Below are 56,480 nucleotides of genomic sequence, written 5' to 3' on the forward strand. Positions count from 1 at the left end.
ACGCGGTGCGTCGATCGTAGCAGCATGGCGCGCGCCGTGCACCGGAAACGAAACGGAATTTGCGTGCGATTCGGTCTACGAACCGACGAGTGAGACGGGAGCGAACCTGTGGCCTTCGACCTGACCTTTTCGATCAAGGTGTTCGCGGCGCTGTTCGCGATCATGAACCCGATCGCGAACATCCCGGTGTTCCTGTCGCTGACGGAAGGCGCGGCGGACGGCGTGCGCCGCAAGGTCGCGCTGACGGCCGCGATCGGCGTAACGGTCGGCTGCATCGTGTCGGCCGTCGCGGGCGGCGCGATCCTGCACGTATTCGGCCTGACGATCGACGATTTCCGTCTCGCGGGCGGGCTGCTGGTGCTGCTGATCGCGCTGTCGATGCTGCACGGCGCGCCGAGCCGCCAGCATTCGCCGGGCGAGGACGAAGGCGCCGACCCGGCGGCGGCCGAGAGCGTCGCGATCTATCCGCTGACGATCCCGCTGCTCGTCGGCCCCGGCACGATCGCGACGATGATCGTGCTCGGGCACAGCGCGTTCTCGACCGGACAGGAACTCGCGTTCGCGCTCGGGCTCGCCGCGTTTCTCGTGCTGCTGGCCGTTTCGTTGCTGTCCGCGCCGCTGATCGGGCATTACCTGTCGCCGCGCGTGACGGCGGTGACCCAGCGCCTGATGGGGATGATCCTCGCGGCGATCGCGATGCAGATGATCGTCGCGAGCCTGAAGGCCGCGTTCGGGTTGCCGCATTGAATGCAATGCCGCGCCACGGCGAGCCGTGCGGCAGTTCGAGCACGGGCGTTACGACGGACGCCGAATCCCGCGTGCGACACGCTGCAGCAGTGCGTCGAGCACGTTGATCTCGACGGGTTTCACGAGGTGCGCGTCGAAGCCCGCGCGTTCGGTGCGTGCGAGGTCGGACGCACGCGCGTGGCCGGACAGCGCGACGCAGGTCGTGTCGCGCAGCGCGTCGATTGCGCGCAGTTCGTGCAGCAGCGTGAAGCCGTCGACGTCGGGCATCGTCAGGTCGAGGATCATCAGTTGCGGTGCGTAGTCGCGGGCGAGCGCCAGCGCATCACCTGCGTTGTACGCGACGCGCGGCGCATGCCCCTTCACCTTGAGCAGCACGGCGAGCGTGTCGGCCGAGTCGCGGTTGTCGTCGACGATCACGATGCGCAGCGGCGTGGTGTCCGATGGCACGTGCGCCGCCGGCTCGCGCGCGCCGGCCTGCTCCGCACGTCCCGTCCGTGCGATCGGCAGCCGCACCGTGAACGTCGCGCCGTGCCCGGGCCCGCCGCTTTCCGCGGAAATCCGCCCGCCGTGCAGTTCGACGAACGTCCGGCAGATCGCGAGCCCGAGCCCGAAGCCGCCGGTCGGCGGGCCGCCTGACGCGCCTCGCTGCTCGAACAGGTCGAAGATCGTTTCGAGCGCGCCGTGCGCGATGCCGACGCCGTGATCGGTGACGCGGATGGCGACCACCGGCCCTTCCACCCGTGCGCCCACGTCGATCCGCCCGCCGTGCGGCGAGAACTTCGACGCGTTGTCGAGCAGGTTGTGCAGCACCTGGACGAGCCGTGCATCGTCGCCGTGCAGCAGCACGGGATCGGCCGGCAGGTCGACGTGGAGGTGCTGCCCGCGCGCGGCCAGCTTCGGCTGGATGCTTTCGACGCCGCGGCACACGATGTCGCGCACGGCGACGGGGCGATCGTTCAACTCGACCTTGCCGGCCGTGATGCGGCCGACGTCGAGCAGATCGTCGACGAGCCGTGTCAGTTGCCCGACCTGGCGATGCACGGCGTCGCGGCATTGCGCGAGCACGGGTGCCGGATCGGGCAGGCTCTGCAGCACGCCGACCGAATGGCGCAGCGGCGAGAGATGGTTGCGCAGCTCGTGCGCGAGCATCGCGATGAACACGCTGAGCCGGTGCGTGGACGCTTCGAGTTCCTCGAGCCGCTTGCGCTCGGTCATGTCCCGCGTGATCTTGATGAAGCCGCACAGCTGGTTCACGTTATCGTGCACGGGGGCGATCGTCACGCTCGCCCAGAACTGCGAGCCGTCCTTGCGCACGCGCCAGCCTTCATCCACGAAGTGGCCCCGCGCGGCCGCCTCGTCGAGCCCGTGCGACGGCCGGCCGGCCGCGATCGCATCGGGCGGATAGAAGCACGAGAAGTGATGGCCGACGATCTCGGCCGCGCGATAGCCCTTGATGCGCTCGGCACCCGCGTTCCACGTCGCGACATTGCCGTGCGGATCGAGCATGAACACCGCGTAGTCGGTAATCGAGCCGACGACCGTCTGAAAACGGAACTCGGCGAAGCGATGCACCAGGTCGCGCGCATCGGGTAAACCGGGCGGCGGATGGGAGCGAGGGGAGTCGTCGTCTTTCTTCATCGTGTGGCAGGTCGAAGACGGGCAGGCAAACGCTGCCCGGCCGCCGCCGGGCGCGCCGGCGGTGGCCACATCAAACGGATTGGCACCCCGGAAAGCATAAGGGAACTCAATTCGGCTGATCAATGGGCGCGCATCGCCCGTGCCGTCCGCGATCCCCGGCGAGCGCATCCGTTCTAGGTGCGCGATGCGGCATGCCGATTGCACGCGCCTCCCGTCCGCGTGCCGTGCCGCGGCCGCCCGGCCACACGTAGCGGCAAGCAGCGGCACGCCAGCAAGGAGGTCGACATGAACAGCACGCTGAACCCCGACAACGAACCGGCCGGCCCGGACGACGACAACGCCCGTCGCGGCCGCGACGGCCGCGCGCTGGGGCCGAGCGACTCGTCCGACAGCGGCAGCGACACGGCCGGCGCGCGGCGCTATCCGTTCGACATCGATTCGCCGCTCGACGCGCATGCGCTCGAACGCGGCGATGCCTCGCTCGACAGCGATACGGACCGCGCGGGTACCGGCGAGCGCGCGTCGGCGGATGGCGATTCGACGCTCGAAGAAGGTGCCGATATCGAGCCGGATCGCACCGAGCGGCTGAGCGGGCCGGATCGCGAAGACGCATCCGGGGACCCGGACGACCCGGACGATCCGGACGCCGGCGGCGGGCCATGACGCCCGGCACGCAAAAACTGCAATCGCATTGCAGATTGGCGCGCCCGGCAGCGGATCGACGGCGCGATGCGCATCCGTCGTGCGCCGGCAACGATATCGGCACGCGGCTTGCGTTCGAGCCGGCCGGCATGCGCCGAGTCGCGACCCGGCATGGGGCCATGCGCGGCGCAGGCGCGAACAAGGAGAGACACGATGCAACGACGATATCCCGGACGGCACGGCGAGCGCGGCATCCCGGACGACCCGGCACGATGGCCGGACGAAGACCATGAAGCGGCGCGCCGTCGCTCGGTGAGCGAGAGCGTCGGCGCGGAAGACTGGGGTAGCGAATGGACCGAGCGCGCCGCGCGGCCGGCGGACCAGCGGCGCGGCATGTCCGACCCGGACCGGCAGGGCGGTGAGCGCCCGCCCGCATGGGAAGCCGAACGCGGCTACCGCGAACCGGGCCGCCGTGCGGAGGGCAGTGAAGGCCCGTACGGCGGCGACCGTCCGGAATTCCGCGGTCATTTCCGGATGGGCCGGTACGGCGGCGAGCACGACCGTGGCGACCCGCGAGACGCCTCGCGCTACGGCAGCGACGCCGACCGCGACGCGCTGCGCCATCGTCGCGGGCCGAAAGGCTATACGCGTTCGGACGAGCGCATCCGCGAGGACGTGTGCGAGCGGCTCGCGCATGCGCTCGACATCGACGTGAGCGACGTCACCGTGCAGGTGCAGGACGGCTGCGTCGTGCTGGACGGCACGGTGCCGTCACGCTGGATGAAGCACGACATCGAGGATCTGGCCGACGGCTGCATGGGCGTGCGCGACGTCGAGAATCGCGTGCGCGTGCACCGCGACGGCGAACACGATACGGGCATGGTGCTGCATCCCGACCAGCGGACCGTCACGCCGACGCTGCCGGCCGCGCGCGATCCCGAACCCGGCACCGTCGAACGCGACCGCGAGCGCAAGCCGCATCATTGACCGGCCGTGCACGAAACGGCGCGGCCGCGGGCGGCCTGTGCATGACGACAGCCCGCGCGGCCCGACGCGGGTGCGCGCTCCGGTATCGATCGGTTCACGCGCGGCCGGGTCGCGCACCGTGCGACGGCGTGGCAGCGCGACGGGCCGCGTTTACGGGGGCGTCGCGTTCGACGGGCTGGTCGTATCGCTCGTGCCGGTTGCGCCGGATGCATTCGCGGACCCGGCGGCGTTCGTCGCGGCGCCGCCGTTCGCCGCATTGCGTTCATGCTCGGGCAGCAGCGCGAGACGGTTGTACAGCGTCTTCAGGCTGATGCCGAGCGCTTTCGCGGTGCGCGGCTTGTCGCCGTTGAAATGCCGCAGCGACGCGACGATGAAACGCTGCTGCGTATGCGCGAGGGTCGTGCCGAAATGCAGCGTCATCGCGTTGTGGCGCACGTCGTCGCGCGGCAGCAGCCGGCGCGGCAACTGCAGGTCGATCTGCTCGTCGGCGAGGATGAAGGCGCGCTCGAGCGCATTGCGCAACTCGCGCACGTTGCCGGGCCACGAATACGCGCGCAGCGCCTTCATCGCCTGCATCGACAGCCGCTTGCGCGTGCGGTGCCGCGCATTCAGCCGCTCGACGATCTGCAGCGCGATGTCGTCGACGTCGTCCTCGCGCTGCCTGAGCGCGGGCACGTGCAGCGCGACCGGCGCGATCCGGTAGAACAGGTCCTCGCGCAGCCGGCCGCTGCGCACGGCCTCGACGGGATCGTGATGGGTGGCCGCGACGATACGCACGTCGAGCGGAATCGGCTCGTGACCGCCGACGCGGACGATCGTGTTCGATTCGAGCGTGCGCAGCAGCTTGACCTGCAGTTCGGCTGGCATCTCGGCGATTTCGTCGAGAAATAGCGTGCCGCCGCGAGCGGCTTCGAACATGCCGACATGCTGGGCGATCGCACCGGTGAAGCTGCCTTTCTCGTGCCCGAACAACTGCGACTCCGCGATATCGGGCGGGATCGCGCCGCAGTTCACGGGGACGAATGGCCCGCGCCGGCGCGGGCTCAAGTCGTGCAACAGCCGCGCGACGATGTCCTTGCCCGCGCCGCTTTCTCCGACGATCAATACGCTGATGCGCGTCGCGGCCACGCGCGACACCTTCATCAACAGGGTCTGGATCGAACGCGAGCGTCCGGACAGACGCTTGCCGTCATCGACGGATTTCGACATGACGTGATATCGAATGGGGAAGATTTGACCGACTATGACCCAGGCACATGAAAAAACGACACGTTATGCGCCGTTATTCATGCGCAAAGCATACGTGTTATGTCGCCGCGGCCGCATTGAATCTCGCAATGCATGCCGCGCGGGCGGATAGATTTATTCGATGAAGGGCCGATGCGCGACGTCGCTCTTCTATACTGCTAAGCGATTCCTTCGTCATGGCAGCATGGCCTGCCAGTTCATTCGCTGCAGCGTGGAATGCATTGCCTCGTGCCTGGCGGCGTGCGATGCGCTGCACATCTGTCGCGATGTCCGGTCGACACTTGCACCGGCTCGCATCACGAGGAGCTTCGATGCCCTACGTCCTGATCGTCGAAGACGATGCCGATACGCGCACGATGCTGGCGACGCTCGCGCGCACGCAGCAACTCGCCTGCGATACCGCCGCGACGCTGGAGGAAGCACGCGCGCTCGTGTCGACGCATACCCCCGATCTCGTGCTGTGCGATCTCGTGCTGCCCGACGGCAACGGGATGGACCTGTTCGACGCATTGCCCAAGCGCGCGCATTGCGAGATGGTGCTGACCACCGGCCATGCGAGCCTCGAAACCGCGATCGACGCATTGCGGCGCGGTGCGACCGACTATCTGGTGAAGCCGCTGAACATGCAGCGGCTCAACAGCATCTTCGCGCGCGTGCCGCGCACGACCGCGCTGCACGAGGAAATCGCGGAGCTGCGCTCGGAACTGCAGCGCCTCGGCCGTTTCGGCCGCATGCTCGGCAGCTCGCCCGCGATGCAGGCCGTCTACGATGCGATCGGGCGCGTCGCGCGCACCGAAGCGTCGGTGTTGCTCACCGGCGAATCGGGCACCGGCAAGGAGCTCGCCGCGCAGACCGTGCACGACCTGAGCCTGCGCCGCCGCGGCCCGTTCCTCGCGGTGAACTGCGGTGCGATTGCCGCGAACCTCGTCGAGAGCGAGATGTTCGGCCACGACCGCGGCAGCTTTACCGGCGCGGAGCGCCAGCACAAGGGCTTCTTCGAACGCGCGGACGGCGGCACGCTGTTTCTCGACGAGATCACCGAGATGCCGCTCGAATCGCAGGTGAAGCTGCTGCGCGTGCTCGAGACGGGGCGCCTCACGCGGCTCGGCTCGACGCGCGAGATCGACGTCGACGTGCGCATCGTCGCCGCGACGAACCGCGATCCGGAGGCCGCGATGGCCGACGGCAAGCTGCGGCCCGACCTGTTTCACCGGATCAACGTGTTTCCGATTCCGCTGCCGTCGCTGCGCGAGCGCGGCGACGACATCCCGATGCTCGCCGATGCGTTCCTGCAGCACTACAACGAGGAAAGCGGCCGCAACCTGCGCTTTGCGCCGGCGGCGCGCGAGGCGCTGAAGACCTACGAATGGCCCGGCAATGTACGCGAACTGCGCAACTTCGTGCAGCGCGCGAGCATCTTTACCGACGCCGACGTGATCGACACGCTGCCGCCGCCGATCATGGAGGAACTGTCCAGCATGGTCGATTCGCACGAGGATCGCGTGACGGTGCCGTTCGGCACGCCGCTCGAGGAAGTCGACCGCAAGCTGATCCTCGGCACGATCGCGCAGTGCGGCGGCGTGAAGGCGCAGGCGGCCGAAGTGCTCGACGTCAGCCTGAAAACGATCTACAACCGGCTCGCGCAACTGGAAGACGAAACGGAGAAGCCGGACTCCTGATGCCGTCGCGATCACACTCGTGCTCCCGTTTCCGCATCACGCGTGCGCAACCGGCGACGGCATCGCCGGGATGCGGCGAGACGAGCCCGCGCGCCGGCTTGGCCGTCGCGTGAATCATCCCGTGGCGGGCGGCTGCGCGGCCGGTTCCGGCCGGCCGTCGCGCGTCGTGCCGGTCGGCGGTGTCCGGGGTCGCGGCCGTCGGCCGGCCCCGCAGGAGCGTGTCCGATGATCGATCTTCCCCGGCGGCAGGCCGGAAACTACGCGACGGCCGCGATGCTGGTCGCGATCGCGACCGTGCTGCAGGTGCTCGCGATCCGCTTCGGCGGCGTGAACCTGCCGTTCGTGATGTACTACCCGCTGCTCGCAGGCGCCGCGTGGGCGACGTCGTTCCTGTTCGGGATCGTGTCGACCGTCGTCAGCGGGCTGCTCGTGTGGACCCTGTTCCTGTCCGATCCGGCTGCCTATCCGGCGCCGCTGCCCGAGCGGCTCGTGCAGCTCGGCACCTTCATCCTGATCGGTGCGCTCGTTTGCGCGATCGCGTCGATGTTGCGACAGACACGGATCACGAACGATCGCGCGCGCCGACACGAGGCGGCTTTACGCCGGCAGCTCGAAGCCGTGCTGAGCGCGCTGCCGCACGGCGTGATCGCGGTCGACACGAAAGGGCGGCTGACCTATATCAACGCGGCGGCGGCCGAACTCGCCGGCTGCCGGCCTGGCGACGCGGCGGGGCGGCCGGTGCGCGACGTGCTGCGGATCGTCGATCGTGACGGCCGCCGCGTGCAGACGACGCCGCTCGATCGCGCGCTCGATGGCGCGGACGCGGTGTCCGACCGGCACTGGCTGCAGCGTGACGGCACCGGCGATCCGGTGCCGATCGTCGAGGTTGCCGCGCCGCTCGGCGATCCGGACGGCAACCTCGACGGCGCGGTGCTGCTGCTGCGCGATGCCGGCGCGGATCGCGCACGCGTCGACGCGTCGCGCTTGCAACGCGCGGTGGTCGACGCTTTGCCCGACGCAATCGTCGGCATCGACGCGAACGGCCGCATTGCCAGCTGGAATCCGGCCGCGCAGCGAATCTTCGGTTACGACGAGGCCGACGCGCGCGGCCGCATGTTCGACTCGCTGATCGCCATGCGCTGGTTGCGGCGCAATCCGCTGGCCGAATCCTTCGAAGCGATGCGCGACCCGGTCGGGCCGCTCGAACTGCTGTGCGTGCGGCGCGACGGCCGGCGTTTTCGCGCGACCGTGTCGGCGTGCCCGGTACGCGGCGAGGCACGCGAATGCGTCGCGCTGTCGCTGACGCTGCGCGAAACCGGTGCGCAGCGCCGGCGCGACCTCCGCGCGCAGCGCTCGCTGCGGGGGGCGCGCGACGCACGCGACCAGGCCGATACGTCGAACCGGCTGAAGGACGAGCTGCTGGCGACGGTATCGCACGAGTTGCGCACGCCGCTGAACGTGATCTATGGCTGGGTCGAGGTGCTGCGCAATTCCGGCGACCAGGCGCTGCAGAACCAGGCGATCGATGCCATCGACCGCAGCGCGCGTTCGCTCACGCGGATGGTCGGCGACATTCTCGATGCGTCGTCGCTCGCGACCGGCAAGCTGCGCCTCGACGCGACGCCGGTCGACATCGTGCGGCTGTTCTCCGATTCGGTCGGCGCGTTCCAGACGGCCGCGTCATTGGCCGGCATCGAGCTCGAATTCGATTGCGAGACCTCGTCGTGCATCGTGTCGGGTGACGCCGAGCGATTGCGGCAGATGTTGTCGAACCTCATCTCGAACGCGCTGAAGTTCACGCCGGACGGCGGCAACGTGACGGTCGGGCTCGCGCGCGACAACGCGCGGGTGATCCTGACCGTGACCGATACGGGGCAGGGTGTCGCGCAGGAGTTCCTGCCGTACGTCTTCGACATGTTTCGCCGCGCGGACGATTCGCCTGCGTCGTCGCGACGCGGCCTCGGTCTCGGCCTGTCGATCGTGCGGCATATTGCCGAGCTGCATGGCGGCCGCGTGACCGTCGTGAGTGCGGGCCGCAATCGCGGCACGACCTTCACGGTGACGCTGCCGGCCGGCTGGCAGCCGGTCGGCGCGATGGCGTGGGGGCTCGCGCAGGCGGGCGGGCAGCGCGAGCCGCTCGTGCTCGATGCGCAGCGGATCCTGATCGTCGACGACGATGCGACGACGCGGGCGAGCCTCACGGCCGCGCTGACCACGTTCGGCGCGTCGGTCGCGATCGCGTCGTCGGGCCGCGAGGCGCTCGCGGTCGCCGCCGACTTGCGGCCGACCGTCGTGCTGTCCGATCTCGCGATGCCGGACGGCGACGGCTTCTGGCTGCTCGATGCGTTGCGGCACGGGGCGATGAACGGCGACAGTGGGCCGCCCGACGTTTGCGTGCTCGCGGTCACCGCGCATGCCGGCCTCGCCGACCAGCGCCGTGCGCTGGAGGCCGGATTCGACGGCTATTTGTGCAAGCCGGTCGACGTGCGCGAACTGGTGCACAAGATCGCGCACGCGACGAAGCGAGACGACTGACGCGCGGGCCGCGGTTGCTTGACGTCGAGGGCGCCGGTAGTCACGACCCTCTCGCACGGATGTGAAACGGGAAAGATGTCGCTGCCGTCGACGAACCCGCGTTTTATCTCGCAGTCCTCCATTGAGTATTTACGTCGCGTCGCGCGAGTAGGCCACGGCATCGTGGTCGATCTCGCGCTTCGCAGATTGCTTCGCGACGTCCGCAACTTGAATCCTCCGCCCGCCCGCGTCCACACCGCCGGCTCCCCGCAACCGCGATACGTGTTCACTGATCGACGCGCTTCCTCGCCGGGCGATGCCCCCGAGGTCCGGCCCGCGCAAACGGGCCGCCGTGACTGCCTGTCGGCAAGCGGCATACCCGCACCGCTGCCGGGGGGGAACCGCCGGCCGTCATGCCGAAAAAATTACAACGCATTGGATGAAAGCGCGTCCGGCCGGCGATTGCCGCCAGCACCGGGCGGCGCGGCCGCGGCACGCGGTTTGCGCCCGTGATGTCCGCCCGCCGGCCGTGCCGGCTCGACGAAAGGAGGTCACGATGAAGGTATTCCAGCTGCAAGCCCGCTCCCTGCACATCCGCCGCCATCGCGCGAAGCGTGTCGGCATGGCGATCGCGATCGTCGCGGCGACCGCCTGCGTCACGGCCGTGCCGAACGTGTTCGCCGCCGGCGACGACAGCGCCGCGTCGTCGTCCACATCGTCGACGTCATCCACGTCGTCGCATTCGACGGCCGGCAGGAAGATCCGCGACGCGACGATCACGACCAAGGTGAAGGCCGAGCTCGTCGGCACGAGCGGCCTGTCGTCCGGCGACATCCACGTGAAGACGCGGCACGGCATCGTGATGCTCACCGGCAGCGTGCCCGACGAACAGCAGCGCACGCAGGCCGTCGGCGTCGTGAAGCAGGTGGACGGCGTGCAGGACGTGCGCGACCAGCTGACCATCCGGGCCAAGTAACGTTGCCGCAACAGGAGTTCCGTCATGAACTGCATGCTCAAACCGGTCGGCGAGCAGACGATCGTGATCACCGGCGCGACGAGCGGCATCGGCCTCGTCACCGCGCGCAAGGCCGCACGGCGCGGCGCGAAGCTCGTGCTGTTCGCGCGCAACGAGGGCGCGCTGAATACGTTGTGCGAGGAAATCAGGCAGCACGGCGGCCTCGCGGTGCCGGTCGCCGGCGACGTCGCGAACCTCGAGGACCTGCAGCGTGCGGCCGCGAAGGCGGCGGACACCTACGGCGGCTTCGACACCTGGGTCAACAACGCGGGCGTGTCGATCTTCGGCACGGCGGCCGCGGTGCCGCTCGAGGACCAGCGTCGCCTGTTCGAGACCAACTACTGGGGCGTCGTGCACGGCTCGCTCGTCGCGGCGGACCACTTCCGCCGCAAGCGCGATTTCCACGGTGGCGCGATCGTCAACATGGGCAGCGAGGCATCCGATGCGCCGGTGCCGCTGCAAAGCGCGTACGTCGCGTCGAAGCACGCGGTGAAGGGTTTCACCGATTCGCTGCGGCTCGAGATGGAATCGGACCACCTGCCGGTGTCGGTCACGCTGATCAAGCCGGCCGCGATCGACACGATGTTCGTGATGCACGCGAAGAACTACATGAACGTCGAGCCGAGGCTGCCGCCGCCGATCTACGACCCCGACCTCGTGGCCGACGCGATCCTGTTCGCGGCCGCCCATCCGCGCCGCACGCTGTTCGTCGGCGGTGCCGCGAAATTCACGTCGGCGAGCGCGTACCACGCGCCGCGCCTGTTCGATCGCGTCGCGGCCACGTTGTTCTCGCGCGGCCAGCGCACGGTGCGGCCCGCGCGCCCGCGCGACGACAACGCGCTGTACGACTCGCGTCATGCGCTGCACGAGCGCGAAGGGATGGACGGCCCCGTGCTGCGCAGCTGCGCATACAACACGGTGGTGCAGCGGCCGAAGATGGCCGGCGCGGTCGCGCTCGGCGCGGCGGCGCTCGTGTTCGCCGCGCTCGCGCGTGCGCGCCGCGGGTCCGCGTGATGCCGTTTCCGTTCACTCGATCAAGGAGGTTTCGATGACATCCCGACAACACACGGGCCACGAACTCAGCCGTGCCCGCGCGCACGAAGGCGAGCGCGCGCAGCAGGACCACGACAAGGGCGGGCACCAGACCGGCCACGGCAAGCCGCCGGGCCCGGTCGACGTGCAGAAGGCGCTGAAGGGGATGGACTACCCGGCGAGCAAGGCGACCATCGTCGAATGCGCGCAACGCTCGCATGCGGCCCACGACGTGCTCGACATGCTCACGCGCATTCCCGATCGCGAATACGACACGCCGGCATCGGTGTCGAAGGAGCTCGGGCGGCTGATGTGAGCCGTGCCGCCATCGTGCCGTGCGCGCTCGCGCGCGGCGTACCGCGACAAGGAGCACGAGCATGGCGATGATCGTCGCAGGCCGCTTCACGACGTTCGATGAAGCCGAGAGCGGGGCGCGCAGCCTTTACGAGCGCGCGTTTGGCACGGACGACGTGTCGATTTTCTTCCTGAACCCGGGCGGCCAGCACGCGCGCTTTCCGATCGGCGGCGACGTCTACGCCGACACGGCGGCGAAACCGGGCGGGCGCGGCGCGATGGTCGGCGCGATGCGCGGGTTGCTGATCGGCGCCGTCGTCGGGGTGGCCGTCTATGCGGTGGGCGTGCGCTACTGGTTCGTGCCGGCGGCGGGCGCACTGGCCGGCGCGTACCTCGGCGCGCTGGGCGGTGCGCTCGGCCGGATGCGCGGCGAGCAGGACGAAGGCAAGGGCACGCTTGCACGAAGCGAGACGGGCGTGATCCTCGCCGCGCATGTGACGCCTGAGACGGCCAACACGGCGGAAGACGTGCTGCGCGCGACGGGCGCGAAGTCGATCGAGCGCGTCGACGGCGACTGGCAGGACGGCAAGTGGCGCGATTTCGATCCGGTGCGCCGGCCGGACGAAGCCGCACGACGACGCGGCCGGTGACATGGGCAGCGGCAGGCTCGCCGGCGAGGCCGCGCCCGTGGCGGACGGCGCGAGCGACATGACGGGGCAGACGCTGCACCCGAACGGCGGCTCGATCGTCGGCGGCTGAAGGCGATCGGTGGCCGTCGGTGGGCATCGGCGGCCGCTTCCACGCAAGTGCAAGGAGAAGGCAGATGAAACATCCGAACTGGACGATCGCGGCGCTCGCCGCAGGCGTGCTCGCCGTATCGGGGCTCGCCGGCGCGCAGGCGCCGAGCGGGCCGCCCGCATCGAATTCGCATGTGCCGGGCGGCGTGATCGATCCGTCGTCGGGCGCGGGCGACGCGCGGATCGCGAAGGCGCCGCAAGGCGGCGACGCGGAATTCATCGACAAGGCCGCGATCGCCGGCAAGGCCGAGGTGCAGGCCAGCCAGCTCGCGCTGAAGCAGGCACAGTCGCCCGACGTGCGCGGCTTCGCGAAGCAGATGGTGAACGACCACGGCAAGGCGAACGCGCGGCTCACCGAGCTCGCCGCGCGCAAGGGCATGAAGCCGCAGGTCGAACGGATTTCGGACCCCGACGTCGAGGCGCTGCGCGGCAAGAACGGCCGCGACTTCGACGTCGCGTATGTCGCGGCGGTCGGCCCCGACGCGCATCGCAAGGCCGTCGCGCTGTTCGAAGGCGAGGCGCGCGACGGCAGGGACCCGCAGCTGCGCGAATTCGCGAGCGCCACGCTGCCGACGCTCAGGCATCACCTGAGCATGGCGCAGGCGCTCGAACGCAAGGTGGGCGCGCGGTGACGCGTGCCCGTTCAACCCCGGGCCGCGTGCGGCCCGTTTTTTTCGGAGAGGCAGTCATGGCCCATCGGCAACCGAAACACGAAGGCATCCGCGAATTGCTCTGTCAGGCATACGAAACCGAGCTTGGCGGCGCGAAGCTCTACGAGGCCGCGCTGCAGTGCGCGACCGACGGCGATCTGCACAAGGAATGGGAGAAGTACCACCGCGAGACACAGCATCACCAGGAAGTGCTGCGCAAGGTGTTCGAGACGTTAGGCATGGACCCCGATGCGCAGTCGCCCGGACGCAGCGCGGTCGCGGCCACCGGCAAGGCGCTGGTCCACGTGATCGAGCAGGCGCGGAAGCAGGCCGATCCGGCCGTCGCGCAGGTCGTCGCGGCGGAATGCGTGGTGCTCGCCGAGACCAAGGACCACCTGAACTGGGAGCTGATCGGCTACGCGGCCGACCAGTTGTCGGGCGACGCGGCGAAGACATTGAAGGACGCGCACGACGAGGTCGAGGCCGACGAGGATCACCACCTGTATCACACGCGCGGCTGGGCGCGCGAGATGTGGATCGAGTCGATGGGCTTCAAGGCCGTGCTGCCGCCGCCGGAGGAAGTGAAGAAGGTCGAATCGGCGGCGGAGGCGGCGCGTGCCGAGCGCTCGCGCGGCAAGATGATGTGACGGCAACGGGGCGGCAGCCGGGGCGTTGCCGCTCCCGGTTGCGGCGCACGATGATGGCCACCGCGAGCTGCACGGCGATCGGTTCCGGCGACAGGAGAAAGGAGCGGCGCGATGCAACCCGACCCCGGCGCCGATCCGGCCGCCGCCCGGCATCGCGCGTGTTCTCCCTCGCGATCGGCGCGGTGCCGTAGCGCACATCACGCACACAACGCACCTCACCTTCCGCCGTCCCGGCATGCAAAAAAGACGCCCCGCGCGAGCGGGGCGTGTAGAAAGGAAAGCGGATGGCGTCGGCGAACCGGCGCCCCATCGTCGCGCGATCAGTGACGGTCGCGCGCGCGCGGATCGTTCAGTTCCTCGGTCGGGTCGGTCAGCCCGAGTTCGTCGCCGCCGCTCCAGTACGGCGCGCTGCCGTAGAACTCGTGCAGCGGCTCGGCCCATTGCGGATCGGCCATCGCCGGCCAGTGGTCCTTGTCGAACCCCGGCGCGTTGCGGATGCGCTCGGACGACACCGACAGCAGGAAGCATTTGCGTTCGGTGTCGAGCGTGAGCGCGCTCCACGGAATGGCGTGCAGCTTGTCGCCGATGCCGAGGATGCCGCCGCTCGACAGCACCGCGTAGGCGACGCGGCCTGAGCGCACGTCGAGCATGATGTCCTTGATCTTGCCGACGTCGTCGCCGTCGGTCGTATAGACCTTGTCGCCTTCCAGCGTATCGGCCGCCATCACGTCGGGGCCGGGGCCGGCCGCCGTTGCGGCGCCCTTGCCGATGATGCGGGTCTGACCTTGATCGGAAGTGTGCATGGTTTCCTCCAGGCTGCGTGGGGCGCGACGGTGCCCGGGGCGGGCCCTGCGGGTCGCGCGGGTATCGTGCGGCGCAAGGATCGCGCCGTCACGTCTGCTTCGGTTGCGACACGCCTTCAAGCGTGTTCGCGACGTCGTCGCGCGCCGGGCCGGCCGAGCGCGTCGCGATGTCCGCGAGCGACAGCATGCCGACCAGCCGTTTGTCGTGATCGACGACGGGCAGGCGGCGCAACTGCGCGTCCGCCATGTAGTGCTGGATCTCGTCGAGCGAATCGTCGTCGAAGCACCATTCGATCGGGCCCGATGCGACTTCGTGGACCCGCGTTTCCGGCGGCTTGCCGGCCGAGATCGCGCGCACCGCGAGATCGCGGTCCGTCACCATCCCGATCAGCCGGTTGTTGTCGCATACGGGCAGCGCGCCGATGTCGTAGCGCTCCATCAGTTGCGCGGCATGACGGATCGAGTCGGTCGGCGCGATGCGCACGACGTCCTGCGACATGATTTCGTTGACGCGATGCATGACTTCCTCCTTGCAGGTGGGGATGGCGAATTCGTCGGCGGGTTCCGCAAGCCGCGTGCCTTTCGGCACGCGCGGGTCGCTCGGGTACGTCACGCGCCGTCGTCGCGTTCGCGCGGGCTCCGCCACGGCCCTTCGTCGTGCGTGCCGGGCGGCGTGTCCGGCTCGATCCGCGTGACGCCGCCGGTCGCCGGCGGGTCGCTTGCCGGAAACGTGTCCTCGAGCTGCTTGTCGATATGGCGTTCCGAATGGCGCGTGCGCGTGCGGTCCTGGTGCTTCAGCGGCGGCGTCGGGTCGGGATGCCGCTCGTGGGCCGGCGCGTCGTGGCCGGGCCGGGTCGAATCCTTCATCGCGAGGCTCCGTATCGGTGACGAGGAGCCGGGATTGCCGCAACGGCCGTGCCCGGCTCGCGGACGCGGCACACGACTTGCCGTATCGACTGCGATGACGACGCGCGGCCCGACCGGTGCCTGCCGTGCGCATTTCGAGCGGAGGCACGATGACGATTCCGAAACGACGACCAGGCGTGCGTTATGAGATCAACGTATGCGGCGGCGGATTCGATTCGGTGAAGAGCCATTTCAACGAATGGAAACACGAACCGCTGATCTACCGGCCCGAGCGCCGGATGTTCGAGGGCAAGGCCGACGTGCGGCCGTTGGGCGACGAGACGTTCGGTTCGACCGAACCGGCGCGTTTCGCGCTGCAGCGCGCGTGCGAGCCGTCCGATTCGTATGCGCTCGCGGCGTGCGTGAAGGACAACGGCCACGAGCTGTGGCTCGTGATGGCCGCGTACGACGCATAACGACGTGCTTGAAAGATTTGCAGCGAACGGTGTAGCGAAGGCACGACGCGTCGCATGGGGCCGCGCGTGTTCGCGCCGGCGCCCGCATGCGGGCGTCGCGACCGGACGGCATGCGCATTGCGGGACTTCCGTATCCAGTCACGACCGCCGCACACGATGCCGATCCGAACCCGCCCCGATGGAATGCCGATGAAACACGATCCCGCCCAATGGCTGCAGCGGCCCATCCCGCCGTTCCCCGACCTCGAGCCGGATCCCGACGACCCCGATCCCGACGACTTGCCGCCCGACGTGCCCGAACCGCACCGGCAACCGGCGGGCGACCCGCCCGGGACCGCGCCGCCCGAGCGCGAACCGCCGTCGCGGCAGCCGCCCGTGCATGCGCCGCCGGTCGGCGGGACAGGGCGACTGCATGCGCAGGCGCGGCGATGAGCGTCCGCGTGAAACCCGGCGTGCTGCGCGAGATCGCCGAGACGCTCGGCCGCCATTTCGAAGCGCGCGCGATGCCGTTCCACATCGAGGAGCGGCCGGCCGGTGCATTGCATATCGGCTTTCGCGTCGACGGCCATCCGGCGTCGCTGTCGGTGTCCTTCGACGCCGACGCATTCGCCGCGCTCGAGCGCGCCGGCATCGATCGGCAGCGCGGCACGCTCGCGCGTGTCGCGGCCGAATTCGACACGATGATGGCGCGCCGCACGCCGACCGCCTATGCCGGCGATTTCCATTTCAACCGGCTCTGAGCCATCGATTCGACGGAGGTATTCGATGAACACGATCCAGACGATACGCGCGGGCGCCCTAGTGTTCGCCGCCGCGTGCGCGCTGGCCGCCTGCACGCAACCGACGAACGGCCCCTACGGTGCGCACGGGGCGCCGCCCGCACCGCCGGATGGCCGCGGCGCGCAGTCGACCACGACGATGCCGGACGCGAATACGCGCTACGACACGCGTCCGTCGCCGGGCAACATGATGCCGCAGGGCGCGGCCGGCGGCGAACCGGCCGACGTCCCGCCGCCGGGGCCGAACGGTGCGCAGGGCGACCGGCCGTTGCCGGGCACGCCGCCGCCGATGCAGTACTGATCGAGCGTTTTCCACGCATCACGTACGGCAGGTGGCGGCGTTCGGGGGGCACATCCGGATGCCCTTCCGGACGAGCGAATGGCGTGCCCCAAAACTTGCCGCGGGCTTGTAAAAAAGCGGCCCCGGCCAGCGTCGAAGCGGGGTGCGAACCCGCGAGAACTGCGAGGCGACGCGCTTCGCCGAATTGGCACGAAAGCTGCGTAAGTCGTGCAGACGACCTAACGCGAACCGAATAATCAGGAGGCTTTCGATGCCCGTCTCGCTTGCGTTGCAGATGCGACAGCATCTGGCACTTACGCCGAGGCTTCAGCAGTCGCTGCGGCTGCTGCAGTTGTCCTCGCTCGAATTTCAACAGGAATTGCGGCAGGCGCTCGACATGAACCCGTTTCTCGAAGACGGCCCGGGTGACGAGGAAGCCGCCGACGGCGCGCCGGAGCAGCCGGCGGAAGCGGCCGCGCCCGAAGCGGCGCCCGAGCCCGAGGATGTCCGGCCGCCCGACGGTGAGGTGCCGCTGACGGCGGCGCCCGCGCCGCGCGGCACGAACCGCCAGGGCGACGATGCAGACGGCCTGTCGCCGGGCGAATGGATCGCCGCCGAACCGTCGCTGCATCAGCAGCTGCACGATGCGCTCAGGCTGTATCCGTTGAACAGGCACGATCGCGAAGCCGCGCGCATCGTGATCGACGCGCTCGACGACGACGGCTACCTGCGCCAGGAGCTGGCCGAGCTGCGGGCCGCGGCCGATCCGGCGCTGCTGCTGTCGGAGCAGGATCTCGCGATCGCGCTGCGCCTCGTGCAGATGCTCGACCGCCCGGGGATCGCGGCGCGTTCGCTGTCCGAATGTCTCGTGCTGCAGCTCGACGCGATTCCGGCCGGCACGCCGGCGCTCGCGGAAGCGAAGGCGCTCGCGCGCGAGCATCTCGAACGGCTCGCCCGCCGCGAGACGGCGGAGATCCAGCGGCGTCTCGGCTGCAACCCGCAGACGATGCACGCCGCCTGCGCGCTGGTGCGCGGGCTCGACCCGCGCCCCGGCAGTCATTACGGCAGCACGCGCGGCGACTACGTGGTGCCCGACGTGATCGTGCGCCAGGTCCGCGACGAATGGATCGTGACGATCAACCCGGCCGTGCTGCCGCGCGCGCGCCTGCACGAGCGCTACGCGACGCTGTTCGCGCAGTCGAGCGGCGAGCGCGATTCGCCGCTCGGCCAGCAGCTTCAGGAAGCGCGCTGGCTGATCCGCAACGTGCAGAAGCGCTTCGACACCATCCAGCGCGTGGGCGAATGCATCGTCGCGCGGCAACGCGATTTCTTTCGTTACGGCGAGATCGCGATGAAGCCGCTCGTGCTGCGCGACATCGCCGAAGAGCTCGACCTGCACGAATCGACCGTGTCGCGCGCGACGGGCAACAAGTACATGGCCACGCCGCACGGCACGTTCGAGTTCAAGCATTTCTTCCCGCGCAAGCTCGAGGCGGCCGGAAAGGGCGTGTGCTCGGCGTCGGCGGCGAAGGTGCTGATCCGCGACATGATCGCGGCCGAGCGGCATACCGATCCGCTGTCCGACGTCGCGCTCACGGAGAACCTCGCGGGCCGCGGCATTCTTCTTGCGCGTCGTACGGTGACGAAGTATCGGCAGGCGATGAAGATTCCGGCGGCCGACCTGCGGCGTCGCGATGCCGCGTGACGTGACGGCTTGCCCGCCGAACCGATCTTCGACCGCGCGCGGCGCCGCCCGTCGTGTCGGCCCGCGCATCCATCCACGACAGGAGTGCAACCATGCCAGCAAAATCCCAGGCGCAGCAGCGTGCCGCAGGCGCGGCGCTGTCGGCGAAGCGCGGTGAAACGAAGATGAAGGACCTCAAACCGCCGGCGAAGTCGATGGCCGAGTCGATGAGCGAGAAAGAGCTCGAGAAAATGGCTTCCACGCCCGTACGCGGCAAACCGAAACACAAGCACGATGCGTGACCGACGACGACGTTTGGTGACGACCGCTGTCATCCAGGAGGGTTCCATGCTTCGATACGCCATCATCTTCTTCATCATCGCGATCGTCGCCGCCGTGTTCGGCTTCGGCGGGATTGCGGCCGGCGCGGCCGAGATCGCGAAGATCCTGTTCTACATCTTCGTCGTGATCTTCCTGGTCACGCTGCTGCTGGGCGTCGTGCGACGATGAGTGCCGCGCCCGACCGGTCGCAGCGCGTGGCCGAACTCGAACATGCGCTCGCGATCGGCTTTCCGTCGCAGTCGACCATCGTCGTGCACGCGGACGACGCATCCGGCGGCCTGACGATCCAGGTGTCGTGGGTGCGCGTGCCGTCCGACGAGGACGCGCGCGAATGGCGTTGCGCGGTCGACCTGCGGTTCGATCCCGACGTCGTCGATCGCTACGTTTTGCTCGACGCGGCCGACCGGCTGCGCGTGCGCACGCAGTTGTGCGACCGCGCGCGGCGCGCGGTGGACGAGCGCAAGCCGCGCGTCGAGGATGCCGCGATCGAATGCAGCGTGACGCTCGACGTGACGCGCGCCGAATTCGACGCGGCGCTGGCCGCGCCCTGATTTCACGGCCGGCATCGCGGGCGCGATCGCGGCCCGTCGTACCGGTTTTCGCTGCCGTCCGCATGCCCGCGCCGCGGCGCGGCGGTTTGCGTGGCGGCTGCCCGTCCGGCTGCTCATCCGAATGCCACGAGGATCTGTCGATGACCCGTTCCCCATCCGCCGGCAACACCGCATCCGCGCAGTCGACCGACCACGCGAAGTCGCACCAGCTCGGCGAACACCGCTCGCGGCCCGACCACGAAGCGCCGTGTACCCGCCCGGTCACGCGGATCGCAACGCCCGGCGCGCGCCCGGCGCCCGTCGAACAGATGCGCGACGCGCTTCACGCCGCCGCGCTGCCGGCCTAGCGCCGCGCGATCATGGACATCGTCGTCGCGCTGTTCGGACAGGGCCGGATGCTCGGCCCCGGGCAGATGGCGCTGCGTGCGATCGTCGTATCCCTGGTCGCGCTCGTGCTGATCCGCGTCGCCGGGCGGCGCGCGTTCGGCCAGCGTTCGCCGTTCGACTACGTGGTCGGGATCCTGCTCGGCGCGATCCTGAGCCGCTCGGTGGTCGGTGCGTCGCCGTTCGTGGCGACCGTCGCGGCGTCGTTCGCGATCGCGCTGCTGCATCGCGCGATCGGCTGGGCCTGCGTGCGCTCGCGCCGGCTCGAGCGGCTGCCGGTGGGCGTCGAGCGCGAGGTGTATCGCAACGGCCGCTTCGACGACGCGCAGATGCGTGCCGCGCTGCTCACGCCGACCGACATCCGCGAAAGCGTGCGGCAGGCGCTCGGCGCGACCGACCTGTCCGACGTCGATGCGGCGATCCTGGAGCGCAACGGCCACGTCAGCATCGTGCGGCGCAGCCGCTGCCGCAGGCCGTGACTTTCGCCGGACCACACACGCCGCAAGGAGGGCATCGATGGCACGGATGATCTGGAAAGGCGCGATCAGCTTCGGGCTCGTTCACGTGCCCGTGCAGCTGTTCCCGGCCACGCGTACGGTGAAGCCGTCGTTCCGCCTGCTCGACAGGCGCTCGATGGACCCGGTCGGCTATCGGCAGATCAACAAGCGCACCGGCCGGGAAGTCACGCGCGAGGACATCGTGCGCGGCTACGAGTACGAGAAGGAGCGCTATGTCGTGCTGACCGACGACGAGATCCGCGCGGCGAACCCCGAATCGACGCAGACGGTCGATATCGTCACGTTCGTCGACGAAGGCGCCGTGTCGTTCCTGTATCTCGACACGCCGTACTACCTCGTGCCGGACCGCAAGGGCGAAAAGGTCTACGCGCTGCTGCGCGATGCGCTGAAGGACAGCGGCAAGATCGGCATCGCGCACGTCGTGATGCGCGACCGTCAGCATCTCGGCGCGCTGATTCCGGTCGGGCCGCTGCTCGCGCTCGATACGCTGCGCTGGCAGGAAGAACTGCGCCCGCTCGACGAACTGTCGGTGCCGGCCGGCGATGCGAAGCGCGCGGGCGTCAGTGCGCGCGAACTCGCGATGGCGAAGAAGCTGATCGACGACATGTCGGGTTCGTGGACACCCGACGAGTATCACGACACGTTTCGCGACGACATCCTCGACCTGGTCGAACGCAAGGTGCGCGCGGGCCGGATCGAGGAGATCGAGGACAGGCCCGCGCAGACGGGGCGCGCGGCGTCCAACGTGGTCGACCTGACCGAGTTGCTGAAGCACAGCCTGAAGGGCGGCGGTGCGCGGGCAGCCGAAGCGGACGACGAGGCGGATGCCGGGGCGCCGGCATCGTCGCGTGCCGCCGGTGCGCGGCGCAAACCGGCTGCGAAAGCACCGGCGAAAGCACCGACGAAAGGGGCCGCGAAGGGTGCCGAAAAGGGCACCGCCAAGGCGCCCGCAAAACGCGCGGCCGCGAAGCACGGCACGGCCGTGGCGCATCCGGCGAAGAAGATCGCCGCGCGCCGCAAGCACGCCGCGTGACCGCGCGCGACGGAGAACGACGCGATGGCCGCGAAACTCGACCCCTATCGCCGCAAACGCCGCTTCGATGCGACGCCGGAACCCGAGGGCGCGCACGGACGGCATCGCGCGCCCGCCGACGCTGACGCGCGGCAGTCGCGGAAGGCGGCAACGTCCGCGCGCACGGCCCGGCCGTTGCGCTTCGTGATCCAGGAGCACCACGCGAGGCGGCTGCACTACGACTTCCGTCTCGAACTCGACGGCACGCTGAAATCGTGGGCCGTGCCGAAAGGGCCGAGCGTCGATCCGGCGGTGAAACGGCTGGCCGTGCACGTCGAGGACCATCCGCTCGAATACGCGTCGTTCGAAGGCGAGATTCCGGCCGGACATTACGGTGCGGGCTCGGTCGTCGTGTGGGACGAAGGAACGTGGACGCCCGACGGCGGCGTCGCGCAGGCACGTGCGGGCTATCGTGCCGGCAAGCTGACGTTCCGGCTCGACGGCGCGAAGCTGCACGGCGGCTGGGCGCTGGTGCGCAGCGGGCGGCAGCAGGGGCGCCAGGAGCAATGGCTCCTGATCAAGGAACGCGACGACGACGCGCGCGATGCGGCGGCGTTCGATGTCGTCGCGCAGCGGCCGGGCAGCGTGCATGACGGGCACACGCAGGCCGCGCGCACGAAGGGGAACGGCGACAAGCCGCCCCCTGCGCGTGCCGCGCGGCGCGGCCACGGCAATGCGCCAGACATGAGTGATGCTCCGCACGACGACGCGAGCAGGCCGTCGGCCGACCTGTCGCACGTGGACGGCGCCGTGCGCGCGGCGTTGCCCGAGCGCATCGCGCCGCAACTCGCGACGCTGGTCGATGCGCCGCCCGCGCACGGCGACTGGCGCTACGAAGTGAAGTTCGACGGTTACCGGATCCTCGCGCGGATCGCCGGTCGCGGCGCGCGGCGGCACGTCACGCTGATGACGCGCGAAGGCCGCGACTGGACCGCGAAGCTGCGTGCGCAGCGCGATGCGCTCGCCGCGCTCGAGGTCGACAACGCATGGCTCGACGGCGAAGCCGTCGTGCTCGGCGAGAACGGCCTGCCCGATTTCCAGGCGCTGCAGAACGCGCTCGGCGCGGGCCGCTCGGACGCGGTGACGCTGTTCGTGTTCGACCTGCCGTTTCTCGACGGATACGACCTGCGCGACGTGCCGCTCGCCGCGCGTCGCGCGCTGCTCGAGCCGCTGCTCGCCGGCAGCGACCCGGCCCGGCTGCGTTTTTCACCCGACCTCGGCGACGACGTCGTGCCGCTGATCGCGCACGCGTGCGACACGGGGCTCGAAGGGTTGATCGGCAAGCGCGCGGAGTCGCGTTATCGCGGCGGCCGCTCGCCCGCCTGGATCAAGCTGAAATGCCGGCGGCGGCAGGAGTTCGTGATCGGCGGCTACACCGAGCCGGCGGGCAGCCGGCACGGGTTCGGCGCGCTGCTGCTCGGCGTCCATGCGTCGGACGCGGGCGGCAAGCGGTCACGCGGCACGCCGCCGTTGCGCTATGTCGGTCGCGTCGGCACCGGGTTCGACACGCGCCTGCTCGACCGGCTCGCGGCAATGCTGCGCAAGCACGAGCGCGACACGACGCCGTTCGACCCGCCGCCGCGCGAACGGTCGCGCACGCGCGTGCACTGGGTCGAGCCGACGCTCGTCGCCGAATGCGAATTCGCGGAATGGACGGGCGACGGGATCGTGCGGCAGGCGTCGTTCATCGCGCTGCGCGAAGACAAGCCGGCGCGGCAGATCGTTCGCGAGGTGCCGCGCCATACCGAATCGGAGACGACGATGGACGAACCCCATGCAGCGCATGGCAACCCGCATGACAACCACCCGCATGCACCGCATACCGATACCGGGCACAACCGCCGGCCGCGCGCGCGAACGCATGCGTCCGCCGGCCACGCGCACGGCGAACCCGGCGTCGATCACGTCGGCCGCGTGCGCATCACGCATCCCGATCGCGTGCTCGACCCGCGCAGCGGCACGCGCAAGATCGACCTCGCGCATTACTGGTCATGGGTCGCGCCGTGGTTGCTCCCCGACCTGAAAGGCCGGCCCGTGTCGCTCGTGCGCGCGCCGGGCGACATCGCCGGCGAACTGTTCTTCCAGAAGCATGCGGAACGCCGGGAAATCCCGTTCGTCAGGCAGCACGAGGGGCTTGATCCCGGCCACGGCCCGCTGCTGTCGATCGACAGCGTCGACGCGCTGCTCGGCGCCGCGCAGATGGGCACGATCGAGCTGCACACGTGGAACGCGCACGCGTCGAACATCGAGCGGCCCGACCGGATCGTGTTCGACCTCGATCCCGATCCGGCGCTGCCGTGGCGCGCGATGATCGACGCCGCGCAGATCGTGCGCGGGCTGCTCGACGAACTGGGGCTCGTGTCGTTCTGCAAGACGAGCGGCGGCAAGGGGCTGCATGTCGTCGTGCCGCTCACGCGGCATGCGGGCTGGGACGACGTGAAGGACTTCTCCCGCGCGGTCGCGCAGCACCTCGCCGCTACGCTGCCCGAGCGCTTCACCGCGACGATGGGGCCGCGCCACCGGCGCGGCAGGATCTTCGTCGACTACCTGCGCAACGGCCGCGGCGCGAGCACGATCGCCGCGTACTCGCCACGTGCGCGGCCCGGCATGGGCGTGTCGGTGCCGCTCGAATGGGACGAGGTGCCCGCTACGACGGGCGGCGCGCAATGGACGATCGACACGCTCCGCGAACGGCTCGACGCGCTGAAACGCGACCCGTGGGAAGGCTATGCGCACACGCGCCAGCGCATCACGGCGTCGATGCGTGCGCGGCTCGGGGCGCAAACGTGAACCCGTCAGCGCCGGTGCTGCAGCCGGTGATACCAGTTCATCAGCGGCGTCGCGGAGATCCCGTGCGCGATCACCGACGCCGATACGACGACCAGCACCGGTGCCGCCAGCGAGCGCACCGCGCCGGACGGCGCGTGCTCGATCGCGAACAGCAGGTAGTAGAACGAGCCGATCCCGCGAATGCCGAACCAGGCCATCAGCCGACGCTGCGCCTGCGTCGCACGCGAACCGGCGAGCGTGACCAGCACCGCGAGCGGCCGTACGACGACGAACAGCACGGCGGCCAGCGCGGCCGCCCCCCACGTGAGCAGCGGGCCCGGCAGCGTCGCGAGCACGCTGCCGACCATCGTCATCACGACGGCTTCCGCGATCCGTTCGAGTTCGATCGTGAAGCCGAGCACCGATTCGGCCATGAACGCATGCGCCTTCTCCGGATGCTTCTCGGTGGCGACGACGTCTTCCGAATCGATCTGGCCGATCACTTCACGCGGCCTGCGGTCGCCACTCGCACGGTGCTCGACGCGGCGCATCGCGACACCGGCCGCGAACGTTGCGACGAAGCCGAACGTGTGCGCGAGCTGCGCGGCGCCGAACGACAGCACGATCAGCGCGAGCGCGAAGAAGCCTTCGAGGCCGAGCGCCTGCGCGTGCCGCGTGCGCAGCCAGCCGATCAGTTTCGTCGTCGCCCAGCCGAGGGCGCCGCCGATCGCGGCCGCGCCCGCGATGCCCCACAGCGCGACGAGCGCGAACGCGCCGGACAGCGGCGCGAGCCCGTAGGTCGCGTCGCGCGTGCCGCACAGTGCGAGCCCCGCGAGCGCGAACGGCAAGGCGATGCCGTCGTTCAACCCGCCTTCGCCGGACAGCGCGAAGCGCACGAGATCGCGATCGCCCGGGTCGTGCACCTGCACGTCGTGCGCGAGCACGGGGTCGGTCGGCGCGAGGATCGCCGCGAGCAGCAGCGCCGGGCCCCAGCCGAGCCCGAGCGCGAGTACCGCGCACGCGGCGAGCAGCGGCACGGTGACGATCATCGCGAGCAAGCCGAGGCGGCACGGCACGAGCCACAGCCGGTCGGTCAGCGGCACGCGCAGCCGCAGCCCGATCGCGAACAGCGACACGAGCAGCGCGATTTCGACGATTTCACGCAGCAACGGCGCGTCGCGTTCGAGGTCGAGCTGCAGCAGGCCGGCGCCGGCCGGGCCGAGCGCCACGCCGAGCACGAGATAGATCATCGCGGTGCTGCACGGCAGGTGGCGCAGCGCCGACGTCGCGACGCCCATGCCCAGCAGCACCGCGCCGATGATCAGGTACCAGAGCGTCTCGTGCATGCGCGGGTTCGCGGCAGGCGGGGAAGGCGAACGCGCAACCCGTCAGGGCTTGCGGCCGAATGCCTCGCGCAGTTTGCGTTTCGCGCGTTCGAGCGTCGTGCGGCGCGTTTTCGGCAGGTTGCGGCCCGCGCGGTTCACGTAGAAGTTCAGCATCGACATCGCCGACTGGAACGGCGACGCCTTGCGGCGGCGGCTGTGTTCGGCCGAACGCTTCAGCGACGCGGCGATCGCCGCCGGATCGTCGGACTTGAAGATGTCGGGCTCGATGTCGAGCGCATCGCTGCGTTGCGTGACTTCGCCCGACCAGCGCTTGCGGTGTGCCGGATCGGCGCTGCGGGCGCGGCCGGGACGGCGCGTGAGGCGCTTGCCGTGTGCGTGGGAAGCAGAAGCGGAAGGCATGTGACGGGGCTCCGTGTGGGGTCGAGGGATGGTCGTACGGAGACGGGCGACGCAATCCGCGTGCCGCGCCGCGGGCAGGTGCGGACGTCGGCATGGGCATTGCTGGAACGGCGTTGCCGGACGGCACGAGCAGGCATTTCCGTTACCGCGTCATCACCACGGAGCACACACCATGAAGCCGGCAACCGATCCGAAGCCGGTCGCGCGGCGCGATGACGGCGCGGTTTCCCGGGACGGGCGCGCGGCCACCACGCAGGAGGACATCATGCAATCGAATTCCCGGATTTGGCTGGAGAACGACGAGATCGACGGCGAGGCGGTCGACGTGGACGATCTCGACACGACGGTTCATGTCGACGTCGCGACGGGCAGGGTCATGTTCCACGCGGCATGGGCGAATGCGCTCGAGGCGCCGCCCGAGGTGGCGCGGTATTCGGTCGTGCTCGCGCTCGACTGCGACACGATGGAGCATTACGCGGATCTCGACGACGGCGCACGCACGCGCGTGCATGCGATGCTGCACGAGGCCGTGCAGCAGACGCTCGATCAGTTGCCCGACACCGACGAAAACCTGACGCTGACGATCGAACTGACCGACGCGATGCTCGATGCGGCGCGGCACCTGCAGTAATCGTTGCGGGCCGACGTGCCGCATCGGATTACATCCCGTTGAAATCTTTGCAGCCGGGCGCGCGGCGACGTCGAACGGGGCGGCCTCGATGCGATCGCGGGTCGTTCCCCGGCTGGTGTCGCGATGCGAACGGGTGCGACCCTGGACGTGCGTGTACGGCGGCCTCCGCGGCCGGCACGCCGATTGCTGCACGACCGATGCGGCACGACGTGTGCCGCCCATCCGAAGGAGACGTTCATGAGCGGCAGGCTGGAGCATTGCAAGGTGGCCATCCTCGCGGTCGACGGATTCGAGGAAGCCGAACTCGTCGAGCCGCAGCGCGCGCTCGCCGCCGAGGGCGCGCAGGTCGACGTGATTTCGCAGAAGCGCGGCGAGATCCAGGGTTTCCGGCACGTCGACAAGGGCGAGCGCGTGAAGGTCGACCGCACGTTCGACGACGCGCGCGAAGGCGATTACGACGCGGTCGTGCTGCCTGGCGGCGTCGTGAACGGCGACGCGATCCGGATGCTGCCGGCCGCGCGCGAATTCGTGACGGCGGCCGTCGGCGCCGGCAAGCCGATCGCGGCGATCTGCCACGGCGGCTGGCTGCTCGTGTCGGCCGGGCTCGTGGAGGGCCGCACGATGACGAGCTGGCCGAGCCTGCAGGACGATATCCGTCATGCGGGCGGCAAGTGGGTCGACGAGGAGGTCGTGCGCGACGGCAACCTGATCACGAGCCGCAAGCCCGCCGACCTGCCCGCGTTCAATGGCGCGCTGGTCGAGCGCCTCGCGTCGCGGGGGGCGTAAGCCGATGCCGGCCGATTCCGCCCGCCGCGTGACGCTGACCGACACGCCGCCCGTGTTCGACGGAGCGGCGCTGCAGTTGAGTTTCGTCGTCGACGTCGATGGCATACCGCAGACCTGCGCGATCACGGTCGAGGCGCTGGAGGATCATTTCGGCGCGCAGTCCGCGCTGGAGGCCGACCTGCGTGATGCGTTCGAACGCGGCCGCGCACGCATCGAGGCCGCGTGCGCGGAGGTGCTGGCCGACGGCGGTGGGGCGGACGTGGTGCTGCATAGCGGTTATTTCCGTGCGCCGGGCGGTCGGGCGCGGGCCGGGCTGTTTGGTCCGGGAAAGTCCTGATCTCCGTCGCGCTTCCCGAAGCGTCATTTCGCGCCGCATCCAGCCACCCGGCCATCCAGCCACCCGCATTACACGCCATTGAAAACTTTGCCGCGCGTCGCGGGCGTTGCCCGGTGCCACATCGCGCCGCGCGCCGGGCGCGCGGTGCGGTTCGCGTGGCGTCGACTGGCATGTTCCCTGCATGAATGGCCTGTTGCCGGCGCACGATTCGCGCCGCATGCCGATGCGACCCGTTCGTCGCATCGCACGTAGCCGCAGACGGGGAACGAGCATGCTGACCGCCCATGAATTTGCCGTGCTGTTCCTGGTGCATCACGCGCCGGAACAGATCCAGATCGATCGCGACGACGTCGTCGCCCTCGTCGAGCAACGCCTGATCGAGATGCAGCGCGACGACACCTCCGGCGAGCGTCGGCCCGTGTTGACGGCCGGCGGTCTGTCGGTCCTGAAGTGCGTGCAGCGGCATGACGGGGTCGCGACCGACGTGTCCGACCTGAGCGACCTGAACGACGCGTGATGCGCGGCGCCGCGCGGCGTTCACCGCGCGATCGCGACGCCCGCGTTGACGGGTACGACAGGTGTCCGGCCGTCGAACGGCGGCGCGGGCAGGAAGCGGTCGATCACGCCGGCTTCGAACAGCAGGCAGTACGTCGATCCGCCGAACTGGAAGTAGCCGATCTCGTCGCCTTTGTCGACGCGCTGCCCCGGCACGACGTCGATCACGCACGACGACACGTCGCCCATCCCGACGAACACGGCCGCCACGGTGCCGATGCCGGGGTCGTCGCAGGAGAGCGCGACCACCGCGCGCGTGGCGACGGCCGTCATGTAACCCTGCGAGTCGTTCAGCCCGGCCGGATCGGCGCCTTCCGCCTCCGCGACCGAGTAGTAGGTCCCGTCGACACGGTACGCGTGCGTGACGACGCCGCGCACCGGTGCATGCCAGCGATGGTAGTTGTACGCGCTCAGGTAGGCCTGGTAGATGTCGCCGCCGACGAAGCGCTCGGCGAGCGGCAGCCACGCGGGCGTGAAGAGGTCGCGCAACGAATACGGCTGTGTCTTGATCCAGAACGTGTCGCGCAGCTTCACCTTCGATTCGGTGTGGTACGGCGCGGCCTCGCATGCGCTGACGATCACGTGCGGATCGTCGGGGGCCTCGACCGGGCGCGCGCCGTCGCGAAAGCGTCGCGTGAAGAAGTCGTTCCACGAGTCGAAGCCCAGGTGCGGCTGGTCGTCGCGATACTCGAACTGGGACAGCCCGAGGCGCCTGCACGCTGCGTCGCAGAACCAGCCGTCGGGCGCCGACGTGTCGAGATGCGTGCGCGAATGCGGGCCGCCGAGGAAGTCGCACCACACGTTCAGCACGCGCTTCAGGTGCGCGTTGACGGTCGCGTCGCGAAACACCGCATGGCCCGACGGCATGCACATCGGCCAGTCGAGGAACGCGTTGATCGGGCACACGATCAGGCTCGTTTCGCTGAAAGGGGGCGTATAGGTCATCAGGTGATCGAGCACCGTCATCAGCTCGCCGATCGACGCGTAGCCGAGCCGCAGGCCCGTGTCGAGCGCCTCGTCGATTGCGCGGGTCAGGCCCATGCGCAGGACGGCATGGTCGTCGAACAGCCGCGCGAGCGCCTGCACGGCCGGCGTGCGCAACCGGTCGCCGGCATGCGCGCGGGCCTCCGCCGCGATCCCTTCGCGGAACGCGGCCATGTGGGCTTCTTCGCGCGCCATCCATTCGCCGAGCCGATGGCGCGTGGCGGGCGGGGGGGTACGGTCGGTCGGCATGGCTTCCTCCGGACGTTGGTTCGGCATGAACGTGATCAGCAAGATGCTTGCCCGGCGGCGGCACCGAAATTGCGGCGATCGTTCGTCCGTTTTTCATGACACGGGAGACGAGGATGAACGCGGCTTCGAATGCACGACAGGCGAACAAGACGAGCGAGACGAGCGCGACCGACGCGCGCCGCAGCGGCGATCCGCACACGGTGACGCCGACGCGTCCACGCGTGCGAGCGGCCAAGCCGGCGTCGCGCGACGCGCGTCGGCCGGCCGGGCGCGGCTCAGGTGGCTCAAGCGGCTCAAGCGGCTCAAGCGGCTCAAGCGGCTCAAGCGGCTCGAGCGGGCCCGTGGCCGCGCACGACGGCGACAGGAAGGGCAACCCGCTATGGGAGGACGACGGCGGCGCAATGCCGCCGGAAGAGTGGTCGTGACGGGTCAATCGCGTTTGGGCACTTGCGCAAGGTCGCTGACGTTCGGCCGATTCGATTGACGATCGCCGGCGCGCCAGGTACGACACGCGTCTCCAGGGCCGCGCGCCTTCAGCTGTTGGCACGCGCCGCCACGAGCACCGCAACAGGCAATCCGGCCAGGCAGCGGCGTAGCGCCAGCACCCCGTCGGGCGCATCGATCGTGTCCCGACCATTCAGCCAGTCGATCCAAGGCCCCTCGATTCCGCGCGGCAGCACGACCGCCGTATCGCCCCACTGCGCGGGCGCCACGCGCGGTATCCCGGGCGCTTCCCCGAGCAACCGGCTCGCGAGCCGCGTCGCGACGATCACCACGGTGGCGGCCGCGTCGCACCGCGCGAACGCCACCGCGTGTCGCGCGAGCCCGCCGCGCACGCGTAGCGGCACGTACGCGCCGTCCGCGAACGTCGCCGGCCACCGCGCGCGCAGCGCGAGCATCCGCTCGATCAGCGCGCGTTTCACGCGTGAGTCGGGCCAGGCCGGCAGGTACGACGCGACCGGATCGTCGACCCGTTCGGCCGCCAGTGCGTCGAACGGCACGTCGCGCCGGTTGTCCGGATCGACGAGCGAGTGATCCCAGCACTCGGTTCCTTGATAGAGGTCGGGCACGCCGGGCGACGCGATCCGCAGCGCTGTCTGCGTCAGGCTGTTGACGATGCCGGCCGGTGCGATCCGTGCGACGAACGCATGCAGCCGGTGCGCGAAATCGCCGGCGCCGCGCGGCATCAGGATCGCGCGGACGAATGTTTCGCAGGCATGCTCGTAGTCCGGTTCGGGCGCCAGCCAGTCGCTGTGCCGCTTCGCTTCGCGCAATGCTTTCGTCTGCCACTGCGCGACGCGCGCGGCGAGTCCGGCGAGCCCGGCCGCATCGTCGGGCGCGAGTGCCGGCGGCCAGCAGCCGACGAGCGTCTGGTACAGCATCGCCTCCGCGGCCGGCCCCGGCGCCCACGCGAGATCGCGATGCGCGCGGCCCCGGTGCGGCAGGTTCAGCGCGCTCCAGTCGAGCGATACCGCGCGCCATGCGTCCGGGATCTCGCTGAGTACCGCGAGCCGTGCACGCGCGTCCTCGCCGCGCTTGTGGTCGTGCGTGGCCGTCGCGACGAGCCCATGCAGCACGGTGCGCGCGCGGCGCCGGTTGCGTGCGTGGAATGCGCCGCGCGACAGGCTGAAGTCGCCGGCGTCGGCGCCGACCTCGTTGCGCGACAGCAGCCGGCCGTAGCGATAGTGGGCCGTATCCTCGACGCCTTTCGCGGCGAGCGGCGCGGTGAGCTGCGCGAACGCGACGCGCGCCGCGGCCAGCGCGTCGGCGTTCGCGCGCGGCACGCGTGCGGCCGGCAAGCCCAGCCACGCGGCGACGCGATCGAGCGCGAACCGGTCGGCCGGATCGATGGCCGCGCACGCGCTTTCGTACGCGTGCGCGAGCACGCGGCGGTCGTCATCGGCCGGCTCCTCGCGCGGAACCGGATACATTCGGTACACGGGCAGCCGCACCGCCAGTTCGCCCAGCACGCGCCGAATCGCGATCAGGCTGACGTCCCGCGTGGCGGGCGACGCGCGCGCGATCCCGTGCAGCAGCCGCGCGGCGCGCGCATGTTCGACGGCGAGCTGGCGCATCAGCACGCGCCGCTTGCCGTCGAGCGCTTCCTGCGCGAACGTGCGCGACGAGCCCGACACGGCCGCCCAGTGCGCGGCGAGCGGTTCGGCGCCGGCCGGGTCGTGCAGCAGCGCGCCGACGTCGTTCATGAAGTCGTAGCCGGTCGTGCCGGCGACGGCCCAGTCGGCGCGCAGCGATTCGCCCGGCGCGAGGATCTTCTCGACGACGACATACGGCGGCGCGCTGCGCTGCGCGGCCAGTCGTGCATGCAGCCGCCGGCAGTAGGCGCGCGGATCGGCGAGGCCGTCGACGTGATCGACGCGGATGCCGTCGACGAGCCCGGCCGCGTGCAGGCGCAACGGCAGCGCGTGAACGGCGTCGAACACCGCGTCGTCGTCGACGCGGACGGCCGCGAGCGTCGCGATGTCGAAGAAGCGCCGCCAGTTCAGCTCGTCGGCGGCCGTGCGCCACCACGCGAGCCGGTAATGCTGGCGTTCGAGCAGCCGGTGCAGGCTGGTACGCGAGCGCGCGACGCACGGGTCGGCGCCGCGCAGCACCGCGTCGAGCGCGTGCGGGCCGTGCGCGGCCGCGTAATCGCGCAGCGCGGCATGCGCGGCGGCCAGCCGTGCGCTGTCGCGCGCCGGCGCGGCGTCGAAGCGTTCGGCGAGCGCGTTCAGGTCCGCGCGGTTCGCGAGGCGCAGGATGTCGGCATGGGTGGCGGCCGCCACGGGCAGCCGCCGTCCGGGGCACGCGATGAAGAAGCGGCCGCTGGCCGGGTCGGCGCCCAGCGTGATGTCGCCGGCTGCAAGCGCGTCGCCATAGGGCAGGCCGAGACACGGCAGCAGCACCTTGCCGTCGAGCGCCGGATCGGGCGGGTGCCAGTCGATGTCGAAATGGCGCGCGTACGGGCTGGCGGGGCCCCATTCGAGCACGTCGTTCCACCAGCCGTTCGACGAGCCGCCGACGCCCATATGGTTCGGCACGATGTCGACGATCACGCCGAGGCCGCGCGCGCGCAACGCGTCGACGAGCCGATTGAAACCTGCTTCGCCGCCGAGTTCGGGATTGAGCGTGCCGTAATCCACGGTGTCGTAGCCGTGCCGCGAGCCCGGTTCGGCGGTCGCGACCGGCGACAGGTACAGGTGGCTCACGCCGAGCCGCGCGAAGTAGTCGGCGTGCGAAGCCGCGTCGTCGAACGTGAAACCCGCATGAAGCTGCAGCCGCAGCGTCGCGCGCGGCGTCATGCGCCGCGCTCCCTTGAACGGCGCGCCTGCACGACGGCGGCGATGCGTTCGCGCACGTCGGCGTCGAACAGCGTGTCGATTGTGCGCGGCAGCCGTTGCCGCCAGTTCGGATGCCCGCACGGCGGCCCCGGCAGGTTCGGCTGCGCGTCCAGCGCGAGCAGGTCCTCGAGCGGCACGATCGCGAGCGGCGACGGGCTGCGCGCGACGTACGCGAGGATCGCGCCGACCGGCGGGGCATCGGCCGGCGGGGCGGCGGCGCCGGCCGGTGCGCAGCCGGCCTGCTGCAGCGCGTGCCATAACGCCGCGCGTTCGGCGGCGCGTTCCGCGTGCGCGGCGGGAAGGCCGGGGGGCGCGTCGGGCGGCGCCGCGTTGCCGGCTTCCGGGCGCGGCGCGGTGTCGTGCCCGCGCGCCTGCACGATTTCGTCGGAATCGTGCGCACTGGCGTCGTCCGGTGCGGGAGCGGCCACGTCGTGCCTGTCCGGCTCGTCGTGCTGCGCGGCGACCTGGGCCGCGGCTTGCCGCCAGGCCAGGTCGACGCCGCGCCACCAGCCGGCCACGGTCGGCAAATCGTGAGTCGACGTCGTCGCGATCGCGTCGCGGTCCCACTCGGACGGCTGCCGGAACGCGCCGCCCGCGTCGCGCTCGAACCACAGCACGCGCATGCCCGCGACCCCTTGCGCGCCGAGCCGTTCACGAAACCCGGCGGGCACCGTGCCGAGATCCTCGCCGATCGCGAGCGCGCGGTGGCGGGCCGCCTCGAGCGCGACGAGCCGCATCAGATCGTCGACCGGATAACGCAGGTACGCGCCGTCGCGCGGCGAGCCGCCGTCCGGCACGATCCACATCCGCGCGAAGCCGAGCACGTGATCGATGCGGATGCCGCCCGCGTGCGCGAACGCCGCGCGCAGCAGCTCGATGAACGGCACGAAACCTTCCGCGCGCAGCGCGTCCGGCGTCCAGGTCGTCACGCCCCACGCCTGGCCGGCCGCGTTGAACAGGTCGGGCGGCGCGCCGAGCGACACGCCGCGCAGCAGCGTCGCGCCGTGCGCCCACGCGTCGCTGCCCGCGCGATCGGAGCCGACCGCGAGATCGGCGATCAGCCCGGTGGCCATGCCGGCACGGCGTGCCGCATGCTGCGCGTCGCCGAGCGCGCGCGCGGCGCACCATTGCAGGAACGTATGGAACGCGACCGTATCGGCATGCGTGTGCGCGAACGCGTCGACTTCCGCCGATGCCGGGTCGCGCCACGGCGCCGGCCACTGCCGCCAGTCCGCCCCGAGCCCGTGTTCGAGGCAGAACGCCTGCAGCGCATCGAAGCGCGCATGCGCGTCGAGCGCCGCGCCGCCCGTCGCGCGAAACCGCTGGAACGCGTCGCGCGACGGGGCGTCGTCGGCGCGCCACGCGTCGAAGCACGCGCGCAGGCGGCGCAGCTTCAGCGGCAGCACGTGCGGCCAGTCGATCAGCGGCGCATCGGCTGCCGCACCGGCTACGTGACGCACGGACTCGGCGCCCGGCACCGCGTCGCAGTCGAGATACGCGACGTTGTGCCAGCGCCGCGACGACGGCGAATACGGGCTGTCGTGCGCGGGCAGCGCCGGATAGCCGGCGTGCGTCGGGCTGATCGCCACCGCCTGCGCGCCATGCCGCGCCGCTCGCGCGGCCAGCCGCGCGAGCGCGGTGTAGTCGCCCGCGCCGCCGTCGCCCGCGCGGCGCAGGCTGTAGAGCTGCGCCGCGATACCCCAGCGGCTGCCCGCATCCGCCGCACGCGTGTCGAACGGGTGCGTGCGCGGCGGTGCGATCGTCAGCCCGATGCGCCGGTCGCCGACGTCGAGCGCGTGGTAACCGGGCATCGCGAACGGCGGCAGCGCGCCGTGCGCATCCACGCGCCCGTCGATGTGTCCGCCCGCTTCGAGCGTGATCCGGAAGCGCGCGCCCGGTTGCGCGAGCGCGGCGGGCAGGGGCAGCGGCAGGCCCGCGTCGCCGGTCACGACGCGCGGCACCGCCGCATGTCCGCCGGCGAGCGCCGCCGCGCTGTCGACGCGCTGAGCCGCCGTGCCGCACGGCCAGCCCAGCGCGTCGACGAGCGCGGCGAGCGCGCGATCGTCCACCCGCCGCGCGATGCCGCCAGCATCGGTCCAGTCGGCGTCCAGGCCGGCCGCGTGCGCGAGGGTCGAGATCGAAACGTCGGTCGTCATGATCGGCTCTGCCCGTTCGCGCGATGATGCCGCGCATCGTGATTGACCGCACCGTCCCGCCACGCGATGCACGAGCGTGGCGGCAGCTTCAGGTCGGGCAACCGGTCGCGGGCGCGCGGCGGCGTCTCGAACACGATCTTGCCGACCGGCAGTTCGGGCAGTGCCGCGTCGAGCGAGCCGAGATTCAGCGCGATCGACAGCGTGCTGCCGTCGCCGAGGCGCCAGCGCGCGACGAGCGCCGAAGGCTCGCCGTCGCCCGCGAGCAGGTCGACGCCGAGTGCCCGCGCACCCGGCAGATGCGGCGTCACGAGCACCGCGCGCACCGTCAGCGCGCTGCGGTAGAAGCGCTGCCACGCGGCCGCATCGGGCCAGTTGTCGTCCGGCGGATGGTGCGACGACGAACGGACGAACGTCGCGATGTCGTTCGGGTCGGGAATCAGGTCGCGATGCGCGGGATCGGCGAACGCGGGAAACGCCGCGAATTCGCGGCGCCGGCCTTCGCGCACCGCGTCGGCGAGCGCGCCGCGATAGTCGGTGAAGAACTGGAACGGCTGCGTGCTGCCGTCTTCCTCGCCCATGAACAGCAGCGGGATCGGCGGCGCGAGCAGCATCAGCGCGGTGGCCGCGCGCACCGCGTCGTCGTTCGCGAGCGCGCGCAGCCGTTCGCCGAACGCGCGGTTGCCGATCTGGTCGTGGTTCTGCAGGAACGTGACGAACGCGGTGGGCGGAAGATGCGCGCTCGGCTCGCCGCGCGCGGCGCCGTCGTGCAGCGGCGACGGTTCGCCCTGGTACGCGAAACCTTCGCCGAGCGTGCGCGCGAAATGGCGCAGCGGCGCGTCGGCGTACGCGCGGTAGTAGCCGTCGCGCTCGCCGGTCAGCAGCACGTGCGCGCTGTTGTGGAAGTCGTCGTTCCACTGCGCATCGAAACCGCCGGGGCCGAGCAGGCTCGCCGTGTTGCGTTCGTTCTCGAGCACGAGATGAAGGTGGCGTGTGTCGCCCGCAACCGCCCGCACGCGGCGCGCGAGTTCGCGCAGCCACGCGTCGTCGCCGATCGCGTGCGCGGCGTCGATGCGCAGCCCGTCGAAACGGAATTCGTCGAGCCAGTACAGCGCATTCTCGATGAAGAACGCGCTCGTCTGCGGATGCGAAAAATCGATCGCGGGCCCCCACGCGGTCCGCCGGTCGTCGCGGAAGAAGGCGGGCGCGTAGCGCGGCAGCAGGTTGCCTTCGGGGCCGAAGTGGTTGTACACGACGTCGAGGAACACCTGCAGCTCGAGCCCGTGCGCGGTGTCGACGAGCGCCTTCAGTTCCTCGGGCCGCCCGTACGACGCATCGGGCGCGAACGGCTGCACACCGTCGTAGCCCCAGTTGCGCGAACCGGGGAACGCGTTGACGGGCATCAGCTCGACGGCGGTCACGCCGAGCGCGGCAATGGCCGGCAGCCGCCGCTCGACGCTCGCGTAGCCGCCGCATGCGCCGACATGCAACTCGTACAGCACCGTCTCGTGCCACGGCCGGCCGCGCCATGCGCCGTCGCGCCAGCGATACGACGCCGGATCGACGACCTGGCTCGGGCCGTCCACGCCGCCGGGCTGGAAGCGCGACGCCGGGTCGGGCACGGTGAAACCGTCGTCGAGGCGGTAGCGATACAGCGCGCCCGGGCCGCACGGCGCGACCGTCTCGAACCAGCCGTCGCCGACGGGTGTCATCGGGATCGTGTGTTCGCTGTCGTCGTGCAGTTCGACGGCGGCCGTGCGGCTGGCGGGCGCCCAAAACCGGAAGCGCGTGCGTTCGGCATCGACGCAGGTCGCGCCGAACGACGATTCGAACGCGTGCGTGCCGGTTGGACGGTCGGAACGGGATGTCATGGCGGTCCTCAGGAGGGCGGGTCGGGCGGCACGGCGGCCACCGCGATCGCGGCTGCATGCGCGGCGACGTCGAGCCCGTCGGCCGGCCAGTTGCGCGGGCCGGCGTCGGGCGTGGCCGTGTCGACCAGCACGCGATATTCGAGCACCGGCGCGGGCGGCGCGAACACGATCGTCTCGGACGACGCGTTCAGCATCACCAGCAGCGCCTCGGTGCGCCCGGTGCGGCCCGTGCCGACACGCCGCATCGTCAGCGCGCGGCGTTCGCGGTCCTGCCACGCGGGCACGGTCATCGCGGCGCCGCGCTCGTCGAACCAGTCGATCTCGGCCATGCCCGGTGCGGCGTCGCGGTCGCCCGACGGATAACCCGGCGCGGACATCACCGGATACATGCGCCGCAGCGCGGCGAGCCGCGACACGAAGCGCATCAGCGTCACGGCTTCGTCGCCGTGAGCGAGGTCCCAGTCGAGCCACGACAGCTCGTTATCCTGGCAATACGCGTTGTTGTTGCCGTGCTGCGTGCGGCCGAACTCGTCGCCGGCCACCAGCATCGGCGTGCCGAGCGCGGTGAACAGCGTCGCGAGCATCGAGCGCGCGACGCGCGCGCGCACCGCGCGGATCGCGGCATCGTCGGTGGGCCCTTCGGCGCCCCAGTTCGCGCTGCAGTTGTCGTCGCGGCCGTCGCGGTTGTCCTCGCCGTTCGCTTCGTTGTGTTTCGCCGAATACGAGACGAGATCGGCGAGCGTGAAGCCGTCGTGCGCGGTGACGAAATTGACCGATGCCCACGTATGGCGCCGCTGATGGTTGAACAGGTCGGCCGACCCGGCGAGCCGCGCGGCGAGCTCCGGCCGCTGGCCCGCGTCGCCGCGCCAGAAGCGCCGCACGGTGTCGCGAAAGCGGTCGTTCCACTCGGCGAAGCCGGGCGGGTGGCGGCCGAGCTGGTAGCCGCCGGGGCCGAGGTCCCACGGCTCGGTGATCAGCTTGCGCTGCGCGAGCACCGGGTCCTGCCGCAGCGCGTCGAAGAAGCCCGCGCCGGGATCGAAGCCGTGCGCCTCGCGCCCGAGCGTCACGCCGAGGTCGAAGCGGAAGCCGTCGACGTTGAACGCAGTGGCCCAGTAGCGCAGCGAATCCATCACCATCTGCACCACGCGCGGATGCGACAGGTTCAGCGTGTTGCCGCAGCCCGTCTCGTCGACATGAAAGCGCTGGTCGCCCGGCACGAGCCGGTAGTAGCTCGCGTTGTCGAGGCCGCGCCACGACAGCGTCGGGCCGAGCTCGTTGCCCTCGCACGTATGGTTGTAGACGACGTCGAGCACGACCTCGATGCCGGCCGCATGCAGCTGCCGGATCGCGATGCGCATCTCGTCGAGCCGCCGCGTCGCGAGATACGCGGGCTCCGGCGCGAAGAACGCGGCCGTGTCGTAGCCCCAGTAGTTGCGCAGCCCGCGGTTCACGAGCGCGCGCTGCTGCAGGAACGCGTGGACGGGCAGCAGCTCGACCGTCGTCACGCCGATCGACAGCAGGTGGTCGATGAACGCGGGATGCGCGAACGCCGAGAACGTGCCGCGTTCGGGCGGGCGCAACCCGGCGCGGCGCATCGACGTGCCGCGCACGTGGGTCTCGTAGATCACCGTGTTGCGCCACGACACGCGCGGGCGCCGGTCGGTGCTCCAGTCGAACGCCTCGTCGACCACCACGCACTTCGGCATCGCGGGCGCCGAATCGCGGCGGTCCATCGACAGGTCCGCGCGATTCGAATGGACGCGATAGCCGAACAGCGCGTCCGACCAGCGGAACTGGCCGACCAGCTTGCGCGCGTACGGGTCGAGCAGCAGCTTGGTGGAATTGAAGCGATGGCCGTGCTGCGGCTGGTACGGGCCGTCCGCGCGAAACCCGTACACGGTGCCCGGATGCGCGTTGGGCAGGTAGCCGTGCCACACCTCGTCGGTGCATTCGGGCAGGTCGAGGCGCGCGAGTTCCTTGCGGCCGGTCGGATCGAACACGCACAGCTGGATGCGCTGCGCGTGCGCGGAAAACACCGCGAAATTGGTTCCGAGGCCGTCCCAGGTCGCGCCGAGCGGATAGCTGCGGCCGGATTCGAGACGGGCGGGCAGGGCGGTCGGCATGGGGCGGATCTCCGTGTCGAGGGCGCGGGTAATCAGGCGGGGGCCAGCCACAGTGTCGCGAGCGGCGGAAGGCGCAGCAGTGCCGACCACGCCTCGCCGTGCGCGGGCACGGCCTCGGCCCACACGGCGCCGTCGTTGCCGGCGTTGGTGCCGCCGTACGGGGCGGCATCGGTGTTCAGCAGTTCGCGCCACTGCCCGGGGGCGGGCAGGCCGACGCGGTAGGCCGCGCGCGGCACCGGCGTGAAGTTGCAGACGGCGACCACGAGGTGCCCGGCGTCGTCGCGGCGCGCGAACGCGAACACGCTGTTGTCGCGGTCGTCGCCGATCAGCCAGGAGAAGCCGGCCGCGTGGCAGTCGAGCGCATGCAGTGCCGGTTCCGCCGCGTACGTGCGGTTCAGGTCGCGCACGAGCCGCTGCACGCCGCGATGCGCGGGCGCGTCGAGCAGGTCCCAGTGCGGCGTCGCGTCGTGCGCGAACTCGGCCCACTGCGCGAATTCGCTGCCCATGAACAGCAGTTTCTTGCCGGGGTGCGCCCACATGAAGCCGAAGTACGCGCGCAGCGTCGCGAGCCGCTGCCACGCGTCGCCCGGCATCTTCGCGACGAGCGAGCCCTTGCCGTGCACGACCTCGTCGTGCGACAGCGGCAGCACGAAGCGCTCGGAGAACGCGTAGACGAGCCCGAACGTCATCCGGTCGTGGTGATAGCGGCGGTGCACCGGGTCTTCGCGCAGGTACGCGAGCGTGTCGTGCATCCACCCCATGTTCCACTTGAAGTCGAAGCCGAGCCCGCCGTCGCCGGTCGGCGCGGTGACGCCCGGCCACGCGGTCGATTCCTCCGCGACGGTGACGACGCCGGCCGGCGCGGCCGCACCGTGCAGCGTGTCGTTCAGCATGCGCAGGAACGCGACCGATTCGAGGTTCTCGCGGCCGCCGTGCACGTTCGGCACCCATTCGCCTTCCTTGCGCGAATAGTCGCGGTACAGCATCGACGCGACCGCGTCGACGCGGATGCCGTCGACGTGATACCGGCGCGCCCACGCGAGCGCCGACGCGGCGAGGAACGCGCCGACTTCCGTACGCCCGACGTTGAACACGCAGGTGTGCCAGTCGGGATGCAAGCCTTCGCGCGGGTCGGCGTGCTCGTACAGTGCCGTGCCGTCGAACTGCGCAAGGCCATGCGGATCGTCGGGGAAATGCGCGGGAACCCAGTCGACGAGCACGCCGATGCCGGCCGCATGCGCGCGGTCGACGAAGCGCGCGAAGCCGTCGACCGGCCCGAAGCGCGCGGACGGCGCGAACTGCGCGAGCGGCTGGTAGCCCCACGACCCGCCGAACGGGTACTCGGCGATCGGCATGAACTCGATATGCGTGAAGCCCATGCCCCGCGCGTACGGAATCAGCCGCTCGGCGAGTTCGTCCCACGTCGCGCTGCGGTTCATCTCGTCGGGCACGCGTTGCCACGATTCCGGGTGCACCTCGTAGATCGACCACGGCACGCGATAGCGGTCGGCACGCGACCGCGCATGCATCCAGCCGTCGTCGTGCCACGCGAACGCGTCGAGCGCGGCGACGTCGGCGACGACCGACGCCGTGCGCGGCGGCGCCTCGGTCGCGCGCGCACAGGGGTCGGCCTTGTGCGGCAGCACGCGCCCGTCGGCCGCGCGCAGCTCGTACTTGTAGCACTCGCCCGCGCCGATGCCCGGCACGAACAGCTCCCACACGCCCGACGGCTGCCGCAGCCGCATCGGATGGCGGCGGCCGTCCCATGCGTTGAAATCGCCGACCACCGACACGCGCTGCGCGTTCGGCGCCCAGACCGCGAAGCGCACGCCGTCGGTGTCGTCGATGCGCAGCGGCGTCGCGCCGAGGCAGTCGAGCACCGCGGCCGGATCGCCGGCCGACAGGCGCGCGAGCGTCGCGTCGTCGAGCAGCGTGCCGAACGCGTACGCATCGTCGATCACCTGCCGCGCGTCCGGCCAGTCGACCGCGAGCAGGTAGTGCGGGGCGCCGCCGTTGCGCGCGATCGTTCCCGCGAAGCAGCCGGCGCGATCGACGCAGTCGAGCGTGCCGAGTTCGTCGCCGTCGGGCGACAGCACGTGCACGCCGGTCGCGCCGGGCAGCAGCGCGCGCACGACGGTGCGGCCGGTCTGCCCGTGCGGGCCGAGGCACGCGAACGGATCGGGATGACGTCCGGCGAGCAGCGCGTCGATGTCGGACCGTTCGAACAGCGTATCGGTCATCGCGTGCCTCCGTCGTCGGATGCGCCGCCGTCGTCGAGCAGCCGTTCGACCAGCGCCGCGAGCCCGCCGACCGGCACGCTCAGCCAGTCGGGGCGGTTCGCCGCTTCGTAGCACAGCTCGTAAGACGCCTTGTCGATCAGGAACAGCGCGAGCAGGCGGTCGGCGTAGCGCGGATCGACGAAGCGCGCGGGCGCGAGGTCGGCAGCCGCGCGATAGCAGTCGACGAAACGGTCGGCGGCGGCCTGCCCGAAGCGGTCGAACAGCGCACGCTTGCGGCCGGCTGCCTGCGGCGGCGCCTTCTCGATCGCGAACTGCGCGGTCGCGCTCACATACGACAGCGAGCGCAGCAGGCCCGCCACGTCGCGCAGCGGATGCGACTTCGCGCGGCGGCGCTCGAGCGGGCGCGCCGGCTCGCCTTCGAAGTCGATCAGCAGCGCGTCGCCCTGCACGTCGAGCACCTGCCCCAGATGGAAGTCGCCGTGAATCCGCATGCATTGCGCGTCGAGCGTGCGCGGCACGAGTGCGCCGAGGGCCCGCACGGCCGCGTCGCGCGATGCGAGCAGCGTGTCGGCCGCCGCGCGCATCGCGGGATCGAGCGCCTCGAGCCGCGTGTGCAGCACGTCGAGCGCCTGCTCGAACGACGCGATCGCGTCCGCGCACCAGCCGTCGACATGGCCGGGCGTCGCCCGCTCCGGCGCGAACGCGGGGTCGTCGGACGGCTGCGCGAGCGCGACGTGCAACTGGCCGAGCCGCGTGCCGATGATGCCGGCGAACGCCGCGTAGCCGAGCAGCGCCTCGGGTTCCTCGTCCGCTTCGTCGGTTTCGTCGTTGTCCGCGGCCGGCAGCGCGAGCTCGTCCACCGCGCGGCGCAGGAAGTCGAACGAGCGCGTCCACGCGTCGCCCTGGTTGTCCGCATAACGCTGCAGGATCGCGACCGTGTGCGGCGTGCCGTCCGGGTCGACGTGCACGACTTCGCCGGCGAGCGTCGCGGTGTTCGGGTAGCCGATCCGCGTCAGGTAGCGGCTCATTTCCGCTTCCGGATGCACGCCGTGCGCGACCTTGCGCACCAGCTTCAGCACGATCGCGTCGCCGATCACGAGCGAGCTGTTGCTCTGCTCGGCCGCGAGCCAGCGCACTTCGGCGTCGTCGCCGGGGTCGAGCGCGGCGAGCGCGTCTTCCGGTAGGAACGCGAGGCGGCCGCCGTCGGAGGTCGGCACCACGGCGCCGTCGCGCAGCTTGCGCAGCATCCCGCGTGCGAACGCCGGCAGCGCGAACGCGTCGGTCAGGTAGCCGATCGTGTGGCCGCGCCGCACGCGCGCGAGCGCGAGCTGCGTGAACAGCGGCTGCGAGGTCTCGCCGCCCCATGCGGCCGCGAGCGGCACGACGTAGCGTTCGACGTCGCGCTGCGCGCCCGCTTCGACCCAGGCCTCCGCATACTCGAACGGCTCGCCCGGCACCGGCGTGACGACGTTCAGCCTGGCTTCGCCGATCGTGCGGTCCTTCGACGCGAACCAGCGCCGCCGCGCGAGCCACGACGGCAGCGCATCGTGCGCGAGCGTGTGCAGCTGCTCGAGGTTCGGCCGCGCCTCGCCGCGCCGCATCACGAGCGTCACGTATTCGGGCAGCGCTTCCGCGTGCGGCTGCCGCCACGACGGCTCGCGGCCATGTTCGGCGAGCACGAACCACAGGAAGCCGTATGGCGGGAAGGTGAGGAGATACGGGAGCTGGCCGATCGGCGGAAACGGGGAATCCGACGTCATCTCGATCGGTACGCGGCCCGCGAACCCGGACAGGTCGAGTTCGACGGCCTGCGACGCGCGCGACAGGTTCGCGACGCACAGCACCGGATCGTGGCCGTCCAGCTCGCGCAGGTACGCGAGCACCTTGCGGTTCTCCGGGCGCAGGAAGCGGATCGTGCCGCGCCCGAACGCCTGCGACGCGCGGCGGGTCGACAGGATGCGGCGCGTCCAGTTCAGCAGCGAATGCGGGTCGCGCGTCTGCGCCTCGACGTTGACCGCGTCATAGCCGTACAGCGAGCCCATCACCGGCGGCAAGACGAGCAGTTCGGGGTCAGCGCGTGAGAAGCCGCCGTTGCGGTCCGACGACCACTGCATCGGCGTGCGCACGCCGTCGCGGTCGCCGAGATGGATGTTGTCGCCCATCCCGAGCTCGTCGCCGTAATAGATCACCGGCGTGCCGGGCATCGACAGCAGCAGCGAGTTGATCAGCTCGATGCGGCGCCGGTCGCGTTCCATCAGCGGCGCGAGCCGGCGCCGGATGCCGAGGTTCAGCCGCGCGCGCCGGTCGCTCGCGTAGGTCTGCCACAGCAGGTCGCGCTCGGAGTCGGTGACCATCTCGAGCGTCAGTTCGTCGTGGTTGCGCAGGAACACGGCCCACTGGTTGCTCGGCGCGAGCGCCGGCGTCTGCCGCATGATGTCGACGATCGGGAAACGGTCCTCGCTCGCGATCGACATGTAGATGCGCGGCATCAGCGGGAAGTGGAACGCCATGTGGCATTCGTTCTCGTCGCCGAAATACTCCTGCACGTCCTCCGGCCACTGGTTCGCTTCGGCGAGCAGCATCCGGTTCGGGTACTCGGCGTCGATCGTCGCGCGGATCTGCTTCAGGATCGCGTGCGTCTCGGGGAGGTTCTCGTTGTTCGTGCCTTCGCGCTCGACCAGATACGGCACCGCGTCGAGCCGCAGCCCGTCGATGCCGAGGTCGAGCCAGAAGCGCATCACCTGCAGCACCTCGCGCACGACGGCCGGGTTGTCGAAGTTCAGGTCGGGCTGGTGCGAATAGAAGCGGTGCCAGTAGTACTGGCCGGCGAGCGGGTCGTGGGTCCAGTTCGACGTTTCCGTATCGAGGAAGATGATCCGCGTGCCCGCGTATTTCGTGTCGGTGTCGGACCACACGTAGTAGTCGCGGTGGTTCGAGCCCGGTTTCGCGCGGCGCGCGCGCTGAAACCACGGATGCTGGTCCGACGTGTGGTTGATCACCAGCTCGGTGATCACGCGGATGCCGCGCGCATGGGCTTCGCGGATGAAGCGCCGCACGTCGGCGAGCGTGCCGTAGTCGGGATGCACGTCGCGGTAGTCGGCGATGTCGTAGCCGTCGTCGCGGCGCGGCGACGGGTAGAACGGCAGCAGCCAGATCGTGTCGACGCCGAGTTCGGCGATGTAGTCGAGCTTCGCGATCAGGCCGGGGAAATCGCCGATGCCGTCGTTGTTCGAGTCGTAGAACGACTTCACGTGCACCTGGTAGATGATCGCGTCCTTGTACCACAGCGGATCGTCCGCGCAGAGTGCCGGTGCGCGGCGGCGCGCGCGGCGCCGGCGCGGCGTGCCGGCCGGCTCGAGCGACGGGAACTGTGCGCGACGTACGTCGTCGAGGGAATCTTCGCGTTTCATCATCCATGGGCTCCCGAAATGGGCCGGGCGTCGCCCGGTTCGCGCGCCGCCGCCCGCGCGGCGCCTGGAGACGGCGTGAGCCGCCAGATCGCATACGGCCGCACGTGCGGATCGAGCGAGACGTACTGGCGATGCCCGCGCCAGGTTTGCGCGTGCGTGGCGTCCTGTTCGAGCGCGTCGAGCGGTTCGCCGTCGACGAGCCCGAAACCGCGCCACAGCGATGCGTCGAGCGTGAAGTTCGCGACCTGCGGATGCCACGGGTCGGTGCTGATCGCGACGGCGACCACGCTGTCGAACGCCGGCGTTGCCTTCACGAACACGAGCACCGCGTCGTTGTCCGCGTCGGCGAACGTGATGCCGAGATGCGTCTGCAGTGCCGGGTGAGCGCGTCGCGCGCGGTTCAGCCGCGCGATCTCGGCGCCGATGTGCGCGGCGCGGCGCCAGTCGCGCGCGCGCAGCTCGTACTTCTCCGCGTTCGCGTATTCCTCGCTGTCCGGCAGCGGCGCCGATTCGCCGAGCTCGAAGCCCGAGTACATGCCCCACGACCCGGCCAGCGTCGCCGCGAGCGCCGCGCGGATCACGAACTGCGTGCGCGGCGCGTTCTGCAGGTGGCGCGGGTTGATGTCGGGCGTGTTGACGAAGAAGTTCGGGCGGAAGAACTCGCGCGCGGGGCCGGCCGTCAGCTCGGTCAGGTAGTCGATGAATTCGCGCTTCGACTCGCGCCACGTGAAGTACGTGTACGACTGCGAGAAGCCGACTTTCGCGAGGCGATACATCATCCCCGGCCGCGTGAACGCCTCGGACAGGAACATGACGTCCGGATGCCGGCCGCGCACGTCGTCGATCATCCATGCCCAGAACGGCAGCGGCTTCGTGTGCGGGTTGTCGACGCGGAAGATCCGCACGCCCGCGTCGACCCAGAACAGGATCGCGTCGCGCAGCGCGAGCCACAGGTCGGGCAACGCATCGGGCGCGTAGAAATCGGGGTTCACGATGTCCTGGTAGCGCTTCGGCGGATTCTCCGCGAAGCGCAGCGAACCGTCGGGCCGCCACGCGAACCAGCCCGGATGCGCGGCGAGCCACGGATGGTCGGGCGAGCACTGGATCGCGAAATCGAGCGCGATCTCGAGCCCGTGACCGCGCGCGGCGTCGACCAGCGCGCGGAACGATTCGAGCGTGCCGAGCTGCGGATGCACGGCCGTGTGGCCGCCGTCCGGCGAGCCGATCGCATACGGGCTGCCGACGTCGTCGGGGCCGGCCGTCAGGCTGTTGTTGCGGCCCTTGCGCGCGGTCGTGCCGATCGGGTGGATCGGCGGGAAATACAGCACGTCGAAACCCATGTCGCGGATGCGCGGCAGGTGCGCGATCACGTCGTCGAACGTGCCGTGCCGGTCCGGATCGTCGCTCGCCGAGCGCGGAAACATCTCGTACCAGCTCGAGAAGCGCGCCGCGCGGCGCTCGACGTCGACCGGGAAGGGTGTCGTGTGCGTGACGAACGGGCGGTAGCGCAGCGCCGCGAACGCATCGGCGAGCGGCGCCGCGCCGAGTTGCGCGAGCCGCGCGTCGGCCGGCGCGTCCTTGAACCCGGCGGCCAGCTGTTCCATCCGCGCGAGCGCGCGCGCATCGAGCGGATCGGCGAGCCTGAGCGCGGTCGCGAGCAGCAGCTGCGCTTCGCGCAGTTCGAGCGTCACGTCCTGGCCGGCCGCGTCTTTCTTCGCGACATCGTCGACGAGCGACGCCCAGTCGTCGCGCCACGCGATCACGCGAAACTCATGGCGGCCGAGCCGGTCGAGCGTGACGCGTGCGTGCCAGCCGTCGTTCGGTTCGGCTTCGAACGGGATTTCGCGCCAGTCGTCGTCGCCGGCGGCGCGCCACTGCAGCGCGGCCGCGAGATGCGCGTGCCCGTCGGTGAAGATCGATGCATGGACGACGAGCGTCTCGCCGATCACGCGCTTGACCGCGAAGCGGCCGCCGTCGACCGACGGCTCGACGTGCTCGATCGCGATCCGGTCGGCCGCGAGCGCGGCGGACAGCGCGCCGCGCTCGCGCGCGGCGTCGGCGCGTGTCGTGGCGGGCGGGGCCGGCCACGCATGCAGCAGCGCGTATGCGCCGGGTTCGAGCGTGAACGGTTCGAGCGCGGCGGGCGGATTGGCTTGCGCACCGTCGTGCGTGACGACCCGCGTGAAGCCGCCCGGCACGCCGGGCAGGATCGTCGCGGGGTCGACCGTTGCCGCCGCGTCGAGATCGGGATTCAGGGCGATCAGCAGCGCGGCTTCGTCGTGTTCGAGCGACGGCCCGATGCCGCGCAGCAGCGCGGTCGCCGCCGCGCCGGGCGCGCTCAACTGCACGATCTCGCCGCGCGCGGCCGCGACGGGCGTGGCGCGGCGCCACGCGTTCGCATCGGCGATCGCACCGGACAGGTCGAAGCGCGCGCGCTCGAACGCGGCGCGGTAGCGCGCCGCATCGGCGTCGCGCGCCATCAGCGGCACCGTGACGCCGCGTTCGAAGCCCATCGGCACGAGCCAGCCGGTGCCGACGGCCGCGGCCGTCCACAGCGCGCGGCGATAGGCGCGGGCGACGGTATCGTCCGGCGCGTCGGGCCAGTCGTCGGCGAGGCGCGCGCCGTCGAACGCGTCGGGAAACGCGATCGGCGAGCCGATGCGCCGCAGCAGCCGGTGTTCGTCGACGAACCACGGCGCGCGCAGGTCCCACCAGCGTACCGATGAAAACACCGCGTCGAACCCGGTGCCTTCGAGCTGCGCGAGCGCGTCCCGCGCATGGCCGGGCACGCCCGCGAGCACCGCGACGTCCGGGCGCGCCCGGCGCAGCGCCGCGCGCCAGCCCGGCCACCAGTCGGCCGGCAGGTGATGCGGCGCGTCGACCAGGAAGCCGGCGGCACCCGCATCGGCGAATGCGCAGAGGTGCGCACACCACCACGCGGAAAGCCCGTCGCGTACCGCGTCGCTGTCGAGGTTCGCGTGGGCGACGTCCAGCGCGTGCGCGGTGCCGCGCGGATCGATCAGCGCGTCGTCGTGCGTGCGCTCGACGTACCAGTCCGGATGCTCGGCGCGTAGCGGGTTGTCGCGCGCGATGCGATCCGGCACGGCTTCGAGCAGCAGGCGCAGGCCGTGGCCGTGCGCGAGCTGCGCGAGCCGCGAGAAGGTTTCGAGTGCGCTTGCACGCGTCGCGAACGATCGGGCCGGACGCCGGAAATCGGCCACGTGACGCGGAAAGCCGGCGACGCTCGCGGCCCAGAAGCCGCCGACCAGCACGTGATCGAAGCCCATGCCCGCGATGTGCGCGAATGTCTGCGGCCATGCGTCGAGCGGCCCGACGAGGCGGGCGTCGCAGAAATAGATATGCGGGGCGAAGGTCGGCGTGGAGTCCATGGCGTGGCGCGGGGCGGGTGGCGGCAGTCGATAGCGCCGATGTGCCGCAACGCGCGTGCCCGCCTGGCGGTGTCCCGCCGGGCAAGGCGTGTGCGGGAAGCCGGCCGGTGCCGGGACTGTCGTTTTTACATGAACGCCGGGTACATGCATGCACTTACATGCGCGGTATCGAGCGGATATCCGTGCTGTCGCCCGTGCCGCGATCGTCGTCCGCGTCGGGCAGCGGCGCGCCGGGGTCGTAGCGCACCACGGCGCCGTGTTCGATCCGGTGCGCGAACGGCGGCGGCGGGTCGATCTCGTCGCCGAAGCGCGCGCGCACGAACGCGCGCAGCAGCGCCACGCGGGCATCGCGGGCGTGCGCGCCGCAGGTCGACGGGCCGTCGGCGAAGGTGGCGTCGCATTCGACGTCGTCGCCGTGGCGGGTGATCCGCAGATCGTCGACGCGGTCGAGTACCGTGCCGGCGTCGGCCCACGATGTCGATGGCGTGAACGGGGCATCGAGGTGCCGGAACGCGTCACAGGCGGCCGTCACGACGACGGTCGGCGTGACGGCGGTGAAGCGCAGCGTGTCTTCGTCGTCCACGCACAGTGCGCGGGCGCACCAGTAGTCGAGTGCCTGTCCGTCGAGGGCGTCGGTTCGCATGGGTGGGCTCCGTCCGGTCGAAACCGGCTCACCGCGCAAGCGACGTGCCCGCCGCGGGCGTCACGCGCATTCGCGCGACCGGCGGATAGTGGTCGGACGCATGCCGCGCGCGCACGCTGCGATGCACGGCCACGTCGGCCGGCAGCTCGCCCGGATGGGCCCGGATCGGGGCCAGCGAGAACACCGGGGCACACGGCCGGGAACGTGCGGGGCGCCGTCGGCCGTCGCGTCGGCGCGTGGCGAGTGTCGCGCGATCCCGAACGATCATCGCGCGTCGACGTCCCGGTCGCCGTCGATATGCTGCAGCAGCGCGTCGCAGCGTGCGCGCAGCGCCTGCAGTTCGGGCGAATCCGCATCGAGCCGCACGCGTTCGCCGCCGGCCGGATCGCCGTGCGCGACCGCGATGGCGTAGATGCCTTGCGCGATCGTCGTCGAGGCGTCCGCGATCTTGATTCGCTCGAGCCATCCGCATTCGGCGCGATGGCAGGCGAGCCATGCGCGCAGCGCGTCCACGAGCTGGCGGGTCGAGAGCCATGCGCCGGACCGCATGCGCGCGGCCAGCTGGCACGACACGAGATGGGAGAGCAGGTCGGCGCGGGTCACGCGAAGCTCCTTGACGCGGTATCGGGTTGACAGGTCCGTACGCAGGCGATGCTTTGCAGCGTTTCGCAGATGGCGGCGAATTCCGGTCCGCTGGTGCGCGAGAACGAAACCGAAATGTCGTCGGTGTCGGGATTGTCGTCCGACTGCTGGACGATGAACCGCTTCACGCGCACCCGGCCGGGGCCGAGCGCTTCGTGCAGCGTGCCGAGCGTCAGGCCGCCGCGCTCGACCACGAGCTGCAGCGTGCGTTGCTGGCGCTGCGCGATGAAGCGGCGCTCGAGCGGCTTCACGCCCGCGAGGATCGCGAGCACGATCGCCGTCGCGCCGACCGACGCAACCACCATGCCGCCGCCCGCGGCAAGGCCGACACCGGCCACTGCCCACAGGCTCGCGGCGGTCGTCAGCCCGCGCACGACTTCGCCGCGCAGCAGGATCGAGCCCGCGCCGAGAAAGCCGATGCCGGACACCACCTGCGCGGCGACCCGCGACGGGTCGAGCACAACGCCGTTTTGCCCGCGCACGTCTTCGAAGCCGAACGTCGACACCAGCATCACGAGCGCGGAGCCCACGCACACGAGCATGTGCGTGCGCAGCCCGGCGGCCCAGTTCAGGCGTTCGCGTTCGAGCCCTATCACGCTGCCGAGCAGCGCGGCCAGCAGCAGGCGTCCGAGAAGTTCGAGGTGGCCGATCATGATGGGAAATCCTTGCGGCCCGCGCGAGGCGGCCCGGAGCGGTCAAGACTGTCGATACCGGTCGATACGTAACGGGACGCAAGCCGCGTGCCGGCCGGGCACGGCGCGTGCGCACAAGGTTCGCCGCGCGCGCGGTGGTCACGCGGCGCGCATTTTTTGCATCGGAATCGCAGATAAGGACAGGAGGCCACCATGCAACATCAACAGGACGCACAGGTTCGCGACCCGTATCGCGGTCACGAAATCCTCGTCTGGGCCCGGCGCGACGAACGCGGCGCGTGGCGCGACGAGGTGCAGGTGTATGTCGGCGGCGCGCGCATCGAGCTGACCGTGCCGGAGCCGCCCGGCCCCGAATGGCTGACCGAGGTCGACGCGCTGCGCGCGGGCGTCGAGCGGGGTCGGTACCTGATCGACAAGCGCGTGGATGACGACTGACCGGCTTGGCGGTTGCGGTGACGGGTGTTCATCGTTGCATGCGCGGCCCGCGTGGAAGGAACCGGTGAGCGATCCGCGCGCGCCCTTTATGTTTACCGCTACGACCCCGATCGAGACGTGCGGTCGTCCTTGCAGCGCTGCTGGATCGACGCGAGTCCTGACGATCGCATGCTGCTCGTCATGAAAATGACGCGATCAGTCGTTGCAGCAAAGGTATTCGCGCCGTCCACCCGTCCATCCTGGAAGGCGGCATGGCGACGAAGCGCAACGGAGACGACTTCGATTGGTCGTAGTAGAAAATATTGTCGTCGCCGTACTCTAGTTCCCGAGGGGCCGCATCGTTAATCGTGCGCACCGCGAAATACCGCTCCGCCAGCACATCCCCTGCCGGCCCTATCACTTGGAGCCGAATTTCGTCGCCGTCGCCAAACGAGCGACGTGCCCCACATAGCTCGATTTTGTATTTCTCGCCACCGAACTCTTTCGTTCCTCCGTTAAGAGCCCGAGTATAGCTTTCGCAACCCTCGTATGATTTCCGCAATGTAAGAGACAGAATCGCCAGCGTCAAAACGAGCGCGATCACGATTAAATTTTTTCTGGTGACCTGCATATTTCACCCAGGCTTAATTTAATGGGATTTGTCAATTTAAGATATCGTAATTCGGAATATATCACAAAATCCTCTCCGCGATTATGCTTGATTCGCCAGTCGTTGTAGGTTTTGTTGAAAACAGGATAGTACACATCACACGACCTGAATTTCTTGACTAGACCTTTTCGCGTGTCGATCGGTTTATCCAGGAAATCATCGATCAGATACTTCCATTTGATCTTCGACTCAACCTCGATGGAGTTGCCAAGATTCGAATTGACGCCGCCTCGATACAGAAGCTCCCTGATTCTTCCTCCGTTCGTAATAACCATGGCATTCTTATTCCAGTGTCCCAGGTACTGGCTACTTGATGGCGACTTCTCGTCATTGAAGGAATAGCTATCTTTTATGTACGCATAGATATGTGTTATGGATGCGGTCAAGTCGATGCAGTAGGATTTGGTTTTTTCATGATTATCGTATTTGTAATATCTGTCTCCGGAAAACTACGCACGCCCAATGGCGGCATAGATGTTGAAGTTCGCCAGAGCAGCCGTCAAATCTGTCGGTGCATACGGGAGACCTCCTGTCGTGTCGAAGCTGGACACGTTAACGAGCTGAAATTGCCATTTTCTGCAAAATTCGACGAGATTATCTTTGTCACCGACCGTCTGAAAATCGAAAGCTACCGAAGATGCGAATTTTTCTTTCACCACATGCCGCAGCATATCTCTCAACCTTGCTCTGGCATTTTCATTGTAGATATTTTTCGAGATAAGCTCGTCATACCGCTTTTTGACTTTCCCAAACTTGAGGGCCCAGTCAAGGGTGACGGTGGCATTGTCAAACGGCTGGTCCGTTTTGAAGCTGTTGTCCCAAACGTGCTTGGGGCCACTGAACCATCGTCTGGCGAGCCTGGCCGCAACAGGCCACTTCATTCGTTTCATCGCCTCAGGAACATCCAGCAGGTCGAAGGGAGGGGGATGCTCGCAATCTTCGGCGTCGGCTGGCTCGGACGACTTGCGAGGCGATGCTTGCGTGGGTGGAGGCGTCGTTGCTGGATCAGGCGCTTTCAGCGCCTCGGGTTTTGCTGGTTTGGACTCGGGAGGCTTGAGGGGCTTGGGTTCACCCGGAGCAAGCTTGTCCATGCAAACCCCGTGCGGTGTATTCAAGGGAACACACCCGCTGACGCCAGCGTATTCCTTCCACTTCGGCAATGAGAATGGGATCGATGATGTCTTGATTTCATAATGCGGCACTTTCTTTACGTCCGGCATAGGGCTTCTGATAGTGATCTTTGAAATAGACGGGGAAAGAATTAATCCATACCCCAAAAAATCGAGCGGAAAAAAATGAAAACAACTGTCACATCATCCTGCGTACTAGACCGGCGTAAAGAAACGGACAGCCCTCGCAGGAGACGAACGGCAGCGCATTCCTGCTGCCTCAGCGTTTCCGCTTTGACTTGCTGATAGATGCAGGCGGCTCCTGTCAGCGTGTCGGCAACGCCTATTCGTTCATCGAAACTCGTCTAGTCTACCGGGATGCGGAATCGCGGCCACTGATGTCAGGGGAAGTGATCTTGTAATAGATCGGCGAATTAAATAATCGCGTCTACTCGCGAATCGCTAATTATGTTTCTCGCATGCGTGAAATTCACGGTTTCACAGATATTCGCGTGTGGTCATTATTTGTTGGCAAAAACGCGCAGGCGTCGCTCGCAGTGAGCGTTGATCCTGACGTTGTACGCATCACGCTCTTTGTGCCTACCGCGAAGCCCGACGTGAATGCCGGACAATTGTGCGCAATTGCTGCACCGCCCGTCGTGTAGCCCCGTTGTCAGCGCCGACAGGCCGGCCGACGCCTACGGCCGCGCCGCGATCTCGTCGAGATGCCACAGCAGATCGGCCGGATCGTCGTACACGCGCAGCGCGCCCGCGCGTTCCAGCTCGTCGCTGCCGTAACCGCCCGACAGCAGCCCGACGCCGAGCGAGCGGCAGCGGCTCGCGGCGAGCATGTCCCAGATGCTGTCGCCGACCACGACCGTGTGTTCGATCGGCACGTTCAGTTGCGCGGCGGCCGTCAGGAACAGGTCGGGGTCGGGCTTCGCGTACTTGACCTGGTCGCGCGTGACCACGACCTGCTTCGCCGGATCGACGCCGAGCGCCTCGAGATTGATGGCGGCCGTTTCCATTCGTCCGCTGGTCGCGATCGCCCAGCGGATGCCCGCCGCCGACAGCGCGGCGAGCAATTCGCGCGCGCCGGGCAGCGGCCGGACCTGCGCGCGCAGCCGCTGGTACGCGGCCGCATGCAGGCGGGCAAGGCGCTCGACGCGCTCGGCGTCGAGGTTGCCCGACGTCTCCCGCAGCAGCTGATTCAGGAACAGGCCGCCGCTCATGCCGATCTTGCGGTGGATGCGCCACACCGACAGTTCGATGCCTTCGGCATCGAGCGCCTCCTTCCACGCGAGCACGTGCTGATAGACGCTGTCGACGAGCGTGCCGTCGAGATCGAACAGAAATGACGTTTCAATGCGCATGTGAATCTCCTGGCTCGCCGGGGGCGAGCGGACAAAGGTCGAGCGAACGGGTCGTGAAAGCGTGCCGCACATTATCGGCGCAAGGCCATGTCATGACCATGTCCCGCGGCCACCCCGCGCCGCGCCGCGTCAGGCGCCGCTGGTACAATCGCGGCGATCGCCGGGCCGGGTTCTCCGCGCCGCGCGCCCCCAACCCTCGTCTCGTCGAATCCACGTATGGCAACACCGGACGCAGTCAGTTCCAGGCACTCGTGGTGGGGCGTACTGGCCCTGGCCCTCACCGCCTTCATTTTCAATACCACCGAATTCGTGCCCGTCGCGCTGCTCAGCGCGATCGGCGACAGCCTGCACATGCAGGCGACCGACGTCGGCCTGATGCTGACGATCTATGCGTGGGCGGTGGCCGTCGTGTCCCTGCCGCTGACGCTGGCCACGCGCCATGTCGAGCGCCGCAAGCTGCTGTCGGTGGCGTTGCTGGTGTTCATCGGCAGCCATGTCGTGACCGGCGTCGCGTGGAACTTCGCGGTGCTGATGGTCGGCCGGCTGGGCATCGCGTGCGCGCACGCGGTGTTCTGGTCGATTTCCGTGCCGCTGGCCGTGCGCCTCGCGCCGAGCGACCGGAAAAGCCGTGCGCTCAGCCTTCTGGCGATGGGCACGGCGATCGCGATGGTGGCCGGCATTCCGCTCGGGCGCGTGGTGGGCGAGACGTTCGGCTGGCGGGTCACGTTCCTGATCATCGCCGGCGCGGCGGCCGTCGCGTTGCTGCTGCTGCGCGCCACGTTGCCGGTATCGCCGAGCCAGGGCGCGGGGTCGCTCGGCAGCGTCGGCGTGTTCCTGCGCAGGCCCGCGCTGGTGGCGCTGTACGCGATCACCGTGCTCGTCGTGTCCGCGCACTTCACGTCGTACACGTACATCGAGCCCTTCGTCCAGAGCGTCAACCACGCGAGCAGCAGCCGGATCACGTATGTGCTGATCCTGTTCGGCATCGCCGGCATACCGGCGGCGATCTGCTTCAACCGCATCTATCCGCACCGTCCCGACGACTTCCTGCTCGGGTCGATCGTCGCGCTCGCGGGATGCCTGCTGATCCTGTTCCCGTGCGCGCTGAACATCGTCACGCTGTCCGTGCATACGCTGGTGTGGGGCGGGGCGATCGTCTGTTTCGGCCTGGCCATGCAGGCGTGGGTGCTGAAGCTGGCGCCGGAGGGAACCGACCTCGCGGTGTCGATCTTCTCGGGGCTGTACAACGTCGGCATCGGCGCGGGCGCGCTGATCGGCAACCATATCGCCGGCGACTTCGGGCTGCCGTGGGTCGGCACCTTTGGCGGCGTGGTCGGCGCGGTCGCGGTCGGGATCGCGTGGCTCGCGTTGCGACTTCACGCGAAACGGGCGGACGCGGAGCCGACAGCGGCCACCGGCGGGTAGCGACGGCGGCCCGGCCCGGGGCATTTGCTTTCCGCACGAACAGGGATGGGCGAACCGACGGCGCGCAGGCAAGGCGGCAAGTCGCGTGCGCGTGGCGCGGTTGCCCTGCCACGGGTGGCCGCGCCCTTCGTCGCAAGACACGCGAAACACCGGCAAATTGCGGCATCATGGTGCCGCCGCACCCGCACGCGGTGCCCGATATTCGACTGGAGACCCTGCATGCCGATAGCCCGGATTGAAACCCGCGACGCGATGGGCGACCCCGACGAGGTCTATCTGAACCCCGGCCACGTGCTGTGGATGTCGCTGCCGACCGCCGCGCAGCGGCGGCCGGGCGGCATGGCCATCCGCGTGGACGACCGCGTGAAGGGAGGTGCATTGCTGATGGCCGACCAGCCGCCGGCCGCCCGGCTCCTTCAGGATCTCGGCCCGTTCGTGACGGTGACGCTGGCAAACCCGTCGTCCGACTATCCGGACGGTCTCGTGCATGTCCGCGCGCATGCGATCGTCAAGATCGCGACGGACGACCACGACAAGCCGCTCGCCGAGCGTACGCTCGGCTGGGTTCACGTCCGCGACGGCTCGGCGTTCAAGGTCAGGGATTACGCCGGCGTGGCCGCGTTATGGCAGGCGTCGGTCGCGGCGGCGTCATGAACCTGTCCGTCTCCGACATCACGCCGGAGGAGCTCCGGCTGTTCGGCGACATCGTCGCCCGCCTGGAAGAACTGGGGCCGGTCGTCGACGTACGGACGGTCGTGCTGCCCGCGATCACGCAACTGATCCGCGCGGATTTCGCCGCGTCGTTCGATTGCGACGAACACACCGGCCTGTGGCGCAACGGGTTCGCGTACAACGTCGATCCGCTGCAGATCGCACGGTACGAAGCGTGGTTCCAGCATATCGACCCGGTCACGTCGCAACTGCGCGCGCGCCGCGTCGCGACCTGCGTCGACGAGGTGGTGAGCCGGCGCGAGCTGGAACGAACCGAGTTCTACAACGATTTCCTGCGCCGCGAAGGCATGCATCACGGCATCAACGTCTATGCGCTCGACGGCGCGACGCACGTCGGCGACCTGCGCATCTGGCGCGCGCAAGGGCGGCCGGATTTCACCGAGCGCGACAAGCTGCTGCTGAACGGCATCGAGCCGTTTTTCCGGCGCGCGCTGCTGCGGCGGCGCCACGCGTGCGCGGGGCTGACCGAACGCGAGAGCGACGTCGCGCGGCTCGTCGCCGCCGGTTATACCGACAAGGACGTCGCGCGCACGCTCGGCATCGGGCTGTCGACGGTCCGCACGCATCTGCGGCGCGTGATGGCGAAGAAGGGCGTCGCCAACCGCGCGAGCCTG

At 69.8% G+C, this 56,480-nt stretch carries 52 protein-coding genes and 2 pseudogenes (1 of these 54 cut by a window edge); 32 read left to right on the top strand and 22 right to left on the bottom strand.

Annotation, left to right across the window (positions count from 1 at the left end; translation table 11 throughout):
- Positions 1-108: 108 nt before the first annotated feature.
- Positions 109-747, top strand: coding sequence for a MarC family protein (locus ABIC51_RS30045; protein ID WP_027792504.1), 639 nt, complete (start codon positions 109-111; stop codon positions 745-747).
- 48 nt (positions 748-795) lie between these two features.
- Here the strand turns inward: ABIC51_RS30045 and ABIC51_RS30050 are convergent, their stop codons facing one another.
- Entirely contained in the window at positions 796-2,385 is a 1,590-nt protein-coding gene (locus tag ABIC51_RS30050; protein ID WP_354006746.1) for a PAS domain-containing hybrid sensor histidine kinase/response regulator, read from the bottom strand.
- Positions 2,386-2,670: 285 nt separating this feature from the next.
- On the opposite strand from ABIC51_RS30050, the gene ABIC51_RS30055 reads away from it, so the two are divergent.
- Both ABIC51_RS30055 and ABIC51_RS30060 read left to right on the top strand, forming a co-directional pair.
- Positions 2,671-3,048 carry a chemotaxis protein gene (locus tag ABIC51_RS30055; RefSeq protein ID WP_222212378.1) on the top strand — a complete coding sequence of 126 codons (378 nt, stop codon included), beginning with the start codon at positions 2,671-2,673 and terminating at the stop codon, positions 3,046-3,048.
- Positions 3,049-3,240: 192 nt separating this feature from the next.
- Positions 3,241-4,014, top strand: a complete 774-nt coding sequence (locus ABIC51_RS30060; RefSeq protein ID WP_354006747.1) for a BON domain-containing protein — start codon at positions 3,241-3,243, stop codon at positions 4,012-4,014.
- Between the two features lie 150 nt (positions 4,015-4,164).
- Here ABIC51_RS30060 and ABIC51_RS30065 read toward each other — a convergent pair whose 3' ends face one another.
- On the bottom strand, positions 4,165-5,223 hold the full coding sequence (locus ABIC51_RS30065; protein ID WP_354006748.1) for a sigma-54 interaction domain-containing protein: 1,059 nt from the start codon (positions 5,221-5,223) through the stop codon (positions 4,165-4,167).
- Between the two features lie 350 nt (positions 5,224-5,573).
- Here ABIC51_RS30065 and ABIC51_RS30070 point away from each other — a divergent pair, with 350 nt between their 5' ends.
- The 8 genes from ABIC51_RS30070 to ABIC51_RS30105 all read left to right on the top strand — a co-directional run bounded on the left by ABIC51_RS30070 (position 5,574) and on the right by ABIC51_RS30105 (position 13,890).
- On the top strand, positions 5,574-6,941 hold the full coding sequence (locus ABIC51_RS30070) for a sigma-54-dependent transcriptional regulator (RefSeq protein WP_027792509.1): 1,368 nt from the start codon (positions 5,574-5,576) through the stop codon (positions 6,939-6,941).
- A 225-nt stretch (positions 6,942-7,166) separates the two neighbouring features.
- Positions 7,167-9,476 (top strand): hybrid sensor histidine kinase/response regulator, encoded by a 2,310-nt coding sequence (locus ABIC51_RS30075; protein ID WP_354006749.1) that lies wholly within the window; start codon positions 7,167-7,169, stop codon positions 9,474-9,476.
- Between the two features lie 535 nt (positions 9,477-10,011).
- Positions 10,012-10,431: a BON domain-containing protein gene (locus ABIC51_RS30080; RefSeq protein WP_175862197.1), complete on the top strand. Its 420-nt coding sequence runs from the start codon at positions 10,012-10,014 to the stop codon at positions 10,429-10,431.
- Positions 10,432-10,455: 24 nt separating this feature from the next.
- On the top strand, positions 10,456-11,484 hold the full coding sequence (locus ABIC51_RS30085) for an SDR family oxidoreductase (protein ID WP_175862198.1): 1,029 nt from the start codon (positions 10,456-10,458) through the stop codon (positions 11,482-11,484).
- 34 nt (positions 11,485-11,518) lie between these two features.
- Entirely contained in the window at positions 11,519-11,818 is a 300-nt protein-coding gene (locus ABIC51_RS30090) for a DUF2795 domain-containing protein (protein ID WP_027792513.1), read from the top strand.
- A gap of 61 nt (positions 11,819-11,879) precedes the next feature.
- The gene (locus ABIC51_RS30095) at positions 11,880-12,446 is read left to right on the top strand and encodes a hypothetical protein (protein WP_124918685.1); all 567 of its coding nucleotides are present in this window, start codon (positions 11,880-11,882) and stop codon (positions 12,444-12,446) included.
- Between the two features lie 173 nt (positions 12,447-12,619).
- On the top strand, positions 12,620-13,225 hold the full coding sequence (locus ABIC51_RS30100; protein ID WP_354006750.1) for a DUF4142 domain-containing protein: 606 nt from the start codon (positions 12,620-12,622) through the stop codon (positions 13,223-13,225).
- A 56-nt stretch (positions 13,226-13,281) separates the two neighbouring features.
- Positions 13,282-13,890, top strand: coding sequence for a DUF892 family protein (locus ABIC51_RS30105; RefSeq protein ID WP_060173594.1), 609 nt, complete (start codon positions 13,282-13,284; stop codon positions 13,888-13,890).
- A 320-nt stretch (positions 13,891-14,210) separates the two neighbouring features.
- Here the strand turns inward: ABIC51_RS30105 and ABIC51_RS30110 are convergent, their stop codons facing one another.
- The 3 genes from ABIC51_RS30110 to ABIC51_RS30120 form a co-directional block, all read right to left on the bottom strand.
- Positions 14,211-14,693: a PRC-barrel domain-containing protein gene (locus ABIC51_RS30110; RefSeq protein ID WP_059693369.1), complete on the bottom strand. Its 483-nt coding sequence runs from the start codon at positions 14,691-14,693 to the stop codon at positions 14,211-14,213.
- A gap of 88 nt (positions 14,694-14,781) precedes the next feature.
- Positions 14,782-15,213, bottom strand: coding sequence for a CBS domain-containing protein (locus tag ABIC51_RS30115; protein ID WP_027792518.1), 432 nt, complete (start codon positions 15,211-15,213; stop codon positions 14,782-14,784).
- Positions 15,214-15,302: 89 nt separating this feature from the next.
- The gene (locus ABIC51_RS30120) at positions 15,303-15,560 is read right to left on the bottom strand and encodes a hypothetical protein (RefSeq protein WP_027792519.1); all 258 of its coding nucleotides are present in this window, start codon (positions 15,558-15,560) and stop codon (positions 15,303-15,305) included.
- A 149-nt stretch (positions 15,561-15,709) separates the two neighbouring features.
- On the opposite strand from ABIC51_RS30120, the gene ABIC51_RS30125 reads away from it, so the two are divergent.
- The 12 genes from ABIC51_RS30125 to ligD all read left to right on the top strand — a co-directional run bounded on the left by ABIC51_RS30125 (position 15,710) and on the right by ligD (position 24,415).
- Positions 15,710-16,015 carry a hypothetical protein gene (locus tag ABIC51_RS30125; protein WP_146254335.1) on the top strand — a complete coding sequence of 102 codons (306 nt, stop codon included), beginning with the start codon at positions 15,710-15,712 and terminating at the stop codon, positions 16,013-16,015.
- A gap of 189 nt (positions 16,016-16,204) precedes the next feature.
- Complete coding sequence (locus ABIC51_RS30130; protein WP_425127144.1) at positions 16,205-16,447, top strand: hypothetical protein; 243 nt, start codon at positions 16,205-16,207, stop codon at positions 16,445-16,447.
- Complete coding sequence (locus ABIC51_RS30135; protein WP_021161228.1) at positions 16,444-16,755, top strand: hypothetical protein; 312 nt, start codon at positions 16,444-16,446, stop codon at positions 16,753-16,755. The genes ABIC51_RS30130 and ABIC51_RS30135 overlap by 4 nt, the downstream gene beginning before the upstream one ends.
- Before the next feature lie 25 nt (positions 16,756-16,780).
- A complete protein-coding gene (locus ABIC51_RS30140) occupies positions 16,781-17,095 on the top strand; it encodes a hypothetical protein (RefSeq protein ID WP_301763146.1) in 315 nt (104 codons plus the stop codon).
- A gap of 250 nt (positions 17,096-17,345) precedes the next feature.
- The gene (gene rpoN / locus ABIC51_RS30145) at positions 17,346-18,779 is read left to right on the top strand and encodes an RNA polymerase factor sigma-54 (protein ID WP_354006751.1); all 1,434 of its coding nucleotides are present in this window, start codon (positions 17,346-17,348) and stop codon (positions 18,777-18,779) included.
- Between the two features lie 92 nt (positions 18,780-18,871).
- On the top strand, positions 18,872-19,060 hold the full coding sequence (locus ABIC51_RS30150) for a DUF3008 family protein (RefSeq protein WP_027792524.1): 189 nt from the start codon (positions 18,872-18,874) through the stop codon (positions 19,058-19,060).
- Between the two features lie 46 nt (positions 19,061-19,106).
- Complete coding sequence (locus tag ABIC51_RS30155) at positions 19,107-19,268, top strand: DUF1328 family protein (RefSeq protein WP_027792525.1); 162 nt, start codon at positions 19,107-19,109, stop codon at positions 19,266-19,268.
- The gene (locus ABIC51_RS30160) at positions 19,265-19,651 is read left to right on the top strand and encodes a DUF3022 domain-containing protein (protein WP_060194496.1); all 387 of its coding nucleotides are present in this window, start codon (positions 19,265-19,267) and stop codon (positions 19,649-19,651) included. The genes ABIC51_RS30155 and ABIC51_RS30160 overlap by 4 nt, the downstream gene beginning before the upstream one ends.
- A gap of 140 nt (positions 19,652-19,791) precedes the next feature.
- On the top strand, positions 19,792-19,998 hold the full coding sequence (locus ABIC51_RS30165; protein WP_057056495.1) for a hypothetical protein: 207 nt from the start codon (positions 19,792-19,794) through the stop codon (positions 19,996-19,998).
- Positions 19,999-20,010: 12 nt separating this feature from the next.
- The gene (locus ABIC51_RS30170; RefSeq protein ID WP_354006752.1) at positions 20,011-20,514 is read left to right on the top strand and encodes a DUF421 domain-containing protein; all 504 of its coding nucleotides are present in this window, start codon (positions 20,011-20,013) and stop codon (positions 20,512-20,514) included.
- A 37-nt stretch (positions 20,515-20,551) separates the two neighbouring features.
- The gene (ku, locus tag ABIC51_RS30175; protein WP_226160871.1) at positions 20,552-21,586 is read left to right on the top strand and encodes a non-homologous end joining protein Ku; all 1,035 of its coding nucleotides are present in this window, start codon (positions 20,552-20,554) and stop codon (positions 21,584-21,586) included.
- Positions 21,587-21,610: 24 nt separating this feature from the next.
- Entirely contained in the window at positions 21,611-24,415 is a 2,805-nt protein-coding gene (gene ligD / locus ABIC51_RS30180) for a DNA ligase D (RefSeq protein ID WP_354006753.1), read from the top strand.
- Between the two features lie 5 nt (positions 24,416-24,420).
- On the opposite strand, the gene ABIC51_RS30185 is transcribed toward ligD, so the two are convergent.
- On the bottom strand, positions 24,421-25,740 hold the full coding sequence (locus ABIC51_RS30185; protein ID WP_027792531.1) for a cation:proton antiporter domain-containing protein: 1,320 nt from the start codon (positions 25,738-25,740) through the stop codon (positions 24,421-24,423).
- A gap of 42 nt (positions 25,741-25,782) precedes the next feature.
- A complete protein-coding gene (locus ABIC51_RS30190; RefSeq protein WP_021161217.1) occupies positions 25,783-26,139 on the bottom strand; it encodes a DUF3175 domain-containing protein in 357 nt (118 codons plus the stop codon).
- Between the two features lie 265 nt (positions 26,140-26,404).
- Between ABIC51_RS30190 and ABIC51_RS30195 the strand changes: the two genes are divergently transcribed.
- From ABIC51_RS30195 to ABIC51_RS30210, 4 genes are all read left to right on the top strand, one after another.
- On the top strand, positions 26,405-26,770 hold the full coding sequence (locus ABIC51_RS30195; protein ID WP_060194562.1) for a hypothetical protein: 366 nt from the start codon (positions 26,405-26,407) through the stop codon (positions 26,768-26,770).
- A 237-nt stretch (positions 26,771-27,007) separates the two neighbouring features.
- Entirely contained in the window at positions 27,008-27,556 is a 549-nt protein-coding gene (locus ABIC51_RS30200; protein ID WP_027792535.1) for a type 1 glutamine amidotransferase domain-containing protein, read from the top strand.
- 4 nt (positions 27,557-27,560) lie between these two features.
- Entirely contained in the window at positions 27,561-27,893 is a 333-nt protein-coding gene (locus ABIC51_RS30205; protein WP_146254327.1) for a DUF1488 family protein, read from the top strand.
- 271 nt (positions 27,894-28,164) lie between these two features.
- Positions 28,165-28,410 carry a hypothetical protein gene (locus ABIC51_RS30210; RefSeq protein ID WP_027792537.1) on the top strand — a complete coding sequence of 82 codons (246 nt, stop codon included), beginning with the start codon at positions 28,165-28,167 and terminating at the stop codon, positions 28,408-28,410.
- A gap of 20 nt (positions 28,411-28,430) precedes the next feature.
- On the opposite strand, the gene ABIC51_RS30215 is transcribed toward ABIC51_RS30210, so the two are convergent.
- Positions 28,431-29,681, bottom strand: coding sequence for a phosphatidylserine decarboxylase family protein (locus ABIC51_RS30215; protein ID WP_354006754.1), 1,251 nt, complete (start codon positions 29,679-29,681; stop codon positions 28,431-28,433).
- 113 nt (positions 29,682-29,794) lie between these two features.
- Between ABIC51_RS30215 and ABIC51_RS30220 the strand changes: the two genes are divergently transcribed.
- Positions 29,795-30,106: a hypothetical protein gene (locus ABIC51_RS30220; RefSeq protein ID WP_354006755.1), complete on the top strand. Its 312-nt coding sequence runs from the start codon at positions 29,795-29,797 to the stop codon at positions 30,104-30,106.
- 108 nt (positions 30,107-30,214) lie between these two features.
- Here the strand turns inward: ABIC51_RS30220 and treY are convergent, their stop codons facing one another.
- From treY to ABIC51_RS30275, 11 genes and pseudogenes are all read right to left on the bottom strand, one after another.
- Positions 30,215-32,980, bottom strand: coding sequence for a malto-oligosyltrehalose synthase (gene treY, locus ABIC51_RS30225; RefSeq protein ID WP_354006756.1), 2,766 nt, complete (start codon positions 32,978-32,980; stop codon positions 30,215-30,217).
- Positions 32,977-35,175, bottom strand: coding sequence for a 4-alpha-glucanotransferase (gene malQ, locus ABIC51_RS30230; protein WP_354006757.1), 2,199 nt, complete (start codon positions 35,173-35,175; stop codon positions 32,977-32,979). Before malQ ends, treY begins: the two co-directional genes overlap by 4 nt.
- A complete protein-coding gene (gene treZ, locus ABIC51_RS30235; RefSeq protein ID WP_226230933.1) occupies positions 35,172-37,043 on the bottom strand; it encodes a malto-oligosyltrehalose trehalohydrolase in 1,872 nt (623 codons plus the stop codon). Before treZ ends, malQ begins: the two co-directional genes overlap by 4 nt.
- 8 nt (positions 37,044-37,051) lie before the next feature.
- Positions 37,052-39,166: a glycogen debranching protein GlgX gene (gene glgX, locus ABIC51_RS30240; RefSeq protein WP_059687741.1), complete on the bottom strand. Its 2,115-nt coding sequence runs from the start codon at positions 39,164-39,166 to the stop codon at positions 37,052-37,054.
- A gap of 32 nt (positions 39,167-39,198) precedes the next feature.
- Positions 39,199-41,406, bottom strand: coding sequence for a 1,4-alpha-glucan branching protein GlgB (gene glgB / locus ABIC51_RS30245; RefSeq protein ID WP_354006758.1), 2,208 nt, complete (start codon positions 41,404-41,406; stop codon positions 39,199-39,201).
- Entirely contained in the window at positions 41,403-44,816 is a 3,414-nt protein-coding gene (gene treS, locus ABIC51_RS30250) for a maltose alpha-D-glucosyltransferase (RefSeq protein WP_060084592.1), read from the bottom strand. The genes glgB and treS overlap by 4 nt, the downstream gene beginning before the upstream one ends.
- Positions 44,816-48,205, bottom strand: coding sequence for a maltotransferase domain-containing protein (locus tag ABIC51_RS30255; RefSeq protein ID WP_226128990.1), 3,390 nt, complete (start codon positions 48,203-48,205; stop codon positions 44,816-44,818). Before ABIC51_RS30255 ends, treS begins: the two co-directional genes overlap by 1 nt.
- A gap of 154 nt (positions 48,206-48,359) precedes the next feature.
- Complete coding sequence (locus ABIC51_RS30260) at positions 48,360-48,848, bottom strand: phage protein NinX family protein (RefSeq protein ID WP_060194507.1); 489 nt, start codon at positions 48,846-48,848, stop codon at positions 48,360-48,362.
- 28 nt (positions 48,849-48,876) lie between these two features.
- Positions 48,877-49,075 (bottom strand): annotated as a pseudogene (locus tag ABIC51_RS30265) (endonuclease/exonuclease/phosphatase family protein); the annotation flags it as partial.
- 37 nt (positions 49,076-49,112) lie between these two features.
- Positions 49,113-49,451, bottom strand: coding sequence for a hypothetical protein (locus tag ABIC51_RS30270; RefSeq protein WP_027792546.1), 339 nt, complete (start codon positions 49,449-49,451; stop codon positions 49,113-49,115).
- Positions 49,448-50,143, bottom strand: a complete 696-nt coding sequence (locus tag ABIC51_RS30275; protein WP_060084532.1) for an MgtC/SapB family protein — start codon at positions 50,141-50,143, stop codon at positions 49,448-49,450. The genes ABIC51_RS30270 and ABIC51_RS30275 overlap by 4 nt, the downstream gene beginning before the upstream one ends.
- A gap of 192 nt (positions 50,144-50,335) precedes the next feature.
- Here ABIC51_RS30275 and ABIC51_RS30280 point away from each other — a divergent pair, with 192 nt between their 5' ends.
- On the top strand, positions 50,336-50,578 hold the full coding sequence (locus tag ABIC51_RS30280) for a DUF6566 family protein (RefSeq protein WP_124545418.1): 243 nt from the start codon (positions 50,336-50,338) through the stop codon (positions 50,576-50,578).
- Between the two features lie 178 nt (positions 50,579-50,756).
- On the opposite strand, the gene ABIC51_RS30285 is transcribed toward ABIC51_RS30280, so the two are convergent.
- From ABIC51_RS30285 to ABIC51_RS30295, 3 genes and pseudogenes are all read right to left on the bottom strand, one after another.
- Positions 50,757-51,188 (bottom strand): hypothetical protein, encoded by a 432-nt coding sequence (locus tag ABIC51_RS30285; RefSeq protein WP_226129080.1) that lies wholly within the window; start codon positions 51,186-51,188, stop codon positions 50,757-50,759.
- Positions 51,164-52,447, bottom strand: a pseudogene (locus ABIC51_RS30290) (DUF6402 family protein). Before ABIC51_RS30290 ends, ABIC51_RS30285 begins: the two are co-directional and overlap by 25 nt.
- A gap of 587 nt (positions 52,448-53,034) precedes the next feature.
- On the bottom strand, positions 53,035-53,709 hold the full coding sequence (locus ABIC51_RS30295) for an HAD family hydrolase (RefSeq protein ID WP_059687748.1): 675 nt from the start codon (positions 53,707-53,709) through the stop codon (positions 53,035-53,037).
- Positions 53,710-53,925: 216 nt separating this feature from the next.
- On the opposite strand from ABIC51_RS30295, the gene ABIC51_RS30300 reads away from it, so the two are divergent.
- The 3 genes from ABIC51_RS30300 to ABIC51_RS30310 all read left to right on the top strand — a co-directional run.
- Positions 53,926-55,134, top strand: a complete 1,209-nt coding sequence (locus ABIC51_RS30300) for a sugar transporter (protein WP_027792550.1) — start codon at positions 53,926-53,928, stop codon at positions 55,132-55,134.
- 219 nt (positions 55,135-55,353) lie between these two features.
- Complete coding sequence (locus tag ABIC51_RS30305) at positions 55,354-55,788, top strand: hypothetical protein (protein ID WP_124535952.1); 435 nt, start codon at positions 55,354-55,356, stop codon at positions 55,786-55,788.
- Positions 55,785-56,480, top strand: the 5' portion of a protein-coding gene (locus ABIC51_RS30310; protein WP_175854749.1) for a helix-turn-helix transcriptional regulator. 18 nt of this gene lie beyond the right edge of the window; only the first 696 of its 714 coding nucleotides appear in the window; its start codon is at positions 55,785-55,787; its stop codon lies beyond the right edge, outside the window. The genes ABIC51_RS30305 and ABIC51_RS30310 overlap by 4 nt, the downstream gene beginning before the upstream one ends.

The sequence above is a fragment of the Burkholderia sp. 572 genome (genome assembly GCF_040545135.1).
Classification (GTDB): Bacteria; Pseudomonadota; Gammaproteobacteria; order Burkholderiales; family Burkholderiaceae; genus Burkholderia; species Burkholderia cepacia.

Bases quoted from the DNA above. Each gene is read 5' to 3' on its own strand.
- malQ (WP_354006757.1), bottom strand. From the start codon at position 35,175: ATGACGACCGACGTTTCGATCTCGACCCTCGCGCACGCGGCCGGCCTG.
- ABIC51_RS30280 (WP_124545418.1), top strand. From the start codon at position 50,336: ATGCAACATCAACAGGACGCACAGGTTCGCGACCCGTATCGCGGTCAC.
- ABIC51_RS30185 (WP_027792531.1), bottom strand. From the start codon at position 25,740: ATGCACGAGACGCTCTGGTACCTGATCATCGGCGCGGTGCTGCTGGGC.
- ku (WP_226160871.1), top strand. From the start codon at position 20,552: ATGGCACGGATGATCTGGAAAGGCGCGATCAGCTTCGGGCTCGTTCAC.
- ABIC51_RS30055 (WP_222212378.1), top strand. From the start codon at position 2,671: ATGAACAGCACGCTGAACCCCGACAACGAACCGGCCGGCCCGGACGAC.
- ABIC51_RS30130 (WP_425127144.1), top strand. From the start codon at position 16,205: ATGAAACACGATCCCGCCCAATGGCTGCAGCGGCCCATCCCGCCGTTC.
- ABIC51_RS30170 (WP_354006752.1), top strand. From the start codon at position 20,011: ATGGACATCGTCGTCGCGCTGTTCGGACAGGGCCGGATGCTCGGCCCC.
- rpoN (WP_354006751.1), top strand. From the start codon at position 17,346: ATGCCCGTCTCGCTTGCGTTGCAGATGCGACAGCATCTGGCACTTACG.
- treZ (WP_226230933.1), bottom strand. From the start codon at position 37,043: ATGACATCCCGTTCCGACCGTCCAACCGGCACGCACGCGTTCGAATCG.
- ABIC51_RS30295 (WP_059687748.1), bottom strand. From the start codon at position 53,709: ATGCGCATTGAAACGTCATTTCTGTTCGATCTCGACGGCACGCTCGTC.
- ABIC51_RS30085 (WP_175862198.1), top strand. From the start codon at position 10,456: ATGAACTGCATGCTCAAACCGGTCGGCGAGCAGACGATCGTGATCACC.
- ABIC51_RS30165 (WP_057056495.1), top strand. From the start codon at position 19,792: ATGACCCGTTCCCCATCCGCCGGCAACACCGCATCCGCGCAGTCGACC.
- ABIC51_RS30050 (WP_354006746.1), bottom strand. From the start codon at position 2,385: ATGAAGAAAGACGACGACTCCCCTCGCTCCCATCCGCCGCCCGGTTTA.
- ABIC51_RS30215 (WP_354006754.1), bottom strand. From the start codon at position 29,681: ATGCCGACCGACCGTACCCCCCCGCCCGCCACGCGCCATCGGCTCGGC.
- ABIC51_RS30140 (WP_301763146.1), top strand. From the start codon at position 16,781: ATGAACACGATCCAGACGATACGCGCGGGCGCCCTAGTGTTCGCCGCC.
- glgB (WP_354006758.1), bottom strand. From the start codon at position 41,406: ATGACCGATACGCTGTTCGAACGGTCCGACATCGACGCGCTGCTCGCC.
- ABIC51_RS30260 (WP_060194507.1), bottom strand. From the start codon at position 48,848: ATGCGAACCGACGCCCTCGACGGACAGGCACTCGACTACTGGTGCGCC.
- ABIC51_RS30155 (WP_027792525.1), top strand. From the start codon at position 19,107: ATGCTTCGATACGCCATCATCTTCTTCATCATCGCGATCGTCGCCGCC.
- ABIC51_RS30200 (WP_027792535.1), top strand. From the start codon at position 27,008: ATGAGCGGCAGGCTGGAGCATTGCAAGGTGGCCATCCTCGCGGTCGAC.
- ABIC51_RS30105 (WP_060173594.1), top strand. From the start codon at position 13,282: ATGGCCCATCGGCAACCGAAACACGAAGGCATCCGCGAATTGCTCTGT.
- ABIC51_RS30255 (WP_226128990.1), bottom strand. From the start codon at position 48,205: ATGGACTCCACGCCGACCTTCGCCCCGCATATCTATTTCTGCGACGCC.
- ABIC51_RS30125 (WP_146254335.1), top strand. From the start codon at position 15,710: ATGACGATTCCGAAACGACGACCAGGCGTGCGTTATGAGATCAACGTA.
- ABIC51_RS30115 (WP_027792518.1), bottom strand. From the start codon at position 15,213: ATGCATCGCGTCAACGAAATCATGTCGCAGGACGTCGTGCGCATCGCG.
- ABIC51_RS30210 (WP_027792537.1), top strand. From the start codon at position 28,165: ATGCTGACCGCCCATGAATTTGCCGTGCTGTTCCTGGTGCATCACGCG.
- ABIC51_RS30220 (WP_354006755.1), top strand. From the start codon at position 29,795: ATGAACGCGGCTTCGAATGCACGACAGGCGAACAAGACGAGCGAGACG.
- ABIC51_RS30195 (WP_060194562.1), top strand. From the start codon at position 26,405: ATGCAATCGAATTCCCGGATTTGGCTGGAGAACGACGAGATCGACGGC.
- treY (WP_354006756.1), bottom strand. From the start codon at position 32,980: ATGACGCCGCGCGCGACGCTGCGGCTGCAGCTTCATGCGGGTTTCACG.
- ABIC51_RS30075 (WP_354006749.1), top strand. From the start codon at position 7,167: ATGATCGATCTTCCCCGGCGGCAGGCCGGAAACTACGCGACGGCCGCG.
- ABIC51_RS30090 (WP_027792513.1), top strand. From the start codon at position 11,519: ATGACATCCCGACAACACACGGGCCACGAACTCAGCCGTGCCCGCGCG.
- ABIC51_RS30190 (WP_021161217.1), bottom strand. From the start codon at position 26,139: ATGCCTTCCGCTTCTGCTTCCCACGCACACGGCAAGCGCCTCACGCGC.
- glgX (WP_059687741.1), bottom strand. From the start codon at position 39,166: ATGCCGACCGCCCTGCCCGCCCGTCTCGAATCCGGCCGCAGCTATCCG.
- ABIC51_RS30150 (WP_027792524.1), top strand. From the start codon at position 18,872: ATGCCAGCAAAATCCCAGGCGCAGCAGCGTGCCGCAGGCGCGGCGCTG.
- ABIC51_RS30095 (WP_124918685.1), top strand. From the start codon at position 11,880: ATGGCGATGATCGTCGCAGGCCGCTTCACGACGTTCGATGAAGCCGAG.
- ABIC51_RS30305 (WP_124535952.1), top strand. From the start codon at position 55,354: ATGCCGATAGCCCGGATTGAAACCCGCGACGCGATGGGCGACCCCGAC.
- ABIC51_RS30120 (WP_027792519.1), bottom strand. From the start codon at position 15,560: ATGAAGGATTCGACCCGGCCCGGCCACGACGCGCCGGCCCACGAGCGG.
- ABIC51_RS30160 (WP_060194496.1), top strand. From the start codon at position 19,265: ATGAGTGCCGCGCCCGACCGGTCGCAGCGCGTGGCCGAACTCGAACAT.
- ABIC51_RS30205 (WP_146254327.1), top strand. From the start codon at position 27,561: ATGCCGGCCGATTCCGCCCGCCGCGTGACGCTGACCGACACGCCGCCC.
- ABIC51_RS30285 (WP_226129080.1), bottom strand. From the start codon at position 51,188: ATGCAGGTCACCAGAAAAAATTTAATCGTGATCGCGCTCGTTTTGACG.
- ABIC51_RS30080 (WP_175862197.1), top strand. From the start codon at position 10,012: ATGAAGGTATTCCAGCTGCAAGCCCGCTCCCTGCACATCCGCCGCCAT.
- ABIC51_RS30065 (WP_354006748.1), bottom strand. From the start codon at position 5,223: ATGTCGAAATCCGTCGATGACGGCAAGCGTCTGTCCGGACGCTCGCGT.
- ABIC51_RS30135 (WP_021161228.1), top strand. From the start codon at position 16,444: ATGAGCGTCCGCGTGAAACCCGGCGTGCTGCGCGAGATCGCCGAGACG.
- treS (WP_060084592.1), bottom strand. From the start codon at position 44,816: ATGAAACGCGAAGATTCCCTCGACGACGTACGTCGCGCACAGTTCCCG.
- ligD (WP_354006753.1), top strand. From the start codon at position 21,611: ATGGCCGCGAAACTCGACCCCTATCGCCGCAAACGCCGCTTCGATGCG.
- ABIC51_RS30100 (WP_354006750.1), top strand. From the start codon at position 12,620: ATGAAACATCCGAACTGGACGATCGCGGCGCTCGCCGCAGGCGTGCTC.
- ABIC51_RS30110 (WP_059693369.1), bottom strand. From the start codon at position 14,693: ATGCACACTTCCGATCAAGGTCAGACCCGCATCATCGGCAAGGGCGCC.
- ABIC51_RS30070 (WP_027792509.1), top strand. From the start codon at position 5,574: ATGCCCTACGTCCTGATCGTCGAAGACGATGCCGATACGCGCACGATG.
- ABIC51_RS30275 (WP_060084532.1), bottom strand. From the start codon at position 50,143: ATGATCGGCCACCTCGAACTTCTCGGACGCCTGCTGCTGGCCGCGCTG.
- ABIC51_RS30060 (WP_354006747.1), top strand. From the start codon at position 3,241: ATGCAACGACGATATCCCGGACGGCACGGCGAGCGCGGCATCCCGGAC.
- ABIC51_RS30300 (WP_027792550.1), top strand. From the start codon at position 53,926: ATGGCAACACCGGACGCAGTCAGTTCCAGGCACTCGTGGTGGGGCGTA.